Annotated in this window: 57 protein-coding genes and 1 pseudogene (1 of these 58 running past the window's edge); 49 read left to right on the top strand and 9 right to left on the bottom strand. The window is 42.0% G+C overall.

What is annotated here, in order from left to right:
• From JFU01_RS05695 to JFU01_RS05730, 8 genes are all read left to right on the top strand, one after another.
• Nucleotides 1-1,340, top strand: the 3' portion of a protein-coding gene (locus tag JFU01_RS05695) for a glycoside hydrolase family 95 protein (protein ID WP_195856187.1). Its footprint begins 928 nt before the window's first position; only the last 1,340 of its 2,268 coding nucleotides appear in the window; its start codon lies off the left edge, out of view; it ends in the stop codon at nucleotides 1,338-1,340.
• Nucleotides 1,341-2,597, top strand: a complete 1,257-nt coding sequence (locus JFU01_RS05700) for a PTS sugar transporter subunit IIC (protein ID WP_195856188.1) — start codon at nucleotides 1,341-1,343, stop codon at nucleotides 2,595-2,597.
• Nucleotides 2,598-2,600: 3 nt separating this feature from the next.
• Nucleotides 2,601-2,918, top strand: coding sequence for a PTS sugar transporter subunit IIB (locus JFU01_RS05705; protein WP_195856189.1), 318 nt, complete (start codon nucleotides 2,601-2,603; stop codon nucleotides 2,916-2,918).
• 14 nt (nucleotides 2,919-2,932) lie between these two features.
• The gene (locus tag JFU01_RS05710; RefSeq protein ID WP_195856190.1) at nucleotides 2,933-3,241 is read left to right on the top strand and encodes a PTS lactose/cellobiose transporter subunit IIA; all 309 of its coding nucleotides are present in this window, start codon (nucleotides 2,933-2,935) and stop codon (nucleotides 3,239-3,241) included.
• 201 nt (nucleotides 3,242-3,442) lie between these two features.
• Complete coding sequence (locus tag JFU01_RS05715) at nucleotides 3,443-5,491, top strand: BglG family transcription antiterminator (protein ID WP_195856191.1); 2,049 nt, start codon at nucleotides 3,443-3,445, stop codon at nucleotides 5,489-5,491.
• Between the two features lie 20 nt (nucleotides 5,492-5,511).
• Complete coding sequence (locus JFU01_RS05720) at nucleotides 5,512-5,787, top strand: PTS sugar transporter subunit IIB (RefSeq protein WP_195856192.1); 276 nt, start codon at nucleotides 5,512-5,514, stop codon at nucleotides 5,785-5,787.
• Between the two features lie 5 nt (nucleotides 5,788-5,792).
• Nucleotides 5,793-7,130, top strand: coding sequence for a PTS ascorbate transporter subunit IIC (locus tag JFU01_RS05725; protein ID WP_111822205.1), 1,338 nt, complete (start codon nucleotides 5,793-5,795; stop codon nucleotides 7,128-7,130).
• Nucleotides 7,131-7,165: 35 nt separating this feature from the next.
• Nucleotides 7,166-7,741 (top strand): SIS domain-containing protein, encoded by a 576-nt coding sequence (locus tag JFU01_RS05730; RefSeq protein WP_195856193.1) that lies wholly within the window; start codon nucleotides 7,166-7,168, stop codon nucleotides 7,739-7,741.
• A gap of 74 nt (nucleotides 7,742-7,815) precedes the next feature.
• Here the strand turns inward: JFU01_RS05730 and JFU01_RS05735 are convergent, their stop codons facing one another.
• Nucleotides 7,816-8,754 carry a sugar-binding transcriptional regulator gene (locus tag JFU01_RS05735; protein ID WP_230086945.1) on the bottom strand — a complete coding sequence of 313 codons (939 nt, stop codon included), beginning with the start codon at nucleotides 8,752-8,754 and terminating at the stop codon, nucleotides 7,816-7,818.
• A gap of 148 nt (nucleotides 8,755-8,902) precedes the next feature.
• Here JFU01_RS05735 and JFU01_RS05740 point away from each other — a divergent pair, with 148 nt between their 5' ends.
• From JFU01_RS05740 to JFU01_RS05755, 4 genes are read left to right on the top strand one after another with little or no spacing between them, the layout of a single operon-like run.
• Nucleotides 8,903-9,748, top strand: a complete 846-nt coding sequence (locus tag JFU01_RS05740; RefSeq protein ID WP_195856194.1) for a class II fructose-bisphosphate aldolase — start codon at nucleotides 8,903-8,905, stop codon at nucleotides 9,746-9,748.
• Between the two features lie 3 nt (nucleotides 9,749-9,751).
• Nucleotides 9,752-10,438 carry a triose-phosphate isomerase gene (locus JFU01_RS05745; RefSeq protein ID WP_195856195.1) on the top strand — a complete coding sequence of 229 codons (687 nt, stop codon included), beginning with the start codon at nucleotides 9,752-9,754 and terminating at the stop codon, nucleotides 10,436-10,438.
• Between the two features lie 14 nt (nucleotides 10,439-10,452).
• On the top strand, nucleotides 10,453-10,974 hold the full coding sequence (locus JFU01_RS05750; protein WP_195856196.1) for a YjbQ family protein: 522 nt from the start codon (nucleotides 10,453-10,455) through the stop codon (nucleotides 10,972-10,974).
• 4 nt (nucleotides 10,975-10,978) lie between these two features.
• Nucleotides 10,979-11,713 carry an SDR family NAD(P)-dependent oxidoreductase gene (locus JFU01_RS05755; protein WP_195856197.1) on the top strand — a complete coding sequence of 245 codons (735 nt, stop codon included), beginning with the start codon at nucleotides 10,979-10,981 and terminating at the stop codon, nucleotides 11,711-11,713.
• A gap of 49 nt (nucleotides 11,714-11,762) precedes the next feature.
• Here JFU01_RS05755 and JFU01_RS05760 read toward each other — a convergent pair whose 3' ends face one another.
• The gene (locus tag JFU01_RS05760; protein ID WP_111822212.1) at nucleotides 11,763-12,695 is read right to left on the bottom strand and encodes a sugar-binding transcriptional regulator; all 933 of its coding nucleotides are present in this window, start codon (nucleotides 12,693-12,695) and stop codon (nucleotides 11,763-11,765) included.
• A 151-nt stretch (nucleotides 12,696-12,846) separates the two neighbouring features.
• Here JFU01_RS05760 and JFU01_RS05765 point away from each other — a divergent pair, with 151 nt between their 5' ends.
• From JFU01_RS05765 to JFU01_RS05840, 16 genes are all read left to right on the top strand, one after another.
• Nucleotides 12,847-13,740: an aldo/keto reductase gene (locus tag JFU01_RS05765; protein WP_195856198.1), complete on the top strand. Its 894-nt coding sequence runs from the start codon at nucleotides 12,847-12,849 to the stop codon at nucleotides 13,738-13,740.
• 19 nt (nucleotides 13,741-13,759) lie between these two features.
• Nucleotides 13,760-14,425 (top strand): deoxyribose-phosphate aldolase, encoded by a 666-nt coding sequence (gene deoC, locus JFU01_RS05770; RefSeq protein ID WP_195856199.1) that lies wholly within the window; start codon nucleotides 13,760-13,762, stop codon nucleotides 14,423-14,425.
• Between the two features lie 347 nt (nucleotides 14,426-14,772).
• A complete protein-coding gene (locus JFU01_RS05775; protein ID WP_060778838.1) occupies nucleotides 14,773-15,225 on the top strand; it encodes a PTS sugar transporter subunit IIA in 453 nt (150 codons plus the stop codon).
• Between the two features lie 11 nt (nucleotides 15,226-15,236).
• Nucleotides 15,237-15,521 (top strand): PTS sugar transporter subunit IIB, encoded by a 285-nt coding sequence (locus JFU01_RS05780; RefSeq protein WP_111822215.1) that lies wholly within the window; start codon nucleotides 15,237-15,239, stop codon nucleotides 15,519-15,521.
• Between the two features lie 31 nt (nucleotides 15,522-15,552).
• Nucleotides 15,553-16,821, top strand: a complete 1,269-nt coding sequence (locus JFU01_RS05785; protein WP_195856200.1) for a PTS galactitol transporter subunit IIC — start codon at nucleotides 15,553-15,555, stop codon at nucleotides 16,819-16,821.
• Between the two features lie 132 nt (nucleotides 16,822-16,953).
• Entirely contained in the window at nucleotides 16,954-18,006 is a 1,053-nt protein-coding gene (locus tag JFU01_RS05790; RefSeq protein WP_111846136.1) for a galactitol-1-phosphate 5-dehydrogenase, read from the top strand.
• Nucleotides 18,007-19,086 (top strand): zinc-binding dehydrogenase, encoded by a 1,080-nt coding sequence (locus JFU01_RS05795; protein WP_230086946.1) that lies wholly within the window; start codon nucleotides 18,007-18,009, stop codon nucleotides 19,084-19,086. It begins immediately after the preceding gene.
• A gap of 59 nt (nucleotides 19,087-19,145) precedes the next feature.
• The gene (locus JFU01_RS05800; RefSeq protein ID WP_230086947.1) at nucleotides 19,146-19,829 is read left to right on the top strand and encodes a ribulose-phosphate 3-epimerase; all 684 of its coding nucleotides are present in this window, start codon (nucleotides 19,146-19,148) and stop codon (nucleotides 19,827-19,829) included.
• Between the two features lie 257 nt (nucleotides 19,830-20,086).
• Nucleotides 20,087-20,758, top strand: coding sequence for a fructose-6-phosphate aldolase (locus JFU01_RS05805; RefSeq protein WP_195856201.1), 672 nt, complete (start codon nucleotides 20,087-20,089; stop codon nucleotides 20,756-20,758).
• Between the two features lie 11 nt (nucleotides 20,759-20,769).
• On the top strand, nucleotides 20,770-21,456 hold the full coding sequence (locus tag JFU01_RS05810) for an HAD family hydrolase (protein ID WP_195856202.1): 687 nt from the start codon (nucleotides 20,770-20,772) through the stop codon (nucleotides 21,454-21,456).
• Between the two features lie 335 nt (nucleotides 21,457-21,791).
• Nucleotides 21,792-22,592 (top strand): SDR family oxidoreductase, encoded by an 801-nt coding sequence (locus tag JFU01_RS05815; RefSeq protein WP_195856203.1) that lies wholly within the window; start codon nucleotides 21,792-21,794, stop codon nucleotides 22,590-22,592.
• A 15-nt stretch (nucleotides 22,593-22,607) separates the two neighbouring features.
• Entirely contained in the window at nucleotides 22,608-24,464 is a 1,857-nt protein-coding gene (locus tag JFU01_RS05820) for a BglG family transcription antiterminator (protein ID WP_195856204.1), read from the top strand.
• Nucleotides 24,461-24,943: a transcriptional regulator GutM gene (locus tag JFU01_RS05825; protein WP_195856205.1), complete on the top strand. Its 483-nt coding sequence runs from the start codon at nucleotides 24,461-24,463 to the stop codon at nucleotides 24,941-24,943. Before JFU01_RS05820 ends, JFU01_RS05825 begins: the two co-directional genes overlap by 4 nt.
• Before the next feature lie 3 nt (nucleotides 24,944-24,946).
• Nucleotides 24,947-25,501 carry a PTS glucitol/sorbitol transporter subunit IIC gene (gene srlA / locus JFU01_RS05830; protein ID WP_195856206.1) on the top strand — a complete coding sequence of 185 codons (555 nt, stop codon included), beginning with the start codon at nucleotides 24,947-24,949 and terminating at the stop codon, nucleotides 25,499-25,501.
• Nucleotides 25,502-25,512: 11 nt separating this feature from the next.
• Entirely contained in the window at nucleotides 25,513-26,532 is a 1,020-nt protein-coding gene (srlE, locus tag JFU01_RS05835) for a PTS glucitol/sorbitol transporter subunit IIB (RefSeq protein WP_195856207.1), read from the top strand.
• A gap of 50 nt (nucleotides 26,533-26,582) precedes the next feature.
• Nucleotides 26,583-26,939, top strand: a complete 357-nt coding sequence (locus tag JFU01_RS05840; RefSeq protein WP_195856208.1) for a PTS glucitol/sorbitol transporter subunit IIA — start codon at nucleotides 26,583-26,585, stop codon at nucleotides 26,937-26,939.
• A 138-nt stretch (nucleotides 26,940-27,077) separates the two neighbouring features.
• On the opposite strand, the gene JFU01_RS05845 is transcribed toward JFU01_RS05840, so the two are convergent.
• Nucleotides 27,078-27,590, bottom strand: coding sequence for a type 1 glutamine amidotransferase domain-containing protein (locus tag JFU01_RS05845; protein ID WP_195856209.1), 513 nt, complete (start codon nucleotides 27,588-27,590; stop codon nucleotides 27,078-27,080).
• A gap of 167 nt (nucleotides 27,591-27,757) precedes the next feature.
• A complete protein-coding gene (locus JFU01_RS05850) occupies nucleotides 27,758-28,132 on the bottom strand; it encodes a type II toxin-antitoxin system death-on-curing family toxin (protein ID WP_195856210.1) in 375 nt (124 codons plus the stop codon).
• Between the two features lie 560 nt (nucleotides 28,133-28,692).
• On the opposite strand from JFU01_RS05850, the gene JFU01_RS05855 reads away from it, so the two are divergent.
• The gene (locus JFU01_RS05855) at nucleotides 28,693-29,625 is read left to right on the top strand and encodes an NAD(P)H-dependent flavin oxidoreductase (RefSeq protein ID WP_195856211.1); all 933 of its coding nucleotides are present in this window, start codon (nucleotides 28,693-28,695) and stop codon (nucleotides 29,623-29,625) included.
• A 298-nt stretch (nucleotides 29,626-29,923) separates the two neighbouring features.
• Here JFU01_RS05855 and JFU01_RS05860 read toward each other — a convergent pair whose 3' ends face one another.
• Both JFU01_RS05860 and JFU01_RS05865 read right to left on the bottom strand, forming a co-directional pair.
• Nucleotides 29,924-30,151, bottom strand: a complete 228-nt coding sequence (locus JFU01_RS05860) for an AbrB/MazE/SpoVT family DNA-binding domain-containing protein (protein ID WP_195856212.1) — start codon at nucleotides 30,149-30,151, stop codon at nucleotides 29,924-29,926.
• A 38-nt stretch (nucleotides 30,152-30,189) separates the two neighbouring features.
• Nucleotides 30,190-32,159: pseudogene (locus JFU01_RS05865) on the bottom strand (fructose-1,6-bisphosphatase).
• A gap of 268 nt (nucleotides 32,160-32,427) precedes the next feature.
• Here JFU01_RS05865 and JFU01_RS05870 point away from each other — a divergent pair.
• From JFU01_RS05870 to JFU01_RS05900, 7 genes are all read left to right on the top strand, one after another.
• Nucleotides 32,428-33,660: a NupC/NupG family nucleoside CNT transporter gene (locus tag JFU01_RS05870; protein ID WP_041706403.1), complete on the top strand. Its 1,233-nt coding sequence runs from the start codon at nucleotides 32,428-32,430 to the stop codon at nucleotides 33,658-33,660.
• 181 nt (nucleotides 33,661-33,841) lie between these two features.
• On the top strand, nucleotides 33,842-34,759 hold the full coding sequence (gene rihC, locus JFU01_RS05875; protein WP_195856213.1) for a ribonucleoside hydrolase RihC: 918 nt from the start codon (nucleotides 33,842-33,844) through the stop codon (nucleotides 34,757-34,759).
• 457 nt (nucleotides 34,760-35,216) lie between these two features.
• Complete coding sequence (locus tag JFU01_RS05880; RefSeq protein WP_198434199.1) at nucleotides 35,217-35,414, top strand: hypothetical protein; 198 nt, start codon at nucleotides 35,217-35,219, stop codon at nucleotides 35,412-35,414.
• Nucleotides 35,415-35,427: 13 nt separating this feature from the next.
• On the top strand, nucleotides 35,428-35,604 hold the full coding sequence (locus tag JFU01_RS05885; protein ID WP_195856214.1) for a hypothetical protein: 177 nt from the start codon (nucleotides 35,428-35,430) through the stop codon (nucleotides 35,602-35,604).
• Nucleotides 35,605-35,651: 47 nt separating this feature from the next.
• Complete coding sequence (locus tag JFU01_RS05890) at nucleotides 35,652-35,864, top strand: hypothetical protein (protein WP_195856215.1); 213 nt, start codon at nucleotides 35,652-35,654, stop codon at nucleotides 35,862-35,864.
• 50 nt (nucleotides 35,865-35,914) lie between these two features.
• The gene (locus tag JFU01_RS05895; protein WP_195856216.1) at nucleotides 35,915-36,301 is read left to right on the top strand and encodes a hypothetical protein; all 387 of its coding nucleotides are present in this window, start codon (nucleotides 35,915-35,917) and stop codon (nucleotides 36,299-36,301) included.
• 113 nt (nucleotides 36,302-36,414) lie between these two features.
• The gene (locus JFU01_RS05900; RefSeq protein WP_013669234.1) at nucleotides 36,415-36,582 is read left to right on the top strand and encodes a 2-hydroxymuconate tautomerase; all 168 of its coding nucleotides are present in this window, start codon (nucleotides 36,415-36,417) and stop codon (nucleotides 36,580-36,582) included.
• Between the two features lie 70 nt (nucleotides 36,583-36,652).
• Here the strand turns inward: JFU01_RS05900 and JFU01_RS05905 are convergent, their stop codons facing one another.
• Genes JFU01_RS05905 through JFU01_RS05915 form a run of 3 tightly spaced genes read right to left on the bottom strand, consistent with a single transcriptional unit; the run spans nucleotide 36,653 to nucleotide 38,406 of the window.
• Nucleotides 36,653-37,480, bottom strand: coding sequence for a hypothetical protein (locus JFU01_RS05905; RefSeq protein ID WP_195856217.1), 828 nt, complete (start codon nucleotides 37,478-37,480; stop codon nucleotides 36,653-36,655).
• Nucleotides 37,480-38,091, bottom strand: coding sequence for a DUF1700 domain-containing protein (locus tag JFU01_RS05910; protein ID WP_195856218.1), 612 nt, complete (start codon nucleotides 38,089-38,091; stop codon nucleotides 37,480-37,482). Before JFU01_RS05910 ends, JFU01_RS05905 begins: the two co-directional genes overlap by 1 nt.
• A 3-nt stretch (nucleotides 38,092-38,094) precedes the next feature.
• Nucleotides 38,095-38,406, bottom strand: a complete 312-nt coding sequence (locus JFU01_RS05915; protein WP_013669698.1) for a PadR family transcriptional regulator — start codon at nucleotides 38,404-38,406, stop codon at nucleotides 38,095-38,097.
• Nucleotides 38,407-38,865: 459 nt separating this feature from the next.
• On the opposite strand from JFU01_RS05915, the gene JFU01_RS05920 reads away from it, so the two are divergent.
• The 13 genes from JFU01_RS05920 to trxB all read left to right on the top strand — a co-directional run bounded on the left by JFU01_RS05920 (nucleotide 38,866) and on the right by trxB (nucleotide 57,146).
• On the top strand, nucleotides 38,866-39,087 hold the full coding sequence (locus JFU01_RS05920; protein WP_195856219.1) for a hypothetical protein: 222 nt from the start codon (nucleotides 38,866-38,868) through the stop codon (nucleotides 39,085-39,087).
• A gap of 252 nt (nucleotides 39,088-39,339) precedes the next feature.
• Nucleotides 39,340-41,232, top strand: coding sequence for a purple acid phosphatase family protein (locus tag JFU01_RS05925; RefSeq protein ID WP_195856220.1), 1,893 nt, complete (start codon nucleotides 39,340-39,342; stop codon nucleotides 41,230-41,232).
• Between the two features lie 217 nt (nucleotides 41,233-41,449).
• On the top strand, nucleotides 41,450-42,073 hold the full coding sequence (locus JFU01_RS05930) for an alpha/beta fold hydrolase (protein ID WP_195856221.1): 624 nt from the start codon (nucleotides 41,450-41,452) through the stop codon (nucleotides 42,071-42,073).
• Between the two features lie 495 nt (nucleotides 42,074-42,568).
• Nucleotides 42,569-45,391 carry an excinuclease ABC subunit UvrA gene (uvrA, locus tag JFU01_RS05935; RefSeq protein ID WP_195856222.1) on the top strand — a complete coding sequence of 941 codons (2,823 nt, stop codon included), beginning with the start codon at nucleotides 42,569-42,571 and terminating at the stop codon, nucleotides 45,389-45,391.
• Nucleotides 45,392-46,085: 694 nt separating this feature from the next.
• Complete coding sequence (locus JFU01_RS05940; protein WP_195856223.1) at nucleotides 46,086-47,252, top strand: exonuclease SbcCD subunit D; 1,167 nt, start codon at nucleotides 46,086-46,088, stop codon at nucleotides 47,250-47,252.
• A 23-nt stretch (nucleotides 47,253-47,275) separates the two neighbouring features.
• Nucleotides 47,276-50,398: an AAA family ATPase gene (locus JFU01_RS05945; protein ID WP_195856224.1), complete on the top strand. Its 3,123-nt coding sequence runs from the start codon at nucleotides 47,276-47,278 to the stop codon at nucleotides 50,396-50,398.
• A gap of 649 nt (nucleotides 50,399-51,047) precedes the next feature.
• Nucleotides 51,048-51,407 carry a PspC domain-containing protein gene (locus JFU01_RS05950; RefSeq protein WP_195856225.1) on the top strand — a complete coding sequence of 120 codons (360 nt, stop codon included), beginning with the start codon at nucleotides 51,048-51,050 and terminating at the stop codon, nucleotides 51,405-51,407.
• Nucleotides 51,400-51,765, top strand: a complete 366-nt coding sequence (locus tag JFU01_RS05955; protein ID WP_195856226.1) for a phage holin family protein — start codon at nucleotides 51,400-51,402, stop codon at nucleotides 51,763-51,765. Before JFU01_RS05950 ends, JFU01_RS05955 begins: the two co-directional genes overlap by 8 nt.
• 320 nt (nucleotides 51,766-52,085) lie before the next feature.
• Nucleotides 52,086-53,066, top strand: coding sequence for an HPr(Ser) kinase/phosphatase (gene hprK / locus JFU01_RS05960; protein WP_195854223.1), 981 nt, complete (start codon nucleotides 52,086-52,088; stop codon nucleotides 53,064-53,066).
• On the top strand, nucleotides 53,063-53,959 hold the full coding sequence (gene lgt, locus JFU01_RS05965; protein ID WP_230086948.1) for a prolipoprotein diacylglyceryl transferase: 897 nt from the start codon (nucleotides 53,063-53,065) through the stop codon (nucleotides 53,957-53,959). The genes hprK and lgt overlap by 4 nt, the downstream gene beginning before the upstream one ends.
• A gap of 40 nt (nucleotides 53,960-53,999) precedes the next feature.
• On the top strand, nucleotides 54,000-55,082 hold the full coding sequence (locus tag JFU01_RS05970; RefSeq protein ID WP_195856227.1) for an NAD(P)H-dependent glycerol-3-phosphate dehydrogenase: 1,083 nt from the start codon (nucleotides 54,000-54,002) through the stop codon (nucleotides 55,080-55,082).
• Between the two features lie 169 nt (nucleotides 55,083-55,251).
• Nucleotides 55,252-56,127 carry a UTP--glucose-1-phosphate uridylyltransferase GalU gene (gene galU, locus JFU01_RS05975; protein ID WP_064293231.1) on the top strand — a complete coding sequence of 292 codons (876 nt, stop codon included), beginning with the start codon at nucleotides 55,252-55,254 and terminating at the stop codon, nucleotides 56,125-56,127.
• Between the two features lie 86 nt (nucleotides 56,128-56,213).
• Nucleotides 56,214-57,146 carry a thioredoxin-disulfide reductase gene (trxB, locus tag JFU01_RS05980; RefSeq protein ID WP_195856228.1) on the top strand — a complete coding sequence of 311 codons (933 nt, stop codon included), beginning with the start codon at nucleotides 56,214-56,216 and terminating at the stop codon, nucleotides 57,144-57,146.
• Nucleotides 57,147-57,671: the final 525 nt, after the last annotated feature.

Consider the following 57,671-nt stretch of genomic DNA (forward strand, 5'->3'; position numbering starts at 1 on the left):
GTAAAGAAGCAAATGAAATGACCAAATATCTCAATTACGGACGATATTTGTTAATTTCTTCATCGTATAAAGATTCGCTACCAGCTAACTTGCAAGGTATTTGGAATCCATATATATGGCCTGCGTGGGGTTCAGGGTATACCTTAAATGTAAATTTAGAAATGAATTATTCTTTCGCATTAAACATGGGCTTAATTGAGTGCTATATTCCATTATTGGAACATATACTTCGTATGTTGCCACATGGAATGAATGTAGCTAAGGATATGTATGATTTACCCGGTTTTGTGGCGCATCATAGTACTAACTTATGGGGAGATTGTATGGTTGGTGGCAATAATTTAATGGCAAGTCTTTGGCCTATGGGAGGCGCATGGCTAAGTTTAAGTGTTCTAAAAGTTTATGAATATACAAGGGATATTTCACTACTAAAAAGGTATTTTCCTATATTAGAAGAGAGTGCAAAATTTTTAAACTATTATTTATTTGATGATAATGGTAGATGGAGTACTGGACCTTCCTTATCTCCAGAAAATCAATTTATATATGAAGGAAGAGTACATTCTGCTTGTAATGGCCCATCAATGGATCTACAAATCACATATGAAGTATTTAAGTCCTATATTAAGGCATGTCAAATTTTAAATATAGAAAATGATTTATTGGAAAAAATTAAGGAAAAGATGAGTGATTTAAAACCTGTTGAAATTAGTGAAGATGGAAGAATCAAAGAATGGAATGAAGAATATATTGAACTTGATAAGGGTCATAGGCATCTTTCACATCTCTATTGTATGCACCCAGGGCGGTTAATATCTATAAATGATAAAAAAGAAGTTGAAGCGGTTCACAAATCATTATTAGAACGTTTAAAAAATGGGGGTGGGCATACCAGTTGGAGCGCAGCGTGGATTGCTAATTTATTCAATCGATTAGGCAAGCCAGAGAAAGCGACAGAATTTATATTTAAAATAATAAGCACTAGTTCTACAAACCATTTTTCTCAACATCCTCCCTTCCAGATAGATGGAAATTTTGGTGCTACCGAAGCGATACTTAATTTTATTATACAAGAAGAAAATAATAAATTGCTTATATTACCGTCAATCCCTAAATTTTTAGAATCAGGGGAAATGAAAGGGTACCATAGTAAATTTGGATGTGTAATAAATATAAAGTGGAGTCGAGGGAACTTAGATTTCTTAGAAATTAAACCTATAAACCAGATTAAGGATGTAATCGTAAATATAGAAATTTTTAAAAATAATAAGCCTTTCAAAGAGAAGAAATTAAGTATAAGTAAAAATGAAGTTTTAAAAATGAGGAAGGAAGAACTATAGATGATTGCTAAATTTGAACAGTTTGCTGGAAAAATGCAGCAAAATAAGTATCTTAGAGCTATATCTAGTGGGTTTGCAAGTCTAATGCCTATAATAATTATTGGAGCTTTATCTGTAATAATTGATCAACTAGCAATACCTCAATATCAAGATTTTTTGATTAATACAGGTTTAAAAGAATATTTACAAATTCCTAATTTAATGACTAATGGAATGCTTGCGCTATATGCCGCATTTTCAATCGCTTATCACTTAGCGCTAATATATGATCTTGATGGGTTTATGGCGGGGCTACAGGGTATTTTAGCTTTCTTGTTAGTACAACCTACAATTATAGTGAGTGAAGTTGAGGGACGAGCGTTTCTTACCTCACAATTTGGAGCTGAGGGAATTATAACTGCATTAATTCTATCTATTTTAACTGTTGAGATTATTAGATTATGTGAATCAAAGGGTTTTTATCTAAGAATGCCTGATAGTGTCCCAGAAATGGTGGAAAGATCATTTAGGTCGTTAACCACTGTTGCATTGGTGATCATATCTATAATTGTTATAAGAATTGTATTACAATCTACAGATTATGAAACATTTCCTAATTTGATTGCTGAAATAATAAGTGCGCCACTAAGAGCTCTAGGGTCTAGTTGGATTGCACTTGTTATTATAATGGCTATAGTTAATTTATTATGGTTTTTTGGAATTCACGGCCATTTAGTGGCGCTTAGTGTTTTGACTCCGATATATATCCAAATGGATTTACAAAATTTAGAAGCTTATCAAGCTGGTGAAACTCTACCCAATATTATAGGGAACTCTTTTATTTTTACTTACGCTTCTGGAGCATGTGTCTTGTTTGGATTAGTATTTGGATTAATGCGATTAAAATCTGAGAGATATAATACTGTAGGAAAATTAGCAACAGTACCAATGCTATTTGGAATAGGTGAGCCACTCGCTTATGGAGTGCCCTATGTTATGAATTTTAGGTTATTCATACCAGTTGTATTTTCTGCTAGCATCAATTCTGTGCTTGCTTATTTTGCTACTTTATTAGGTTTCTTACCTAAATTAAATGGTATACAAATACAGGGAGGAATGCCAGTTGTATTTACTGGATTTATTGCTGGAGGATGGAAGGTTGCAGCCTTCCAGGTATTCTTGTGTGCGTTAAACATTATAATATGGTGGCCATTTGTAAAGGGTATGGATAAAGATGAAGAACAAATGTTTGAAGAGTTAAATGAAATTGAGGAGTAAATTATGGATAAAAAAACAATTATGTTAGTTTGCGCTGCCGGATTAAGTACCAGTATTCTTGTAACTAATATGAAAAAATATGCCGCAAATAACGATTTTAATGTAGAGGTTTTTGCAACAGGAACTTCACAATTTGATACAAATATTAAGGAAAAGAGTGTTGATGTTGTTTTATTAGGTCCTCAAGTACGTTTTATGAAAGATGAATTTGAAAAAAGACTAACTGAAAAAAGAATACCTATAGCTGTTATAGATATGAAGGATTATGGTTCGATGGATGGAGAAAAGGTTCTAAATCAAGCATTTAAAATGATGGATTAAGGGTAGTGAAACTAATGAAACAAGATCAAATGGAAACAGTTATGGGAATTATAGTTAATGCAGGTAATGCTAAAAGTGAAACTATGGAGGCTTTAAAGTTAATTAAAGAAAAAGAATTTGTTCAGGCTAGAAAAAAACTAAATAAAGCTAATGAATCTTTAATTCTAGCCCACAATAAACAAACTGAATTATTAACATTAGAAGCTCAAGGAACAAGCGTTGATGTCGATTTAATAACAATCCATAGCCAAGACCACTTAATGAATGCTATTACTAATTATGATTTAGTTAAAGAATTAATTGAAATTTTTGAAGCCCTTTAAAAATATAATTGCAAGAATGAAGAAATATAAGAAGCCAGCAGGAAACAAACTGCTGGCTTTTTTCTTAAATCAAAATAGATTATTGAGGTATATATTATAAATATTTAAAAAGTGTTTCAGATTTGAAACACAAAATATACATAAATACCCTTTAATAAGAAACCGCTTACAAATATAATAGGAGTGTGGGAGTGAGCTAATATGCTATCTCAAAGATCATTAAACGTACTAAAAATATTATTAGGTAATAGTAATATATCAATTGAAGGAATACAATCGAAAACTGAACTGACACAAAGACAAGTGGATTATGACATAAATAATATTAATGATTGGCTAAAAAATCATGGATATAGACCTGTTTGCAAAAATAGTAACAATTTTTATTATATTGAAGATAATAAGAAAAGCATTATTAAAGATTTAGAAAATGTGAGTCTAAATTATATTTTCAATCAAAATGAAAGAAAAAAATTAATATTTCTATATATTTTTTTAGAATATGAACATGTTACATTAAATCATCTAATAAGTTTATTAGAAGTCAGTCGAGCTACAATTCATAATGATCTAAATAGCCTTTCAAGAGATCTAATTAACTATAATATCAGCTTAATAAATACTCGAGATAATGGATATCAATTAGACGGTAATGATAAATCGATTTCTTTCTACATGATGAATATTATCGTGAGTACTGTTTATTATGATGAGGAACATTTTTTCTTTAGAGATATTCTTAATTTCCAATATAAAAAGGGACTGGATAGATTTATAGAAAGGATAAAAAATGCCTTTCACATGCATCAAATAGCTGTTCCGAGTAACAATTTATATATTATTTCCTATATATTCTATTTTAGTTACATCAAATGGTCTCGAGATAAGAATTATAACAAATTAAAAAAGTATAAGCTGTTTTTAGAAAATTCCGAAGAGTATGGGTTGGCCTCTAAACTATTAAAGAATGAAGATAATTACCAGAGTTTATTATTATCAAGTTTAATTATTGCATATACAAATGGAAATATTGAAATGAAAACACCTGATAGAAAAAAAGTTCTATCTGTTATAGAAAGTATAATTGTCGAATTAAAAAGTAAGTATGCAATTTCGCTTAATGAGAAACAATTAAGGAGACAATTATATGCTCATATTAGACCCGCATTATATAGAATATTATTCTGCTACCCTATGGTTAATCCTTTAAAAGAGCAAATTAGAGATGATTATAGTGAATTATTTTCAATAATCAAAGATATAATTGATAAATTAAGAGTTTTTGACAATATAGAAATGATTGAAGATGAAATATCATATTTAGTTATCCATATTATTCCATTTCTATCCTTTAAAGAAATAACGACTGAAGTCAATCCACAAATATATGCAATAATAGTTTGTGCTAATGGGGTAGGGACTTCAAATTTGTTGTATAGAGAATTATCTGAACTTTTTCCAGAAATATATTTTGGTGAAGTGGTACCAATAGAATTCTTAGATACTGTTATAGATAAAGCTGATATTATATTTTCAACTCTTTTATTGGAAGTAAATAAACCTCAATTTCTCGTAAATCCAATTATGACAAATGTGGATCGAATGACCCTAATTAACAACGTTAATCAAGTTTTGGGAGAAAATAAAAATTCTATTTTGTATACAAGGATTGAAGAATTTTTAAAGGCAACTAAAGACTATATAGAGGTTAAAGATAAGGAAAAATTTATCAATAGTTTATTGTACTTATTATTACCTAAGCATCGAAACAATTTAAAACGGAGGCAGCCTATGTTAAAGGAAATAGTTACAGAATCGTTAATTCAAGTAAATATAAATGCTGAAAATTGGGAAGATGCGATTAACAAGAGCGCAAGTTTGCTGGAAAAAAAGGATATTATATCACATTCCTATACTGAGGCGATGATAAAAAACGTTAAGGAAAATGGACCATATATAGTTATAGGAAAAAATATTGCTTTACCACATGCGCGACCAGAGAACGGTGCAAAGAAATTAGGTATTAGCATCACGACTTTGAAAGAAGGGGTTAACTTTGGAAATAAAGAAAATGATCCAGTGAAATTTATATTCTGTTTAAGTGCGATTGATAATGCTTCACACTTAAACGCTTTAACAGAATTAATTGAGCTACTAAATGAACCATCTTTTTGCAATATGCTTGATAATGCTAACGAGTCTAAAGAAGTTATGGAGTATATTAATCAATTTAATTATGAAAATCAGTAGAGGCTTAGGAGGAAATTAATATGTTAATAAACACAGTATGTGGAAATGGGTTAGGATCAAGTTTAATTTTAAAAATTAATGTTGATAAAATTTTAAAGGAACTAGGAATTGATGCTCAGGTTGAAGCAAAAGATGTGGGGTCAGTACCGTCTAGTGATGCAGAATTATTTGTCACAACTACTCAATTTAAGCCCAATTTGGAAAATTTAGAAAAAAATATTGTTTACGTTAACAATGTTATGGATAAGGATGTATTAAAGGAACAATTAGAAGATTATTTTTCGAACAGGAGCTGATATAAATGCTAAATTTCATATATAGTTTTTTTAATCAACCGGCAATGATCATAGGACTTATTGCCTTAATAGGTCTTGTGGTTCAAAGATCCTCTTTTAATAAAATTCTTGTTGGAACTTCGAAGACTGTAATAGGTTTCTTAATTATGTCTTTAGGTGGGGGGATTATATCAGAAACTTTGGGAACATTATCTCCTGCTTTTGAAAACGCTTTTAACGTACAGGGAGTTATTCCAAATAATGAAGCAGTTATCGGTGTGGCACAAAATATGTTAGGTACAGAACTAGCATTGGTTATGGGATTTGGTTTTGTATTTAATATTTTAATTGCCCGATTTACCAAACTTAAATATATTTTTTTAACAGGACACCATGTTTTATTTATGGCAGCATTAATTACTGCTGTATTAGGAACGGCAGGGTTCCATGGAGTAGAACTAATAGCAATTGGTTCGTTTATATTAGGGAGCTGTATGGTCCTTTCCCCAGCTATTGTTCAACCATTCTATAGAGAAGTAACAGGTAGTGATGATATTGCAATGGGTCATTTTAATGCTTTATCTTACTCATTGACCTCGGTAATAGCAAAGGTTGTTGGAAATAAGGAAAAATCAACTGAAGATGTAGATGTTCCAGATAAATTTAGTTTTATGAGAGATAGTACTATTACTACAGCTATTGTTATGGTAATAATCTATTTGATAGTTTTTCTTTCAGCAGACTCAAATTTAGTTCTAGAACTTTCCAATGGTGACAATATTTTAATGTTTGCTATTGTAGAAGGATTGAAGTTTACAGCCGGATTCGTCATTGTCCTTCAAGGGGTTCGTATGATGTTAGCCGAGATTATACCAGCCTTCCAAGGTATCTCTGAAAAAATTGTTCCTGAAGCAGTACCTGCTTTGGACGTACCTGTTTTATTCCCTTATGGGCAAAATGCAGTAATTATTGGTTTTCTTTCAACATTAGTCGGCGCATTCATTGTCTTTCTATGCTTACCTTTTACTAATTTGCCGTTAATTATTCCAGGATTAATTCCGATTTTCTTTGTAGGAGCAGGAGCAGGTGTATTAAATAATGCACAAGGGGGTATAAGAGGAACCGTTATAGGAGGTTTGATTAATGGCGCACTGCTTATTTTATTACCCGCTTTTATGCTACCGCTATTAGGTGATTTAGGATTTACTAATACAACTTTTGGTGATGTTGACTTTGCATTTGTAGGAATTGTTCTGGGACATGCGTCTCAATTATTTAGTAAAACTGGAATTTATACTATTGTAGTAGCGCTAATAGCTTTCTTCGTAGTTTCTGCTGTATTACCAAGCAGGAGTAGTAAATAACCACAAATAATATTAATTATTAAAGGAGAAAACTTATGCTTAAGTATTTGAATAGCTTTTTTGACGAATATAAGGAAGCGTTAGATTCGGTAGAAAGAGAAAAAGTAAACAATTTGTACAAATTATTAAAATATGCACGTTCCAATAACAAAAATATTTTTATAATGGGCAATGGTGGGAGCGCCTCTAATGCAGGTCATTGGGTTTGCGATTTCAATAAAGGTTCAAGTTATAAAAATTCACTTCGATTTAGAATGATAGCATTATCTGATAATCTCGCCACTTGTTCTGCTATAGCTAATGATTTTGATTATCGATATGTTTTTTCTGAGCAATTAAAAAACTTATTCAATGAAGGGGATATAGTCATTGGGTTATCTGTTTCTGGTAATTCTGAAAATATAGTTGAAGGGCTAAAATATGCAAAAAGTCATTACGGAAAAACTTTTTCATTAATTGGTGGGTATAATGGAAAAATGAAGGATTATTCTGATGATTACTTAGTAATTTCTTCCAAGAATTATGGCATTGTTGAGGACATACATATGAATATCGGTCATTTATTATCACAATATTTCAAAATTGAAAATGAAAATGAAATTGATGAATAATATAGAGTTTAATTGTAGATAAATCAAAAAGGCGTCTGTTCAGAAAACTGACGTCTTTTTGATTATTAACTTCCTCACTCCACCAACAATTTTCCAATTTCACTGTCAATAATAATGTCGCTCACAATCCCCGGATGAGAAAGTAGGGCCTTAATACTAGCTGCTTTAACTTGTCCAGTGGCTAGTATGATAACTTGTGGAATATGCTTTAAATTATCGATGGTCAATCCTATCATACGGTTGGAGAATTCAGTGTCGACTTCTTTTCCTTCTTTATCAAAGAAAGAAGCTAACACATCCCCAACGGCTCCAGACTGTTTAATCATCTTGGCTTCTTCATCAGTCAAATAGCCCAGATTACGGTAACAAATAGGGTCTGTAGGGTTTCCGATACCTATGACTGCCACATCGACTGCTTTTGCCTTTCCTTTAACATTTTTGACTAACTCAGAGGAATTGAAGGCATGATAAACATCCTTATTTTCAGCAATTGCTGGTGCATAAAAGTAAGAAACCTCACTATGATATTTTTCCGCTAGTTGAAAGGCTAAGTGATTGGAATGGTATTTGATATCGTTAATACCAATTCCGCCAATTAAAGGGACGATTTCCTTAACTGGCGAATCCATATAGTTACTAGCTTGAACGTATTCATAAATGGTTGTTCCCCAACCGATTCCTATTGACCTGTAATTTTTGATATTACTTTGGATCAATTCACTACACTGAAAGCCCACTTCTTGCTTATCTTCATTATTATTGCCACTAGCTGGGACGATAATGACGTTGCTGAGTTTATACTTTTCTTTAATTGTTTTAGTAAGTTCGGCATAGGAATTACTATTGTGCTGAATTGAAATTCTAACAATTCCAGTTTCTTTGGCTTCTTTTAGGAACTTAGCTACGGTAGGTCGTGAGATGCCTAATTGGTTAGCAATCTCAGTTTGGGTTTTATCATCTTTATAATATAAAATAGCTGTTTGAACAATTAAATCATTGCGGTCGTACATCATGCTAGCCCTTTCTAATGATAATTTCTTCAATTATAATTTTATCATTTGTAAAGATGTTTATCAAAAGAAAAATATACCTTGACATGCATATTATAAAACGCTTACAATACAGATAAGAAGTGCATTTATAGAAAGGAAGTTAAACAATATGAAGGTTGATTCCAAAGAATTATTATTGGATGCTAAGCAAAAGGGCTATGCTATTCCGGCTCCTAACTTTATTGATCTGGATTCAGCACGTGCTTATGTTGAAGTCGCAGAGAAGCGTGGCTTACCGGTTATTTTATCTTATGCCCAAAAACACGTTGATATTATTTCCTTAGAAGAAGCAGCCTTAATTGGTAATTTCTTAGCAGACCGGGCTAGCGTTCCCGTGGTACTCCACTTGGACCATGGCTTTGATAAGGACTTTATCTTTAAAGCCATTGATTTAGGGTTTTCTGCAGCCATGATCGATGCTTCGGAAGCCAGTTTCGAAGACAATGTCAAAATTACTAAAGAAGTGGTCGATTATGCCCATAAATACAATGTGCCAGTCGAAGCTGAACTAGGCCATGTGGGGGCTAATGATTTATCTGAAGCTCGTGCCTTAACCGATTCGGTTTATACCGAGACTAAAGATGTGGTCCGCTTTGTGGAGGCAACCGGAGTGGATTCGTTAGCAGTTTCCATTGGTACTGCTCATGGTGTCTATTCAGGAACGCCAGAAATCAACTTTGACCGCTTAGAAGAAATCAATCAAGCCACCGACATTCCTTTAGTCTTACATGGAGGTTCTTCGTCAGGAGATGAGAACCTCAAAAAATGTGCCCAAAAAGGCGTTGCTAAGATCAATGTCTACACCGACTTCATCGTAGCGGCCTATGAAGCCATTCAAAAAGAACAACCAGCAGGCTATGTAGAAGTTAAAAAGACGGCTGATCAAGCCATGAAAGCAGTTCTTGACCATTATTATGATGTCTTTGAAACTAATCGTTATAAGGAAGGAAAATAAGCTATGTCTAAAGTAAAGGTTAAGTCCCCATTTTTTATTTTTAACCCCAAATCATTTTTATACGGAGAAGAATTATTAGCACTCGCTAAAGTCGCTGATCAAGAGGCTCAAAAACACTCAGACGTTTCAGTTTTCGTGACTTGCCCTTATGCTGACCTAGCGGCCGTTGCTCAAGCTACCGAACACATTATTGTCTCAGCTCAACATCTGGATGGCATTGAGCCGGGGAGAGGAATGGGCAAGGTCCTTCCTGAGTCACTGAAAGCGGCAGGTGCCAGAGCGACTTTCTTAAATCACGCTGAAAACCCCATGACTATGGCTGAAATCGTTCAAGCTATTCAACGGGCAAATGACTTAGACATTATTACCATTGTTTGTGTTGACTCCATGACAGAAGCGCAAGCCTTAGCGACCTTACATCCTGATATTATTCTTTGCGAACCCACTGAATTGATTGGAACTGGTCAGACTTCTGATGCCTCCTATATCGAATCAACTAATGAAGCCATTAAGGCCATTGATGAGAATATTTTAGTCATGCAAGCGGCAGGCATTTCGACCGCTGCTGACGTTCGTCGCACTATTGAAATGGGAGCTGACGGAACTGGCTGTACCAGCGGAGTGACTAAAGCTGACGATCCCAAAGAGATGTTAAAAGATATGATTCAAGCGGCAGCAAAAGCAAAATAGAAAGGAAGAGTAAAATGACTGTTTATAAAGAAACCATCACAGTCCAATCTACCGGAGAGCAACCAACCTATGTTAACATTAGTGCCCAAGTGCGCCAAGCCATTGAAAACAGTGGCGTTCAAAATGGAATATGCGCAGTGATCTCCCCACACACCACCTGTTCAGTCTTCTATGAAGAATATGCCCATGATATGACTGAGGATGGGGTTGAGTCTTTACAGGCTGACTTGAATAATGTCTTAGAGAAAATTATTCCCTACCACACTAGTGCAGATACCTATATTTATCCAGGGGAAGAACACTATAAGGCAGTGGCTTCTTGGCCTAATGTAAAGGACTATCTGCCTAATAATTCTCCTTCCGACTTATGGAATGGTGATGCCCATTTAAAAGCCACTTTGATTGGTTCCAGTCAAGTTTTTGATGTAGATGAAGGCCAATTAGGGGTAGGTTCTACCGGCCATATCTACTTTGCAGATTTTGATTGTGCTAGACCAAGAGAGCGTAAATGTGTTATTAAAGTGATGGGTGACTAAGCTTATGCCAGAGGAAGTAGTAGTCGTTACAGGAGGGTCTAAAGGTATTGGCCGAGCTATCCTTGAGAAATTCAATCAAGCAGGCTACCTTACGGTTAACCTGGATCTAGATGTCGAGGCTGGTAGGGAATTAGCAGAACAGTTATCTTCTCAAGCGCCGAGTCATTTTATCCAAACGGATGTTTCTAATTATGAACAGGTCTTAGCTGCACGTCATCAAATTATTGACCTATATCATCGACTTGATTTCTTAATTATAAATGCTGGGATTACCTATCGCCATAGCCTAAAAGAGATCAGTATTAGCGAATGGGATCGAGTTATTTCAGTTAATCTCAGTAGTAGCTTCTATCTTATTAAGGCGTGCTACGATGATTTAGTTGAAAACAAAGGAAAGGTTGTCGTGATTTCATCAGGGTCAGGAATTACTGGGACTGGTGGTGGCGGACACTATGCCGCTTCTAAAGCCGGGCAAATGGGATTTGTTCGTACCCTAGCTAAGGAATTAGGCCCTCAAGGGGTTAATGTGAATAGTGTTGCACCACGGGTTATTGAATCAGATATCTTAGACCAGCTCTATCCTGATGAAGCTAGTCGCCAGAAATTGTTAGAAAAAATACCCATTAGACGTTTTGGAAAAGGTGAAGATATTGCCAATTTAACCTTTTTCTTAACTCAAGAAGAAAGTTCTTATATTCATGGGCAAATCTTATTAGCTGATGGTGGTAGAACCTTTTAGGAGAAAATAAAAAAATGACTTTATGGCCGTGTCACCATAAAGTCATTTTTTATATATTATTCATTATAAAACGAGCAGTATCAATATCGATAATTAATTCATTAATATAATCACTTTTGATTGCAGAGAGGATGCTATTGTGTTTCTTTCTTCCGCCAGCGACACAAATTTTTCGTGGAATTTGAATAAAGTCTTGGGCAGAAATACTGATACGCCTTTCTTCTAATTCTGGTAAAACCTCCTGACCATTTTTATTAAGAAAGATAATCGAAGCAATATCACAGGCAGCTTCACTTGTTTGGATAAGAGAAAGTTCATCCTCAGACAGGTAGCCAGTTGAACGGATGGTTGTTTCTTCATCATTAGGATTACCGATACTAAATAAGGCGATATCTGCCTTACTGGTTTTATGAATTGTTGAGATAACATTCGGATCGTTGAGATACATATTTGCTGCATTTTTTGTTTGAGCAAAAGCTGGAGCAAGTATTGTTGTCGATTTTGCTAAGTAATTTTCTGCTAATTGGTTGGCGATTGAGTTGGAGTGCATGTTAAAGTTTTGGTCACCATGACCGCCAATTAAAGGGGTGAAGGTAGATCTTTTATTTAAATTACCATAGCTATATTTGGTTAATTCTTTCAAAGTTTTACCCCAACCGACGGCAATAATCTCTTTTTCTTCAAGGATAGTATTTAGATAATTACCAGCAATTTTAGCTAAACTTGCTCTAACATCGTGGTCATGAATATCAGTAATCATGACATTTTCTAAATGAAAATGTTCTTTGATGACCTTTTCAAGGTGTTCATAGGAGGGAGAATCATTGACTGTTACGGTAACAATTCCCGCATCCCGAGCTTGTTGAAGCATACGTGATACTTTAATTCTAGAGATATCAAATTTTTCGGCGATTTCATTTTGGGTCATATTATGGTAGTAATACATTTTAGAGACCGCAATCAAATCTTTCTTACTGTTCATTTGTTCAACTCCCTTTGCAATTTATAATTTTAATTGACAGAGTAAAAAAAGACAAGTATAATTTGATTAAAGTAACAAATGTTAATTTTATGAACAAGTGATCTTAAATGCTTAAGTGAAAAGTGAACAAATGATCAATGGAGGGAGAACCTTGGAGAAAGTCAGTTTAACACCGGATGTTTCCTTATCACGGATTGCTTTAGGTTTTTGGCGCTTAGCGGATGAGAAACTTTCGAAGTCCTACTTTTTAAGATTTATCGAAGAAGTTCTAGACTTAGGCATAACGACCATGGACCATGCTGATAGCTATGGACGTTATACGGAAGAAGCGATCTTTGGCGACTTTTTAAATGGTAGAAAAGACTTAAAAGAAAGAATGGAATTTGTTTCTAAGGTTAGTCTCGTTTATCCAGGGGAACATGCTCGAGTAAAATATTATGACAATAGTAAAGACTACATTATTAAGCAAGTCGAAGGCAGTTTAAAGAAATTGGATGTTGACCAGCTCGATGTCTTGCTATTGCATCGTCCCGATTGGCTGCAAGATCCAGAAGAAGTCGCCCTTGCATTTGACCAGTTATATAATGAAGGGAAAGTAAGAAGTTTTGGAGTCTCTAATTATTTACCGTCTCAATTTCGGGCCTTAGAGAGCTATTTAAATCAGTCTTTAGTGACTAATCAAGTCCAATGTTCCGCGATTAATTACGAAAACTTTGAGAATGGAACGATTGACCTATGTATGGAGAAGAGAATCCATCCCATGATCTGGTCGCCTTTATCAGGAGGAGACTTGTTCACTAGTCAAGAAACGAATATAAAAGAAGTTCGTTCCGTGATGGAAGAGATTGCGGAAGAAATTGGAGCCCAGTCAATCGCTGAAATTGCTTATGCCTGGTTGCTAAGACATCCAAGTAAAATGATTCCGATTGTTGGATCTTACCGGACCGACTATGTTGAACCCGCAGTTTCAGCTTTAAAATATCAACTCACAAACGAACAATGGTATATGATTTGGACTGCTTATAAGGGACATAAGGTTCCATAATATAGAAAGGAAAGAAGACATGAAACAGGAAGAATTTGTAAAATACATTGACCATTCCTTACTCAAGCCTGAGTTAACTCGTACAGATTATATTGAAGGCTTGAACTATGCTAAAGAGCTTGGGGTAGCCTCTGTATGCATTAACCCTCATCGCTTAGATTTAGCTCGCGAGATTTTAGCTGATAGTGATGTTGTTATCGGAACAGTCATTGGCTTCCCTTCAGGAGCTCACACTACCAGAAGCAAAGTCTTTGAAGCGATTGAAGCTTATGCTAATGGAGCTAGAGAACTTGACATGGTGATTGATGTTGGTGCCTTAAAGGACGGCGATTATGATCGAGTAAGAGAAGATATAAAAAGTGTGGTTGAAGCAACCCCGGCCTGTGTCAAAGTCATCCTTGAAAACGCCTATCTCACTGATGAAGAAATTGCCAAAGGGTCTGAGTTAGTTGAAGAGGCTGGGGCAGATTTTGTTAAAACGTCAACAGGTTTTGCTGCCTCAGGTTCAAAAGTAGAAGACCTTAAACTAATGAGACAAAGTGTTTCTGACAAGGTAAAAGTCAAAGCGGCAGGAGGTCTATCGACTTACGAGGACTGCCTAGCAGCTATTGAAGCAGGAGCCGATCGAGTGGGTATTAGTCGAACTAAAAAAATTCTTGAACAAATGAACAGTTCAAACAGCTGAAAGTAAAAATAAATTAGTATATTATGCAATCAAAAAGCACATCGCCAAAATGAGTGATGTGCTTTATTTTTGATACAATGATCGTGTCGTAGTATAGGTTTTCACAAAATCGAGCTGTGAAAAACTTCACCTTTTAGTTATTGAGGTGATTTTTTATCTATAGCTGATTCCTTTAATGACAGGGATAGGTGAGAATATTTTATTATTTCTTTAAATTTGTTTGACAACGCTTTCAAAATAATTTATCATACTCAGTGAAGTAAGTACATGAAAGTGTTTCACTGAACAAGGAACTTGTCTTTGAATCACCATGTAGTGCTAAAAAACGATGAAAGGAGTTTTATAAATTGGAAATTACCGAAACCATTCGAAAAGATATGGTCTTCTTAAACCAAGATATCGCTTCAAGTGATGAACTTTTCGAGTTTATAGGTGAAAAAGCGCAAGAGCATGGTCTTGTTAAAGATAGCTATGTTCAAGCCCTAAAAGATAGAGAGGCACAATTTCCAACTGGCTTACAGTTAGAAAAGGTGGGCGTAGCTATTCCACACGCAGATGCGGAACACTTGAATGAAGAATTTATTGCTTTAGTTACTTTAGATTCACCAGTTGAATTTCATTCAATGGAGGATCCAAGCAAAACGGTTGCTGCAGATATTGTTTTCGCTTTAGGACTAACCAAGTCTGAAGATCAATTAGAAACTCTACAGACGATTGTTCAAATTATCCAAGATGACAATAAAATTAGTAACTTGCTTGAAGCAAAAGACGTTGATGAAGCATTAAATGCATTGAAATAGGAGGATTTTAAATGGCTAAGAAAAAAGTTTTAGTAGCATGTGGCGCAGGTATTGCAACTTCTACAGTGGTAACTACACGTGTTGAAAATTTATTAAAAGAAAATAATATTGCTGCTGATGTAGAACAAATTAAAATTTCTGAAGCAAAAGGAAAACAAGAAGGAGCAGACTTATTAGTATCAACAACTGCTTTACCAACTAAATATGAAATTCCTTCAATTGTTGCTACTGGATACATTTCAGGTATCGGTAAAGACAAAATTGACCAACAAATTTTGGATGTCTTAAAAGACTAATAAAATATTATAGAAAGTAAGGGGGGGCATCATGGATTCGTTCTTAGATGTGGTTCAATATATCCTTGGTCTGGGACCAACAGTTATTATTCCTATTGCTATATTTTTAATTGCTTTACTATTTAAAGTTAAAGTGGGTAAAGCTTTTGTATCAGCGTTAACAATTGGTGTTGGATTTACGGGTGTTAACCTAGTTACTGGCTTACTGTCAGACTCATTAGGGCCTGCAACTCAAGCCATGGTTGAGCGTTTTGGTTTCTCATTAACAGTTATTGATATTGGTTGGCCAGCAACTGCTTCAGGTGCGTTTGCATCGTCTGTGGCACCAGCCATGATTATTTTAGCTTTAGCGGTTAACTTCGTTATGTTAGGTACGCGTTTAACCGACACCCTAAATATCGATATTTGGAACTTCCACCACTTTATTGTTGTGGCTGCTCTATCACAAATCATTACTGGTAACTTCATCTTCTCACTGGCTATGGGTGTTTTGATGGAAATTGCCTGCTTGAAATTTGCGGACTACTTCGCTCCAATGATTCAAGAGTACTATGGTTTAGAAGGTATCTCTTTAACCACTGGATCTTCCATTGGTTACGGTATGCTGGGTATTCCTATTGGTTGGCTAGTAAGCAAGATTCCTGGACTTAAAAACATTGAAATGGACGCTGACAAAATCCAAGAAAAATTCGGTATTTTTGGACAACCGATTATCATGGGCTTAGTGATCGGATTCATTATTGGTCTATTAGCTGGCTATGATATTGGTAAAGCTTTCCAATTAGGTGTTTCCATGGCAGCTGTTATGGTGCTTATGCCACGTATGGTTAAGATCTTAATGGAAGGGTTAACCCCAATTTCAGAAGCAGCCCAAGGTTTTGCTGACAAATACTTCTCTGGACGTCAAATTAATATCGGATTAGATGCTGCTTTAGCAATCGGTAATCCTGAAAATATGTCAGTTGGTTTATTATTAGTTCCTATTACATTATTAATTGCAGTCATTTTACCTGGTAATAAAGTGTTACCATTCGGTGACTTAGCAACTATTCCATTTTATGTATGTTATATTACCGCATCTAGAAAAGGTAACATCCTACACTCGTTAATTACTGGTACTATTGTAATTGGTTGTGGTTTGTACTTTGCTACATCAATGGCTGGACCTCATACAGAGCTCTTACAAGGTCTTGATGCAACTGCAAATATTACCCAACAAATGGCATCGTTAGATACTGGTGGTAACTTCCTCAAATGGATCTTTGTAGAAATTTCAAGATTATTTGCTGGTGCTTTCTAAGAGATAAAGTAGGCAATTACTAGTTACTGATGTTAATAATGCGTATTCATTAGTGACTGGATATTTCAATTATTCAGTCACTATTTTTTTAGAAATGATTACTAGTAGAATAAATATTAGGAAGAGGAAAAAATGAAGGCAACACAATTAAACGAAAACCAAGAATTCGAATATGTTGAAATCGATGAGCCTGAATGTCAACCGGGTTGGGTTAAAGTAAAAGTCCATGCTACCGGGGTTTGTGGCTCAGATACTCATAAAATTGAATTTGGCTGGAAATATGACCTTCCCGCAGTCATGGGACATGAAATTGCCGGGGAAGTCGTTGAAGTTGGAGAAGGAGTCACCCGTGTAAAGGTTGGTGAACGAGTAATTGTTCCTCCACTGATTCCAGATTTTTCCTGTCAATATTGTGAACAAGGTCTATATGGATTATGCGAAAATTATAAAATGATTGGAACACACTATATTGGTGGTTTTGCTGAAAAATTAGTCGCTCCTGAAACTAATATTTTACCTATTGGTGACATGGATTATGAAGATGCAGTGCTTATTGAGCCTTTCGCTGTTTCTATGCACAGTGTTATGAACATGGATGTTGAATTAGGTGATACTGCAGTTGTTCTAGGTATTGGTGCCATTGGTATCTTTACCATCGAAGCCTTACTTTTAGCCGGCTGTAAGAATGTCATTGCTGTAGATATTAATGATGATAAATTGGAAGTTGCTAAACAATACGGCGCGAGTTATGGAATTAATTCAATCAAGGAAGATCTCGAAGCTAAGGTTAAGGAATATACCAATGGCCTTGGTGCTGATATTGTCATGGAATGTGCTGGTACGCCAATTACTCAAGAGCAAGCCCTCGTTTTAGCTAAGAAACGCGGTAAAGTCGGCTATACTGGTATTGGTTATCGTGACGTACTATTACATGAACGCCATTTTGAAAGCATCTTCCGTCATGAATTAACACTAAAAGGATTTTGGAATTCATACTCCGCTCCTTTCCCTGGAAAGGAATGGACGAATTTAATTGCTTATATAAATCAAGGACGCGTTAATTTAGAAGGGATGATCACTCACCGCTATCCATTAAATAAAGTTGATGAAGCCTTTAAGATGATGTTGTCTCGTGAAGAAACCTTTAATAAAGTTATAATTTTACCACAGGAGGAGAAAAACTAAATGACTGAAATGATGAAAGCAGCTGTTAAAAAGACCCCAGAATACGGCGATATGGAATTATTGGATGTAGAAGTACCTACACCAAAAGAAGATGAAGTCAAGGTGGCAACCGCCTACACAGGAATTTGTGGATCTGACGTACATACCTTTAAAGGGGAATACAGTAACCCTGTCACTCCAGTAACTTTAGGCCATGAATTTTCAGGCGTGGTTAGTGAAGTCGGTCCTGATGTTACCGAATTTAAACCTGGTGACCGTATCGTTAGTGAAACCACTTTTAGAACTTGTGGTATCTGTGAATTCTGTAAAGAAGGCGACTTCAACCTTTGTTCCCAAAGAAAAGGGATTGGTACCCAAGTGAATGGATCAATGGCTAAGTATTTCTTAGCTCGCCAGCCACATATGCATAAAGTTCCTGATAATGTTTCCCTAAAAGCAGCAGCATTTATGGAGCCACTAGCTTGCTGTGTTCACGCAGTTATGGAAAAAACTACCGTTAAAGAAGGTGAAGTTGTCTTAGTTATTGGCCCTGGTCCAATGGGTCTATTGACTTCTCAAGTGGTAAAAGCTCAAGGCAAGAACATCACTGTTATTCTTTCTGGTATTGATAAAGATAAAGAACGTCTTAACTTTGCTAAAAATGAATTAGGCGTTGACTATGCTATCTCTTCCCAATCTGAAAGTTTAGAAGACTTAGTTCATGAGTTAACTGATAAAGATAATCAATTTGGTGTTGACCATGTCTTTGATTGTTCTGGTTCACATGTTGCTGTTAACCAAGCTCTTAAATTAACCAAGAAAAAAGGAAAATTCATTCAAGTTGGTCTCTTCCCTAAACATGAAGTACCAATCGACACCTTTACAATTTATAACCGTGAAATTGAATATATTGGTTCTCGTTCACAAAATTCACATTCTTGGCCTAAAGCCTTAAAACTTCTTGAAGAAGGTAAGGTAAATACAGAAATTTTAGTTACCAAGGTTGTTGAACTTGAAGACTGGAAAGACGCTTTTGATGCTACTATGGCTGGTAATGATATCAAAGTGATGATTAAATCAAACGACTTTGACGGTGAGTAATCAATTCTAGCAGGCATTGTGCCTGCTTTTTTTATTATGAAATAGTTTGGGGTGGCACTGTGAAAAAGAAAAAACAACTGGTATGTTCGATTATGACTGCAGATCAGTTACATTTAGCCAAAGAACTTGACGAGCTAAAGAAAGCGGGAATTAACTGGCTACATTGTGATGTCATGGATGGACAATTTGTCAATAACTTAGCCATGGGACCTTATGAAGTAGAGTATTTCGGCAAGATGCCGGACCTTACCGTAGATATCCATATGGCGGTAAAGAATCCCGAAAAATACGTAAAAATGTTTGCCCCTTGTCGGCCTGATTATATTACCTTCCACGTTGAAGCTGCTGAAGATCCAAATGCTGTCATTCAATTGATTCAGGATGAAGGGATCGGTGCGGGGATCGCTATTAGCCCGGATACTCCCTTATTAACGATCCTTCCTTATCTAAATCAAGTGGATTTAGTTCTAATGATGACAGTGAAGCCTGGTTTTGCTGGTCAAGCCTTTAGAGAGGATGTTCTAGAGAAACTCGACCAGTTGACCCAATACTTTGAGGAGAATTTCATCAATGAGAATCGTCCCTTGGTCGAAGTAGATGGTAATATTAATCCAGTAACTATGGCAAAAATGCAAGATTATGCTGTCGATCTCTACGTTTTAGGAACATCTGCCTTGTTTAATGATGATCCTAGATCTTATAAAGAAAAAGCGGATGAGATGTATTCGGTAATCGAAAAATAGATTGACAATTATTTATTTTTCAAAAGAAATAAAGCGCCAAATACTGTAATATTACCCACAGGTTTGGTGCTTTTTGTGTGTGAAGCTTTATGTTTAAAATTAAAGTAGTTACTAAAGAAAAAACACTCATTAGTTTTATAAAAGCGCTGACATTTTGAATATTTCTAGTAAACTAGAGGTAGAAGTGATCGAAAACTTCACTTAGTAAGAAGTCGAGGAGAAGTTTTCCTAAAGGATTAAAAGAAAGGAAGAGTTGAATGAAACTTGTTTTAGATACCGCGAATTTAGATAAAATCAAAGACTATGTGACTTATTTACCAGTTGAGGGGGTCACCACCAACCCTAGCATCCTGAAAAAAGCGGGGAACATTGACGTGGTCGAACGTTTGAATGCTATTCAAGAAGTGATTGGTGACGACAAGGACCTCCATGTCCAAGTGGTGGCTAAAGATTATGAAGGAATTGTTCGTGACGCCCATGCCATTTTAGACGCGGTCAATGACCGAGTATGTGTTAAAATTCCAGTGAATAAGGAAGGTTTGCGAGCGATTAAAACCTTAAAGGCAGAAGGCGTTCGTATTACCGCCACCGGCATCTATTCTAAAATTCAAGCCTTGTTGGCGGCTGAATTAGGCGTTGATTTCTTAGCCCCTTACGTGAACCGCATGCTTAACTTAGATACCGATCCCTATGAAGTGATTTCTTCGGTTTCCTATCAATTAGCGCGGACCAACAGCGACACCGAAATCATTGCCGCTTCCTTCAAGAATATTAACCAAGTTACCAGCGCCCTAGAAGCCGGCGCCCAATACATTACGGTTGGCGATGACGTTGTGGATAAGTTTGTGGAAAACGCTAATATTCAAAAAGCGGTCACTGACTTTTCTGCCGATTGGACCGCTGTTCATAACCGGGATAGTTTTGTTTAGGGATTAGCAATATGAAGAAAGACCTTAGCCAAATCAAATTAGTGATCTTTGACTTAGATGGCACTCTAGTGGATACGGAAAAGATTTACCAAGCAGGCTGGCGAACCGTATTAAAAGATTATAATGCTACTATTAGTCAAGAAATGCTTGAAAAAATGCGTGGAGGAACCCGAAAACATAATAATCGTTTAATTCAAGATATTTTAGGTGGAGACAAAAGCTTAGCCCAGGAAGCAAGAGAAAAGCGGAACGCTTATTTTAAAGAAGTTATTAGCGAAGGGAAAATTGATTTAAAAGCAGGAGCCTTTGAACTGCTAGATTACTTACAAGCTAATGGCTTATCACTAGCCGTAGCTACTTCTTCTCCTATCGATCGCGGAGAAGATATATTAGAAATTAGTGGGTTAATGCCTTATTTCGATTTTGTAATATATGGTAATCAAATTGAACATGGTAAACCACAGCCAGATATTTTTCTTAAAGTTCTGGAGCATTTCCAAGTAAGTAGCCAGGAAGCAGTGGTTATCGAGGATTCGTTGAACGGTTTATTAGCTAGCACGCGGGCGGAAATCCCTACTTTTTACGTGCCAGAAATTCCTTTAAGAAATGGTGAATTTGATCATGTGAATGAAGATTACTTAATCGGCGTTTACCCTTCCTTAAAAGCAATAAAAGATTTTTTTAAAACTAAGAGGTAGAAATACTTCTATAATATTTTGTATTGATGAAGACCTTAATCTCTCTATTGGCACACCTTTTAGTTCTTGGCCGAATGATTTTAAATATAAGCTTTTATTAGTCAATGTCATACTTCAAAAGAGTATGGCATTTTTTTATGCATTGTTTGTGGAGTCAGTAGTACGTGAAAAGTCTGCCAGTTTTTTACTAAAAATGTCAGCGCTTTTATTCACCCGATTAGTCAAAGACTTTTTTTATCCGGGGAAAAAACCTTGTATTAATTTTGACAGCGCTTACCGATACAATACTAAGTGTAAAGAAAAGAACAAAAAGAATTTAGAGAGGTGAATCGATTATGGAAAATTGGTTAGGTATTGAAGGCAAGGTAGTTATTGTCACAGGCGCTTCCTCAGGGATTGGGGCTGCCGTGGTGGAAGAACTATTAAATGATGGCTGCAAGGTAGCCAACTTTGATATTTCCGATAACCATGTGGAACATGAGAACTTACTCTTCGTTCAAACCGACGTGTCTTCCCGAGAAAATGTGGAAGCCAGTGTCCAAAAAGTGGTGGACCACTTCGGTACTGTGGACGCTGTGGTGAATAATGCTGGGATCAATGTTCCTCGCTTATTAGTGGATCCTAAAGATCCTAACGGAAAATATGAACTGGATGACGCGACTTTTGATAAAATGGTAGCAATCAATCAAAAAGGTGTCTTCTTGGTTGCCCAAGCAGTAGGTCGGATCTTAGTAGACAAGGGCCAAGGCGTGATCATCAACATGGGTTCTGAATCAGGACTGGAAGGATCAGAAGGTCAAAGCCCTTACGCAGCAACAAAAGCAGCGGTTTACTCATTTACCCGCTCTTGGTCCAAGGAATTAGGCAAACACAATGTGCGTGTGGTTGGTGTGGCTCCTGGGATCTTAGAAGAAACAGGATTAAGAACCCTAGCTTATGAAGAATCCTTATCTTATACCCGTGGCATCACGGTAGATGATTTACGTGCCGGGTATTCCAAGACCACTACAATTCCTTTAGGACGCAGCGGTAAATTAAGTGAAGTGGCAGATCTTGTGGCCTACTTAGTATCTAACCATTCTTCCTATATTACAGGAGTTACCATCAACGTTGCTGGGGGCAAGACAAGAGGCTAGTTAAGGAGTGGTGTTATGGCACTTGTTGATCGTTGGTATGAAATTTTAAATAATTTATATATGCACCCCAAGATTTCCCAAGAGGAATTCGAAGCGGGGCTGAAGACAAGTCGCCAAACCCTCAAAAAGAATATCCAGCTACTGAACCAGGAGCTGGGAAGTATTGCTAGCATTACTTTAGAAGATAAGGTCTATCACTTGACCATTAAAGATTTTGCTGCTTTCAAGAAAATTCTGGCAGGGAAATTTCGCCAAGAGACCGACTTTAATTCTTCGAATAAGCGACAAGCCTATATTCTTAAACAGCTGATTGAAGACCAAGAGGCTGTGATTATCGATGATCTTGCTGAAGTGACCATGGTCAGTCGTGGGACAGTGAATAATGATATCAGCCACCTCCGCCAAGACTTAGTGGATTACAATCTTACCATTGTGGGGACGCCCAATAAGGGCTTAACCCTGGAAGGCGATGAGCTTGATATCCGCACGGCCTACGTCAATATTGTACTTGCTTACTTCAAGGAAGATCAATTCACTATAAAAGATAAGACCCATTTGTTGAATTTGGCCCCTAATTTTAATATGACCAATTTCACCAAAGATTTACTCTTAAAAGTTGTTTATGTCACTCTACTCCGTGTCCGCCAAGGGCACGGTTTGCTGAGTGAGATGCCTCATTACCAGAATTTCTTACAAGGGCAAGAGGACTATGAAGTCTTTATTGCTGAAATTGAAGATTATTTCAACCTTACCTTAAGTCATTATGAATACCAGTACTTGGCCTATCCGTTTAATATTTACAATAAGGAAGACATTGTACCGGAGAGCTTTAACTCAGCCTTTGTTGACCAGGTTTACCAAGAAGTCCTTCAAGCTATTCAGCGTGACTTAGCCATTGAATTTGACCAGGAAAAGTTATACCAAGCTATGCGCAATCATTTAATATTTCTTATTCATCGCTTGTTATTCCGGGTCAATAGTGATGATCTCTTCTTCCATGAAGTCCAGCAACAATACCCGCTGTCCTTCACCCTGGCAGAGATTACTGGCCGGGTCTTGGAAGAAGTCTTAGACCGTGAGGTACCAGGGATTGAGTTGTCTTACCTGAGTCTTTACTTCGAATTGGTCATCAGCCGGCAAGTAAGTTTGAAAAGTCAAAAAATTGCCATTGTGTGTCACACCGGTAAGGGTACAGCTCGTTTGATCAAGATGCAGATTCAACGCATCTTAGGGACCAGTTTAGAGCTATCCACTTTCTCAGAAGGGGAGTTTAACCAGGAAGATCCTAGTCAATACTTTGCCATCTTCACGACGATTCCCTTGGATAAGGCCAAGATCAAACGGCCCATCATCCAGTTAGATAACTTATTCGATGAGTCCTATATCCGCTCACAGTGGTATAGTGTCCAACGCCGGAATCCACTTTTTTCTCAGTTGGTTTATTTGGACCGTATCACTTTGGACCAAGGTGAAACTTATGAAGACTTGCTCCGAGTGATGACTGACCAGGTGATTGAAGAGACTGGGATTTCCTCGGATTTTCAACAAGCTATCTTTGACCGGGAAGCCGTTAGTGATACGGTCTTTGACCAGGGCATCGCCATGCCGCATACAGTGGTTGATGATTTTGGTCAGATTATCCTATTGATCGGCCAAGTGGAAGCTGATATCCAAGAAAAGGGTCGGCCCATTGACCTGGTCTTTCTCTTAGGGATTCCCAGTCAGACCAACCAAGTCATGGATGAGTTACTGATTAATATATATGAAGCCGTTTTTGCGGTGGCCAATAACCCGGCCTTAAAAGACCTGTTAAAGACCACGCATTCGCTGGAAGACATTCAAGATATTTTACAAGGAGATGACGGATTGTGAGCTTTATGATCGTATTTGGCGGGATGGCCTTACTTGCCTACTTGGGCCAAGCCTTTCTTGGTTACCTGCAAATCAAACACTTTAACCAGGTTTACCAAGACCTGCGTAAACAAGGCAAAGTCGCCATCGGGAGACGGTCTGGCAAGATTCGCCAGGGCACGATCGTCATGTTTGCAGTCAATGATCAAGCTAAAATCCTCGATGCCTATAAGATGCAAGGGGTGACGGTATTAGCAAAATTCAAGCGTCTCCCCCAATATATTGGTCAAGATCTCTATCTGATCGATCGCAAGCATCCCTTGGTACAGAAAGAAAATAAATTAACTCAAATTGCCATGGAAGACGCCCGTGAAGTCTACATTCGGGTGGAAATCGGTGACTACAAGGAAGAAAAACCGCAATCCACCTTCAAACAATTAGGCAATTTTGCCACACAGATGAAATACACACTGTCAAATAAAGTTAAAGGACGTGGATAAAAAATGGAATATATTGTTAAATTTGCGGAAGGGTTCATGAACCTCTTCCAAACCGGTGCTGATAACTTCATCGCCTGGATGGGGTCCATTGTTCCCCTAGTATTAATGCTAATGGTTGCCATGAACGCTATTATTAATCTTTTAGGGGAAGAACGTGTGACTAGCTTAGCCCGGGTGGCCTCTAAGAATGTCTTTACCCGTTACATGATCCTACCCTTTGTGTCTGCCTTTATGTTAGGGAACCCTATGTCAATGACTATGGGACGTTTCCTTCCTGAATTCTATAAACCGGGTTACATTGCTGCACAAATGCAATTCTGCCATACCTCCAACGGGGTCTTCCCTCATATTAACCCTGGTGAATTATTCGTTTGGCTAGGGATTGCCCAAGGGATTGAAGCTTTAGGCCTGAACCAAATGGAACTAGCGATTCGTTACCTCTTAGTAGGGTTAGTTATGAACTTTGTTGGTGGTTGGGTCACCGACTTTATCACCGCGCGTGTATGTAAACAACAAGGGATTACCCTTTCAAAAACCGTTGACGGGGACATTAATTAAGGAGAATTATCATGAGTGAATACAAAAGCATAAAAATTGTTAAAGGGTCAGGTGGCTTCGGTGGCCCCCTAGTCATCACCCCAACTGAAGAAAAACACAAATTCATTTATGTGGTTGGTGGCGGCGAACGTCCAGCCATTGTGGACCGTATTGAAGAACTTTCTGGGATGGAAGCGGTTAATGGATTTAAAACCTCGATTCCTGATGAAGAAATTGCCCTAGCTATTATTGACTGTGGAGGAACTCTCCGCTGCGGAATTTATCCCAAGAAGGGGATTCCTACCGTTAATATTATCGCTACTGGGAAGTCCGGTCCTCTCGCTCAATACATTACTGAAGAGATCTATGTGTCCAATGTTGGCGTCAACCAAATTGGCCTAGCCGATGGGAGCCAAGAACCAGTTAGTGAAGTAGCGGCTAGCCAAGCAGCTGACCAAGCGGAAGACAGTGGAGAAAAGAGCGGCTACGACACCTCCAAGAAGATTACCGAACAAACTGAAAATCCTAGCTTTATCGCTAAAATCGGGATGGGCGCTGGTAAAATTGTTGCCGTCTTCAACCAATCCGCCCGGGAAGCCATTGAAACCATGTTACATACCGTGATTCCTTTCATGGCCTTTGTTTCCTTACTGATTGGACTTATCCAAGGGTCAGGGGTTGGTGACTGGATCGCCCGTGCCTTAACCCCACTGGCTGGGAATGGTATTGGCCTAGTGGTCATTGGTTTTGTCTGCTCCCTCCCATTCTTATCACCATTACTGGGACCTGGCGCGGTAATCAGTCAAATCGTTGGGACCTTAATTGGGGTGGAAATTGGTAAGGGCAATATTCCGCCACAATTGGCCCTACCTGCTCTCTTTGCCATCAATACCCAAAATGGTTGTGACTTTATCCCGGTTGGTTTAGGTTTAGCTGAAGCTTCTTCTGAAACCGTTGAAGTCGGCGTGCCTGCTATCCTCTACTCCCGTTTCCTAAACGGTGTACCTCGTGTCCTAGTGGCATGGTTAGCAAGTATTGGTCTCTATAGCTAATCGAAGAAGAATTGCGCTCATCAAACAAAAGTACAGAAAGGAAATCTACGATGACTATTTATCAAACAGAAGTAAAAAATATTGGTGCCGATGCTGAATTATTTAAAAGTGAAAACATGATCATCCTCTTTGGAGAAGACGCCCCCGCTGATTTAGCTGACTATTGCTACAATATCGACGTTAATCCTACTCAAGGGACCATTGAAGCTGGGCAAACCATCTCATTTGATGACCAAGACTATAAAATCACTGCTGTTGGTAGCGTCGTAGAGAAAAACCTGACTAACTTAGGCCACATTTCCGTGCGCTTCGATAATTCAACCGACGCTGACTTAGCCGGAACCATCTATGTGGAACACAAAGAGCTTCCAGAAATTACGATTGGCACCAAGGTAACGATTCACTAAAAGAAAACGAAAAGTCCACTCGCTATGTAGGGGTGGACTTTTATTTATTGGCAAATCTGAATTAGCTATCAAACCAACCAAAAAACCAGCGCCCACCAAGCTCATTTTAGCTTTGGCAGGCGCTGGTTGTTTTTTATTCTATTTTAAAGCGTCAACAATGGCTTTGTTGAAGGCAGGAAGGTCATCTGGGGTCCGGCTGGAGATTAAACCAGAGGAGTCGATAACCACTTCTTCATCAAAGTAGTTGGCACCGGCATTCTTCACGTCAACAGCAACTTGGGCAACGGAGGTAATGTCTTTACCGTGGAGCACATCCGCGTTGACTAAAAGTTGTGGGGCGTGGCAGATAGAGAAGATGGGTTTATGTTTGTAAGCGAAGTGACGGACAAAGTTTAAAACGTCTTCATACTTACGGATCTTATCAGGAGAATAACCGCCAGGAATCAGTAGAGCATCAAACTCTTCGCCTTTAGCGGTGTCAATCCCAACTTCAATTTCGACTTCGGTCCCATCACTTTTACCAGTTACGGTAGCGCCTTTTTCTAAACCGACAGGAACCACTTGATGACCCGCTGCTTCGAGCGCTTCCTTTGGTGAGGTGTATTCAGAATCTTCGAAGAGGTCGGTCATAATACTTGCAATTTTTGCCATAAGTTTGTTTCCTCCTTATTGGTCTTTGTGCGTCAGTGACAAAATGTGTGCCACTGACAGACAGCTTGTCTTTTTACGACTACATTTTTATCCTAGCATGACTGGATTAGAATTGCGAACCTCGTGCTCATTGGGGTTACTCTGTAGTAAATTGAGGATGGAATTATTTATATATCAAGAATTCTTTTAATGATTATTTTTAAATCGTCCTTACTTACAACATTTTCTGCAACTTTTACCACTATATCCTCCATTTCGACAATAAAGTCGTCGACTGCATAAGTGTAGTGGTTAAGGTTCATAAAGTATGCCCCTAGAGAAATAGCTGTTCGTTTGTTTCCGTCGTTAAACATATGAAACTTAACTAAAGAAAAGACGAGGTGAGTTAATTTATCCAAGAAACTTGGATAGTAGTCGTCATTTTGGATATGGATAAGTATACTTTCTAATTGACCAGGATCTTTGATTCCTTTCAATCCACCAATTTCCTCAATGACGTAATCGTGAGCATTAATCGCAAAATCGATATCAATATAGTTCATCTCTATTTATCCTTTAAACGTATAAAGACATCTTTATGCTGTTTAATTTGCTTTTTGAGTAATTTCAATTGCCGTTCTTGTATTGCCCGTTTATCTTCTTTAACTTTTGACATATTATTTCATCCTTTCACGATTTAAGTCTCTTTAGATTTCATGCGTTTCATTAAATTTTACCAACATCAGTATAATTATTAATTTTTACAAAAGTTAATGGGACTGTACTATATTTACAAGACTTGCTTTCCTCTATTATATGAACCATTGGAGAAAACAACAACAGCTAGGTTTGACATTTTCCTGTTTTAGATAACTCGTAAGAATGTTGAAAATTTTAATATTTTTCACATCCGATAGTGCTTTCGGTAAGTCTACGAAGTAGTCGCTTTATGAGTTTTTACTTGTGAACAATTCTATCTTTTCTACCATAACAATATAGTTATCCCAGACCCTTAAACTTACTATTTTACATGTTGTGAATATAAGCACATAATAGATTTGTGAGAACTATTTCTTTTACAGTATAAAATTGTTGACTAATTAGCTTAAAAAGGAGAGATTGCATGAACCGAGTTTGTGAATTATTAAATATTGAGTATCCGATTTTTCAAGGGTCCATGGCAGGTGTTGCTGAAGCTCCCCTAGCTGGCGCGGTTTCTGAAGCTGGTGGTTTAGGGGTTATTGCTACTGCTGGCCGTAAAGGGGACTGGTTACGTGAACAAATTAAAGCTGTCCGCGAAATCACTGACAAGACCTTTGCTGTTAACTTAATGTTAATGTCTCACAACACCGAAGAAATCATGGAAGTGATTATTGACGAAGGCATTAAAGTGGTAACAACTGGTGCCGGAAATGCTGCGCCATTAATCGCGCCTCTACACGAAGCTGGGATTAAAGTGGTTCCTGTGGTAGCTAACGCCCGTCAAGCCAAGAAAATGGAAGAGGCTGGTGCTGATGCTGTTGTCTGTGAAGGGACCGAAGCTGGCGGCCACGTAGGTGAAGTGACCACCATGCCTTTAGCCCGTGCGGTGATTGCTGCGGTAGATATTCCTGTCATCATTGCTGGTGGGATTTCTGATGGCCATGGTTTAGCAGCAGCCTTTGCTCTTGGTGGTGAAGGAGTTCAATTAGGGACTGTCTTCTGTGCTAGTGAAGAAGCGCCAATTGCCCAAGGTTACAAGGAAGCCATCGTTAACTGTGGTTTAACTGATACTGTGGTTGTGGGTCGTTCCATCGGCGCCCCTGTGCGTTTAATCCAAAATGATATGGTCGCTAAACTCCAAGAAGAAATCGACAACGGCTCAACCCGTGACGAATTCGAAAAATCCAACCTGCAAATGTTACTAACCGCGATTACCAAAGGCGACACCGAAAAAGGGATCGTTACCATCGGTCAAGTAGCCGGTAACATCACCGAAATTCGCCCAGTCAAAGAAATCATCGACAGCATCGTCGAAGAAGCTCGCGAAGCGTTGAAAAATATGCCTACACTATAGTAGAGTGTGACAAGCGCGTCAAAGAGCAAGACCGCTACGCATACTATATCTGTAACTCGCTGACGCTTCGAACAGCTATAGCAACTGGAAGAAAACGACATAAGAATTCTTACAGAGAATTCGTTGTCGTTTTCTGAAGTGGACGCTTGCTCTGCGCTTGGAACACGTTTTAGTAAGGTATGATTGAAACACATTCTGCTTAAGCTGTACACATTGCAATAGAGTGCGACAAAAAGGACTAGGAATTTTTCCCTAGTCCTTTTGTCGTCATGGATAATAATTTTAATGGATCAGTTTATTAGCATGATGAATTCATGTCTTCTTCCAGCAAAAGATCATTTTGTTTACAATCGTCAGTATATTGTAAGATAGCTGGGTTTTCAAAGAGATTTTCTTTGACTGGCGTGTAGACAATGGATCCGTTAGTGTAACGTTCGACCGAAAATTTCATCCCCTTACTAATCTTATTGCTATTAGGTAGGGGAAGAACCAGTGAGTTTCCCACTCGTCTAACTTGAACTTCCAAATGAATGACCTCCTAGTTGTGAAAGTAATGACACTAGCCTAATGCACTTCCTCCCCAATCAGCCCCGCTTGATAAGCTTCAATCAGGGCTTTGAGAGCTTGGACCTGGCAGGTAAGTTGCTTACCGATGTCAGTTTCTCTAACTGAAATCCGTTCTAACTCCTTGTCCACTACGCGACGGGTGGATTCGATATCGGTTTCGTACTTGATGGCGTCTTCCTTACCGTGGAAGGGGTGGTGGCCACCAGCTGCATACCATAGGAATTATAGAGCAGGGTAAAGCCGCCTAGTCCGGTGGTCTTTTGGTAGGCACGGGCAAAGCCACCGTCGATAACAATCATCTTGCCTTCCGCCTTAATAGCGTCCTCCCCGTCTTTAGCCTTGATGGGGGTGTGGCCGTTAATGATATGGCCCTTGTCGGGATCGATGCCAAATTCTTCTAAGACCCGGCGGACAAAGTTAATATCTTCCCGCCAGGAGTAGTAGACATTGCGGTGTTCCTGGTGGGTCTCCTTATCGGCGATAAAGTAGCGTTCAAAGGTAGCCATTTGTTTCTTCCCGAAGAGGGCTGATCCTTCGCCTTGCCAGAGGTACCAAGCAAAGTCAAGGTCGGGATTCTTACTTTCATCACTTTGCCGCTTAGCATACATGCGCCGGACCACCTGGTCAAACTTATCCAGGAGGTCTTGGCCAGCCAAGGTTTCCCCGTCAATAGTAGCTGCCATGAAAGTACCGTCCTCGTTCATAGGAATACAGCCATGGAACATGAGGTTATTGTTATAAATCTTATACATGGACCCCTTATTAATCAAGAAGGCCACGTGCTTTTGTAGGCGTTCACTGTCTAAAAAGGCGGCTTGCAGGGCTTCCATGACCGCTTCCTCATCCTCAGTCAGGGCATAGGGATCTTTGGGATCCACAGTGGGGAAAGAGGTATTGACTAAAGGATAGGTCTTGCCCTGCCAGTCAATGGTCCCGGCCTGGTAGTCGATCTTATCCAAAAGCAGGCGGTTGTCACAACCAAATTCGGGGTGACGGCGGATGACCTGGGCCTCGAGCTTGAACTGGATAATGGCCATCGCTAACTGCATGCGGGCCAATTGCTCGACTTCGTCATGGTGGTAGTCGTGGTCCTCAGCTAATTTAGGCATAAAGCCGGTCAAGTCGGCATCCCGGTAGACCGTGTCAGCCAGGTTGACGAGAGGGCGGAGCGGGATTCCGTAGGCGTGTTCAATCACAGAGAGATTGTCATAGCGGGCCTGGATCCGGACCACATTGGCAATTAATGCCTTGGACCCCGAAGCGGCACCCATCCAGATCATGTCGTGGTTGCCCCATTCAATGTCTAGCGAATTCTTCTCCATTAAGAGGTCTAAGATCCGGTCGGGAGCGGGACCGCGGTCATAGATGTCGCCTAAGATGTGGAGGTGGTCGACCACCAGTTCCCGGATCAATTCCGCCAGGCAGGTGATCAGCCGGGGCGCTTCATCCAGGTCAATGACGGATTGGATGATGCGTTTGTAATAGTGTTCCTTGTTGGAGAGGATGGAGTCCTTGAAGATCAACTCATCCATGATATAGGCCATATCCGGATTCATGGCCTTGTGAACCTTGGACCGAGTGTACTTGGAGACCACAAATTGGGTCAATTCCACCAGCCGGCTAGTGGTCAGGGTGTAGAATTCATCGATTTCTTCCTGGCTTTCCATTTCCTTAGTCAGGGCGCGGAGTTTTTCTTCCGGGTAGTAGATAATGGTGGCCAGTTCGGCCCGGCGCTTAGTGGACAGGCGGTCACCGAAGATTTCATTGATCTTTTCCTTGATGTTACCCGACCCGTTACGGAGCACGTGGTTGACGGCGTCGAATTCACCGTGCAGGTCGGTCATAAAGTGCTCGGTGCCTTTGGGAAGCGACATAATCGCTTCTAAGTTAATCATTTCCGTGGATGCGGCGGCCTTGTTGGGGAATTTTTCGGCCAGTAATTGTAAGAATGCAGGACTAAATGCCATGGGACTTTCCTTCCTCTCTAGGCGCCCAGGGAGCTTTTAAACTCGCTGGCGCTGTTAATCTCTTTCTATTCTACCTGAAAGCGTTATCGATTTGCCTTTACAGGGAATGATTTAAAAATTATTTAGAGATTATAGCATTATTTCGAAAATTTGGGTAAAATATGTATGAAAGCGTTTTTAAACGAACAATGAAGCCAAAAGGGGGCGGTCGACTTTCTTTTCTAGGTAAATGGATAAGCTGTTAAGCTTTGGAAAGGTAAGTGATTCAATGAGTATTGTACAAGGCCTGCTGGGTCTCCTGGTCATTTTTGGCTTGTGTTATTTTCTGTCCTTTGACCGGAAAAATATTAAGTATAAGAATGTGGCCATTATGTTAGTTGCTGAAGTGGTCTTGGCCTTAGTCCTGTTTCGGACCAGCCTGGGCTTGACCATCTTAAATGGGATTGCTAGCGGGATGGACTGGCTGATGGCCCAAGGGATTGAAGGGGTTAACTTCGTCTTTGGCGGGATTCAACTGACCGCTGACGGCTTTGTCTTCTTCCTCCACGTCCTCGCTCCCCTGGTCTTTATTACCGCCTTGATCGGGGTTTTAAACTGGCTGGGCGTCCTGCCTTTTGTGGTCAAGTGGGTTGGCTTTGGCATCAACAAACTGACCGGGGCTGGGGAATTGGAGTCCTACTTCCCGATTGCATCCACCGTCTTTGGGACCCCGACTAACTATTTATCAGTTGTCGACCAAGTCAGACGGGCTAGCGAGAAGCAATTATTTACCCTGGCAGTCATCCCCATGTCCGTGGTCACGGTCTCCATGCTGGCGGCCTATATGAAATTAGTCAAGCCCCAATACGTGGTAGTGGGTGTCCTCATGCAACTCCTGTCAGCCTTAGCGGTTTCTGTGATCGTGAACCCCTATAATGACAAGGAAGAGATTGCCAAAGGTACCCAGGCCTACCAAGAACGGGAAGGCATTGAAGGCGACCAAGCTGAAGAAGCTCAAGGAGAAAAGGAAAAAGAACCCTTCTTCTCCATGCTGAGTGACTACATGGTAACCGGATGGAATACGGCCGTGATCGTGGCGGTTATGTTGATTGGTTTCGTGGCTTTGATTTCCATGTTGAACAGTCTCTTTGAAGGGCTGATCAATATTTCCTTTACTGAGTTGGTCGGCTATGTCTTCTCGCCATTCGCTTTCTTGATGGGCGTTCCTAAAGAAGACATGGTCCAAGCCGGTTCAGTCATGGCCCAAAAAGTTTTGGCCAATGAAGTGGTAGCCATGACTTCTCTCTCGGCTCTAGAAGGTTTAAGTGAAAAAACCGCCGCCATTATGGGCACCTACTGCATGAGCTTCGCCAACTTCGGAACCCTGGGCATGGTCATCGGCGGCGTCAAAGCCATCGACGCCCACCAAGGAAACGTGGTCGCCAAATATTCGCTAAAAATCGTCCTCGTGTCTACCTTGGCTTCCATGGTTACTGCCACGATAGTAGGGTTCTTGTTCTAAAGATAGAGTGCGACAAGCGCGTCAAAGAGCAAGACCATTGGAAGAAAAAGGCGTAAAAATTCTCAAGGAGAATTTGTCGTCATTTTCTGAAATGGACGCTTGCTCTGCGCTTGGAACAGGTTTAAACATTTTAATAAGTGATCTTTTGAAATTATAAGTATTTACAAGGAGGAATTTTTTCATGGTAAGAAAAGTCATTTTTGATACAGACCCCGGAATTGATGACGCGATTGCGACTGCTATTCTCTTGAATTCGGACAAGGTTCAAGTGGAATTGATCACTGCTGTGGGGGGGAACGTGGCCTTAGAAAAGACCTCCACCAACGCCTTAAAATTAGTTAACTTCTTTGAAAAAGATATCCCCGTGGCTGCCGGAAACCGCGGCCCGCTCTTGACCGAATTTACCGATGCTTCTGAAGTTCACGGCGAATCTGGGATGGATGGCTACGACTTCCCGGAACCGGACAAGAGCCAACTGTTAGAAGAACATGCCGTTCTCGCTATGCGCGAGGTCTTAATGGAAAGCGATGAAAAAGTCACCATCGTTGCGGTAGGTCCGCAAACCAACGTGGCCTTACTCTTGACCATGTATCCTGAAGTTAAGGACAAGATTGAAGAAATTATCATCATGGGTGGGTCCTTCACCCGGGGCAACAAGCATGTCATGGATGAATTCAACATCGGAACTGACCCCGAAGCTGCCCAAATGGTGCTCCAATCCTCAGTCAAGACCGTGATGGTGGGGTTAGATATTGGTTACATTGCCACTATTGGTCTGGAAGAATCTGCGGAACTGGCGGAGAAAACTGAAACCGGGAAGATGATTCACTCCATGCTCCAACACTACCGGTCAGCCCAAACCAACCAAGAATGGGAAATGTATGACCCAACCGCCATTGCTTATCTCTTAGAGCCGGAAATGTTTGAAGAAGTGGAATGTAACGTCGAAGTCGAACTCGGCAGTCCCTTAACCTACGGCCAAACCGTCGTCGACCTCGACCACAAAACCGACCGCCCCGTAAACTGCGTTGTCCCCACCACCATCGACCGCAACCGCTTCAAAGAATGGTTTAAAGAAAGCATATTGAAATGTAAATAGAGAGTGCGAGCTGACGACAAAAAAGTGAAACACTGGAGGAAATATGCGGAAATCCTCGCAGAGGATTGACAAATATTACCGAAGTGGAGTTCACTTTTGTCAGCGAGCAGGTTTGGATAGAGAGTGCGATAAGCGTGTTAGAAGGCAAGACCGCTACGCATACTATATCTGTAACTCACTGGCGTTTCGAACAGCTATAGCAACTGGAGTTAAAGATCAAAAGAATTTTCAAAGAAAATCTGTCTCCTTTTATAATGTGGACACTTGCCCCGTACCCGGAGTAGATTTTAGCTAGACTTTTAGTTAAAATTAAATGAATAGTACTTTTATGAAAGCGATCTGCCAAAAAGGTAAAACCTTAGGTAGATCGCTTTTAGAATAGAGGTTCTCAATAATATTTGATATAATTAAAAGTAGATTTGAGCACTTAATGTCGTGAGTTAAAGGGGGAATCCAGGTGAAATTAGATTTGAAAACTTTACCAACATATATCGAAAAGGATATTCTTGCCCTTCTTCATGAACAGGAAGTGGGAGGCCCTTTTGTAGCTGATATTGGCTGTGAGCTTTATGGGTCCATTAATTCGGCCATGTGGGATAAAGAAATTTCTAAAGAAGTAGCCGATTATTTGTTCTCTAAATATTTAGGATTATAGAAGGAGAATGCCTGTGTCTGTGCTTGATTTTACAAATTGTGAGGTTGACCCAACACGGATCTATGGAGGAAGAAATGGGAATAAAATTGGAATCATTTATCAAGGTGAAACTTGGATGCTTAAATTCCCTGTTATTTCTAAATTAAATCCATATATGCATTATTCAAATAGCAATATTAGTGAATATTAGGTTGCCATATCTTTAATATATTAGGTCTTGAGGCCCAGGAAACCTTATTGGCTTATTATAGGAATCAAGAAGTAGTTGCTTGTAAAGATTTTGAACAAAATGATAAAGTTTTTAAAGAGTTTGCCTTCTTGAAAAATTCCGTAGTTGATTCGAGTCAATCAGGCTATGGAACTGAATTATCTGATATTCTAACTTCTATTGATGAGCAAGAATTAATAAATCCTGAAAAGTTAAAGAGTTTTTTTGGCAATTATTTATAATCGATACTTATATTGGTAATTTTGACCGTCATAATGCTAATTGGGGATTTTTGATTAATCAAAGAACTAGACAAGCAGAGATTGCTCCAGTATTTGATTGCGGGTCATCGTTATATCCTCAAACTGACGAAAAAAGTATGGCTGAAGCCCTAAAAGATTCTTCATTAAGAGATAAAAGAATTTATAAATATCCTAATTCAGCTATTAAGATAGATGATGTCAAAATAAACTATCTTACTTTTCTTAGTAACACAAAAAATCAGGACTGTATTCGTGCATTAGAGATAATTTATGAGCGGATTAAGCAGAAAGAAGCGCTCATTAACCATTTAATAGACGAAACACCCTTAATGACGGAAACTCATAAATCTTTTATCCAAGTAATGCTAAAAGAAAGAAAAGAAAAAATTTTAGCTAAAGCCCTATCCTATTATTAGTAATATTTATCTTAATTAGCTAAAAATATAGTCAATAATTAATTTCTTGAATTGATCGCTTTTCTTCTTTTAAGGTATAATTTAAATTAAATTCTTATGAGGAGGTTTTAGCTATGCCAGTTGTAAACATTCAACTTATCGAAGGACGATCCCAGGAAGTCAAGGCAGCGATCGCTAAGGAAATCACCGAAAGTATCTCTAAGCACGCCAAGACTCCTAAAGACCATGTCCACGTGATCTTCAACGACATGAAAAAAGGCGACTACTACAACAATAATTAAGCTTAAACTTAGAAAACAAGCCCGGGAGCTTTTGATTAACTCCTGGGCTTGTTTGTTTTTCTAGGGGGATTTAGTTTTCTGGGTAGCGGACGCTAACGATGTTATCTTCGCCATTGAAGTGGATGGCGTCGCGTCCCTCACCGATTTGGTGGACAAAGGCTTGGGCAGGCTGACTGGTGCTTTCTTCAGTAGCCAAGTCGTCAAGGTCTTGACTCGCTGGGATTTCCAAGCTTCGCCCATTAATGGTTGCTTGGGAATAACCGTGGTTGAAGGACAAGGTCGCATTGACCTCGTCGACCGTCATATCCACAGCCACCTCGTCGCCACTAAAGGTCATCGGAAAGGTGGATGGGCTCTTGATCCTGACTTGGCCGTCGTAAACTTCCCAATAAAGGTCCTTGAGCGCTTGGTTGAGACTGAGATCAGCGTAGTTTCCGCTGGCGTTAAGACGACTTTGGGAGAAATCTGGGCCGGCAATTTGGATGCGGATGGGGTGGCGACGGAATTGGCCAGTGCCGAGAATTTTTTCATTGATTTTTAAGAAGGCTCCGTCGGCTTGGACCTCGAAGAACTTGGTATTACTAGGAATTTCCTCATTATCCAAATCCTCTCCCTTGACGTCCCAGATCTTGATCGAATAGCTATCGGCAGGAATGACTTCGATTTCACTGTGGTCTCTAATATCGATTTCCATCAGATCAAAGCCCGTGTCAAAGTTTTCCTCATAGACCAGTTGGCGGTGGTCAGCGTTTTGCTCGACCTGGTAGGCTTGAATTTCACTAACGATATGGTCATAGTCAAAGTAAAAGAAGGACATTAATCCTAAAACCAGGGCTAGGAAAGCGACCCCACAGAGGGTCCAGATACTACGAACGACAGTATTGCCTTGTTTCTTCATTAGTAATCACCTCGTTTGCGCCGCCATTGAATGGCATACCAAGTTTTCTTGATCAGATTCCAGCAGCCCTTAATCAGCCTAAAGACTAGGTAGATGATAATGATCGCTATACAGAAGCAGAAGATTACCGCAAAAACCTTAGTTAAGGGATGGAGCGTATTCAATAAGCCCAGTTGGATGGGGCCACTGATAAAGGCTTGGGGGTTAACTAGGCTGGCTAGCAGGGTGATAGCGACCACAAAAATGGTAAAAACCAGGGCCAGAAAGCCGGTGAGTAGTCCCAGGAACCCTCCGCCTAAACCTAAGAGTACACCCAAAATCAAGGGCAGGCAGACGATCACCAAGAGGGCGATTAAGAGATTGCGCCGGGTTTTGTGGCTAGTGGGCTCTTTTGGTGGACGTTCATCGATAAAGACCCGCTCATTGTCTAAGTATTCCTTGGCGATTTGCTTGGGACTGCCCAGTTCCTGGCAGATTTCTTCTTCCGACTTGCCTTGATTCATAGCGATTTGGAAATGTTCCTGGTAGTCACTCAGGATATCATTAATGACTGAATTGGGCAGTTTATGTAAGTAGAAACGTAGTAAGTCAATAAATTCTTCTTTTTTCATGAGCTAACCTCCTTCAAGGATGGCATTGACTCTTTGGACGAAAGTTTGCCATTCCGCGATCTGTTCTTGGAGCGTGGCCAAACCCTGGCTGGAAATTTTGTAGTACTTCCGAGGCGGACCTGATTCGGATTCCTTCAGATAAGTTGTTACCAGGGCTTCTTTGTTGAGGCGGCGTAGGAGTGGGTAGATGGTGCCTTCAGAAATCGCGATGTGTTCTGATATTTCTTGGACCAATTCATAGCCATAGCAATCCCGCTCTCGTAACTGCTGGAGCACCAGCATTTCCAAAACGCCTTTTTTCAATTGACTGTTCACATGGACAACTCCCCTCACTATTTTAATTCAATTAGTATCTTGCAATGCCTAGTACCTTTTCAAGTAAAGTATAGCACACTAGCTTGCATTGCACAATAGTTAGGAAGTCAATTCTTGCTCATCTCATATTATCGATTAATCGGTGCACTATGTTATAATGAGGAGGAAAGTTTTACTATGCTAATGAGCATTCGTTCTGCTTTTGAACTTGGTCGTTGAAAAGCCATGGCACCGGTTCGAGCCAGGGTCTCTCACCTAGCGAGCATCAAAGGGATCATACGGCTAAGGCCTACGATCCCTAATTCACATCGCTTGCTTGTACATGGCTAACGACTAAGTTCAAAGCCCACTACTGCTCAGACTTCTTAAGCATAAAATATTTAATCATGAGACAGCCGTCATCAATTAAATTAACGAATTATATCTAGTATAAATTATTGATGCTCAAGGAGTGATTCCATGACTACTCTAGATAAGGTTAAAAATGAATTAAATCATTTAGATGAAGGGCAGTTGCAGAATCTTCTTACTTTGATTGACTATCTAAAAACCGCTGATCAAGACCTCTATGACGAAAAAGGCCAGGTCATTGTCGATCATTTTTATCGTGATTTAATTAATGAGGTGGATGAAGATATTGAAATTTTGAATATCGGAAGTCGCGGAGATATTTATAAATAAAAATTTTAGCTGAAGTATCTATTTTAAAGAGTCTATGACGAAAGGTTATAGGCTTTTTTATTATCTCAATGATTAGTAAATAATGAACTTTATTTTAAAAATCGTTAGTAGTATTCGTTTTTCTCACCAAAATTTCACTTTTACTTAAAACTTACGATAAATTTACAGCTTTTTTACAATGCTTTGCTATAGTGAGGGCAAGTTGGATTTACTTAAAGTAAAAATGATATTTTGAAAGGAGATACAGACCGTATGCATTGGGATGATCGTATCAAGAAAGTGGGGCTTTTGCTGACCTCAATTTTTGTCTTGGGGGCCTGCGCTGAAACGAATGAGAACAGCGATAATACTTCGGCCGATAGTGCTGTCGAAGAGAGCGTGGCTTCAGGGGATAATGGCGTGTCAGAAAGTTCTGCGGAATCTACGGATTCTAAAGAGGGTGAAGAGGCTGAGGAAGTTGACCCGGTCTATGGCGAAGAGAATGGCTTAGATTTAATCGAACTCCAAGATGACAAGCCTGAAGTGGCGCCGGTGCCAGTCAATAATGAACCCAACCGGATTGCTACCAACCTGTTAGAAGAAACCACGGATGCCATGGGCTTCAACTGGTATACCACTGACAAAATGCCAGATGCCAAGGTGAAAGTGTCAAAATCTGAAGATATGTCCGATCCAGTTGAATTCGCAGCGGAAGCGACCGAAGTGACTTCTGAATATGCGGAACGCGACAAGGACGGCTACTATATCTATGCAGCAGCGAAAAAAGATGAAGACGGTAATTTCATTGTCGACGAGAACGGGAAGCCGGAAGAAGTTGACGGTTACTTCACCGACGAACAAATTACGACCGACAACACCCAATGGACTTCTGAAGGGAGCTCCTTAGGCTACTTGGAACTCCAAGATGTGACCGAATACTCCTACAAGGCCGAAGCAGATGACCTGGAGGCCGACACCCAATACTACTACCAAGTGGGTTCTGACGAGGGCGGCTTTTCCAAGGTGGGATCCTTTAGAACTTCCGGTGAAAAAGGCGAGCCTTTCCAATTTATCCACTATACCGATACCCAAAATGCTTACTGGAATGCTAATGTTAATAACGAGGCAGCTTACGGGGCAGACACCCTTTCCCATGCCCTAGAAGTCGCACCTGACGCTGACTTTGCCCTCCATACTGGGGACTTCGTTGAAGTGGCCGAAGTGGAAGACGAATGGGTAGACAACTTGGACATGTCCCAAGACCAAAACCTTCATTTGCCTCATGCCTACACCCCAGGTAACCACGATGAATATACCGTTTTAGGGGACGAAAAGGACTTAACTGCCTTCAACGAACATACCAATGTGCCGATTACTAATGACGCCATGACCGGGGACTCCTACTATTCCTACGACTACAACGGCGCTCACTTTGTGGTCTTAAACACCAACGACAACAAGGAATCCGAAGATAATCCCGAACAAGGCGCCATTGGTAAGGAACAGATGGAATGGGCTAAACAAGATATCCAAGAAGCTCGTGATAATGGGGCCAACTGGATCATCCTGGCCTACCATAAACCCATCTACTCAGCTTCCTACCACGCCTTACAAGATGAGGACGTCCAAGTGACCCGGGAAGAATTCGCTAAATTAGCGGATGAACTCGATGTCGATGTGGTTCTCCAAGGTCACGACCACAACTTAACCCGGACTAAGTCCCTAGTTTACACTTCCGATAACTTCTCTTACGGGGAAGTTGAAGACACCGAAAAAGTCGAAAAAGATGGGGTAGAATACCACGTCAATCCAGAAGGGGTTACCTACATCATCCCGAATACCTCAGGGACTAAGGCCTATGACGCCATCTATATGAAGGGTGCTGACCATGTCCACAAGGTTCGTCCTAAATTAGATTGGATGACTGAAGACGATGTTGAGCTCTGGAACGGCCTCTTCGATGTGGCTAAGCAACCCGATGACTCACCAAAATTCGACCACAAACACGAAAACTACCGTCAATCCCAAAATCAAAACTTCGCGGTTTATACCGTCACCGAAGATGAATTCTTAATTGAATTCTATGAAATGAGTGGTAACCTCCACGAAGGTGAAGAACGGACCGTTGAATTAGTTGATTCTTACGGGATTAAAAAGGATAAGTAGAGTGTGACTGGAACACGTTTTAAATAGACTGTGACAGCAGTCAAATTCACTAGAGTCGCTGGCGAAAGTCAGCGGCTTTTTTATTGATAGGGCACAGCTGAGATTATTGAAATGGCTTAAAAGTAGTAGAAAAGATAAATTATGATAGAGGTTGGAATTTAGGATTCTGACTTCTTTTTTATATAATATCTATAGACGAATCTAGGAAGGTCGATATATGAAGAATATTTTAATCCACGGCTTAGGCCAAGATCGTAGCAGTTGGGACCAAGTTAAAAAATATTTAGACGAAGAAAGCGTGACGGTTCAGTGTCCCAATCTCTATGAATTATTTGAGAATGATCCTTATACTTACCAAACCCTTTATCAAAACTTTGAAAGGCAAGTCAATAATTATCCTGGCAAGGTCAACTTATGTGGCCTTTCTTTAGGGGGACTACTGGCTTTAGATTATGCCAAAAATTACCCGGAGAAGGTCAATTCCTTAATTTTAATCGGCCTTCCCTACAAGATCCCTAAATTATTGATGACTATACAAGCGATGGTATTTAAGTTGATGCCAGAATCAAATTTTACACAATTAGGCCTAGGCAAAGATGAATTTATCAGCCTGATAGCTTCAACCAAAGACCTTAGCATTGCGACTCATTTAGAAGAAATAACTTGCAAGACCTTATTAATTTGCGGAGAAAAGGATCGATTTAATCTCACAAGTAGCCAACGCTTTCATACGGCGATTAAAAATAGTGAGTTCAGCCTGGTAAATAATTCAGGCCATGAAGTCAATGTCGACAATCCCCAAGTGTTAGCTCAGCTGATCGCAGGCTTTTGGAAGAATTAAAATAGAACAGATAAACCATTTAGGAGACTGGAATACAAGGACCAGTCTTTTTTCAATATATGAATTATTTAATCAAAATATACTCCAGTCACAGAATGAATGACCTTTGGCGTGACCGTCACACTCTGTTTCAAACCTGCTCGCTGACAAAAGTGAACTCCACTTCAAAAATATTTGTCAATCCTTTTCAAGGATTTCCGCATATTTTTTCCAGTTGCTATAGCTGTAGGAAGCGAAGCGACGTACAGATATAGTATGCGTAGCGTTTCACTTTTTGTCGTCAGCTCGCACTCTCCTGAAAGTTGATTGCTTTTATTCCCGAGCTTGGCTGGTTATAATGAAGGGTGCATCCCGGTCTGGGACGGTTAAGCCGACAATACTAGGTTTGGGGCTTGATTTATGATAAACCATTAAAGAGAACACCTGTTTGTATCAAAATAGCCAATGAAAAGAAAAGCAAATACCTTTTCACGCAATTAAGGAAGTGTGACCGATTTGAAAGAAGAAATTGTCGTGCGTGGTGCACGCTCTCATAATTTAAAAGATATTAATGTGACTATTCCTCGTAACCAGATGGTGGTCATTACCGGCTTGTCCGGTTCTGGGAAGTCCTCCTTGGCCTTTGACACCCTCTACGCCGAGGGACAACGCCGCTATGTGGAGTCCCTGTCAGCTTTTGCCCGCCAATTCTTGGGTAATATTAAGAAGGCGGATGTCGATTCCATTGATGGTTTGAGTCCTGCCATTTCCATTGACCAAAAGACTACCAACCGCAACCCTCGTTCAACCGTGGGGACGATTACCGAAGTCAATGACTATTTGCGGCTGCTTTTTGCCCGGGTGGGGCATCCGATTTGCCCTAATGACGGCACTAAGATCCAAAGTCAGTCCATCGACCAGATGATTGACCGGGTCAAGAATTTAGAAGAACGGACCCGGATCCAAATCTTGGCTCCCATTGTTTACGGGAAGAAGGGCCAACACAAGAAGCTCCTGGAAAAGGTCCAACAACAAGGTTATGTCCGCGTTCGTATCGATGGTGAGATGTATGACGTGGAGGACCTGCCCGAACTGAATAAGAATAAGAAACATGACATTGATGTGGTCATTGACCGCTTGGTGATTAAAGAAGGCATCCGGGCCCGTTTGGCCGACTCCCTAGAAACCGCCCTGCGTTTGACTGAGGGGTATGCCTTGGTCGATATCATTGGCGATGAAGAGATCCTCTTCTCCGAGCACTATGCCTGCCCCTTGTGTGGCTTTACCGTGGGGGAATTGGAACCCCGGCTCTTCTCCTTTAATGCGCCGTTTGGTCGTTGCCCGGAATGTGACGGGATCGGTTCCAAGATGAAGGTGGATGAAGACATCGTGGTGCCTGACCGGACCAAGTCCCTGGATGAGGGGGCCTTGGTGCCTTGGTACAATAAGGCCTCCGGCTACTATCCAGCCCTCTTAGACCAGGCTTGCCGGGCCTTTGATATTCCTCAAAACAAGCCTTTTGAAGACCTGAGTGAAGACCAACAAAACCTGCTTCTCTACGGGTCAGGAGACCAAACTTTCCACTTTAACTATCAAAATGAGTTTGGGAATGTCACTGACAAGGATATGGCCTTTGAAGGGGTGGCTAATAACGTGGAACGCCGCTACCACAATTCCTCTTCCAATATGATCCGGGAAAGCATGAGCCAATTTATGGCGGAACTCCCTTGTCCTAAATGCCACGGCAAACGCCTTAATGAGCGGGCCTTGGCGGTCAAGGTGGAAGGCTTGGATATTGCCGAAGTGACGGAAAAAGCCATTGGCCAAGTGATTGAATTCTTCAAGGACTTGAACTTAGAAGACCAAGATGAAAAGATAGCCCGTCCGATTATGGAAGAACTCCATGCCCGTTTAGGCTTCTTGGATGAAGTGGGGCTGGATTATTTAACCCTGGACCGTAATGCCGGCTCGCTTTCCGGTGGGGAGGCTCAACGAATTCGTTTGGCCACCCAAATTGGGTCTAACCTGTCCGGAATTATGTATGTTCTCGATGAGCCTTCCATCGGTCTCCACCAACGCGATAATGACCGTTTAATCCGGTCCTTGAAACGGATGCGCGACCTGGGCAATACCCTGATTGTGGTGGAACACGATGAAGACACCATGCGCCAAGCTGACTACCTGATTGATATGGGACCAGGAGCCGGTGCCCATGGTGGGGAAGTGGTTTCAGCCGGAACCCCTGATCAAGTCGCCAATGACCCGGATTCCTTGACCGGCCAATACTTGTCCGGGAAACAAGCTATTGAAGTACCTAAAGAACGCCGCCAAACCGATAACGGCTGGCTAGAAGTGAAAGGGGCAGCGGCCAATAACTTGAAAGACGTCGACGTCAAGTTTCCATTGGGATGCTTTAACCTGATTACTGGGGTATCCGGTTCAGGAAAGTCCAGTCTAGTCAATGAAGTGGTTAAGAAGTACTTACTCCGTCACCTCAACCGGGCCCAAGTGGTCCCTGGTAAGGTGAAAGCCATTGAAGGCTATGAGTCTTTAGACAAGGTGATCGATATCGACCAAAGTCCGATTGGGCGGACGCCACGTTCTAACCCGGCGACCTATACCTCAGTCTTTGACGATATCCGCGACCTCTTTGCCCAAACTAATGAGGCCAAATTGCGGGGCTATAAGAAGGGCCGGTTCTCCTTTAATGTTAAGGGTGGCCGTTGTGAAGCCTGCAAGGGTGACGGGATTGTTAAGGTGGAGATGAACTTCTTGCCGGACATTTATGTGCCTTGTGAAGTCTGCAAGGGAACCCGCTACAATGCCGAGACCTTGGAAGTCCACTACAAGGGCAAAAATATTGCTGAAGTTTTAGACATGCGGGTCGACGAAGCCCTGGAATTCTTCCAATCGATTCCCAAAATCCACCGCAAGCTTCAAGCCATTGCTGATGTAGGACTGGGTTATGTGGCCTTGGGTCAACCAGCGCCCTCCCTGTCTGGTGGGGAAGCCCAACGGATGAAGCTGGCCAGTGAACTGCAAAGGGTGGCTAGTGGGAATACCATTTATATCTTGGACGAACCCACCACGGGTCTCCACAGCCACGACATCAAGCGCTTGATCGGCGTCCTCCAACGTTTGGTTGATGAAGGCAATACAGTCCTTGTCATCGAGCACAATTTGGATGTCATTAAGACCGCTGACTATATTGTCGACTTGGGACCAGAAGGCGGAAACGGCGGCGGAACCATTGTCGCCACCGGGACTCCGGAAGATGTCGCCAAAAATAAAGATTCTTACACCGGCCAATATCTCAAACCATTACTGAAGAAGAAATAAGCACATTTTAACAAATAGACGAGCTCTCCAAGTGGGGAGCTTGGTTTTTCTTAAGCAAAATTTGCTTCTTTACTAAATAAAACTAATGAGCATTCGTTTTGCTTTTGAAATTTAGTCGTTATACAGCCATGGCATCGGTTCGAGCCTGAGGTCTCTCACCTAGCGAGCTTCAAAGTCAGAGTGCGACAAAAGTACTAAAGCACTGGAGAGCTACGCATACTATATCTGTAACTCGCTAACGCTTCGAACAGCTATAGCAACTGGAATAAACGAGGGGAAAGCCTTGGCAAAGGCTTGTACATCGTTTATGAAGTGGATGCCAGGGCTACTTTTGGAGCAGATTTCGGCTAGTACGGCTAGCGCCTACTATCCGAGCTACGCATACTGAATCCGTAACTCGCTATGCATCGAACGGCTTCAGCATAATTCACATCCAGTCGGGTTCGTCCTGGCCGCTTTCGTGTCACTTCACAAGTCCCCGCTGCAGTCTTGCAGACTGCTCTGGTGACTTGCTCCAGTGAACGAAAGCTAGTTGCCAGCCCTCACACCCTGATGCTTACTTATTCATGGCTAACGACTAATTTCAAAGCGCCACTACTGCTCAAGTATATTTACCAAAATAAAGTTTATTTAATAAATTTTCTTATCATAAAAAAACAAAATTTTAGTAAGTATGAAAAGAGGAGCTGACCCTATGAAAATTATCCATACTTCCGACTGGCATATTGGGAAGATTGTTAATGACCGGTCCATGTTGGCTGACCAGGAAGTGGTCCTCCACCAGCTGATTGACGAGTTTAAGGCGCTTGAGCCGGACTTGGTAATTATTGCGGGCGACTTTTACGATCGGTCGCTTCCCAGCCGCGATAGTGTCCGCTTGGCCAATGACCTGATCGATCGATTAATGGTGGAATTGCCTTGCCCTGTGGCGATTATTGCTGGTAACCACGATGCGGGCGAGCGGATTGCCTACGGGTCTCGGGCCTATGAGCGCCAAAATATCCACCTGGCAGGTCTACCACAAAAAGTCCCTCAAACCGTTGAATTAGACGGCGCCCGGGTCTACCTCCTTCCCTACGTTGACTACCAGGTCATCCGCGAGCTCTACCAAGACCCGACCATTGACAGCTTGGAAAAGGCCGCAGCCAAACAGGTCCAAGCCATCAAGGACCAGGAAGCCTTTGATCCTGAACGTCTGAATTTGATTGTCTACCATGGCTATGTGACCTCGTCTAGCCTGGAGGAAGCCGGGGCTGACTTAGAAGAATCGGAGTCGGAGCGCCCCTTATCGATTGGCACCACCGAATATGTGCCTAGCCGAGTCTTTCAAGACTTTAACTATGTGGCTTTGGGTCATTTACACGGGGCACAACGGGTCAAGGGCGAACATGTCCGCTACAGTGGCAGTCCGCTCAAGTACTCTAAGTCGGAAGCTCACCACCATAAGCAGTATTTGGAGGTGGATTTGACCAAGGAATCAATCCAGGTCACCAAGCATATGATCCAGCCCCTCCACGATGTCCGCGTGATTAAAACCAGCTTTGACCAGGCCTTAACGGGGCAGTCGGATGACTATATTTACTTTGAACTGACTGACCAGACCCCGGTCCATGACGGAATGAACCGGCTGCGGGATAATTATCCCAATATTATGAACCTGGAATACGTGAATATCGGCCAGGTCAGCGCCCAGCTTGAGGGAAAAATCAGTAAAGACAAGCTTAGTCATCAAGTGGCTGACCCCTTAGAGCTCTTCGCCGACTTCTACCAAGAAACCCTGGGCCAGACTCTGACTGAAACGCAAAATCAGGCGGTGGAAGCGGCCTGGTTAGCGGCCCGAAAAGATTCGGAAACGGACTAGCTGACTGAGAAAGGAAGTGGACCATGATTCCCTTACGTTTAGAAATGAATGCCTTTGGTTCTTACCGGGACCTGACCGTGATTGACTTTGACCGGGTTAGGCCCTATGGCTTGTTTATGATTTCAGGAGATACTGGGGCGGGTAAGACCACTCTCTTTGACGCCATTACCTATGCCCTCTACGGAGGCGCTTCGGGGTCGAGTCGGGAAGCCAGCGAGCTCAAGTCCCGTTTTGCCACCGACTTGGATCTGGCCTATGTGCGTTTTACCTTTGACAGTGATGGCCACCACTACCAGGTCTACCGCCAACCCAAACAGACAGGGCCGGGAGCGGTGGAAGGGCGGTCCAAGGCCTATCCTTCTGAAGTTCTGGAAGTCAATGTTGACGGCAAGTTGGTGTCAGGTAAGAAAAATGAGCTAGAAACTTATCTCAAAGAGGCTATCGGTTTAGATAAGTCCCAATTTACCCAAATTGTCATGCTGCCCCAGGGCGAGTTCAAGCGCCTACTGGAGGCTTCAAGCCGGGACAAGGAGGAAATTTTCACTCACATCTTCCATACCGAGCCCATTAACCGCTTCCAGACCTACTTGCAAGACCAATACAGCCAGGTCAAGAGCGACTTGGACCGCCTTAAGAAAAACCATGATGCGGCCCAAGAACGCTTAAAGACTTTGCTTCGTTCAGAAGACCAAGCGCTTTTAGAAGCTCGTTTAAAAGACCAGGGAGAGGCCAAGCTAGGCCAGCTTTTAGCTGAGTTCTTAGCGACCAAAGAATCAGACTTCAAGCAAGCCAGCCAAGCGCTGGAAAAACTGGAAGCTAAGCGGACCCTGCTCAGCCAAGTCCTAGACTACTTTGACGCTCAAGCCGACCTGGCCCAAGAAAAAGACCGCCTTCAAGCCAAGCAAAGCCAGATGGCTGATTTAAAAACGGCCTATCAAAACTATCAGGTATCTTTAGCCTTCTACCAGGCCTTAAAAGACCAAGCCCAGGCCCAAGCAGAGGCTAAGGACCTAGACCAAAGTCAGACCCGACTTGACCAGGAAGAGAAAGACTACCAAGCCGCCCGAGCTGACTATGACACGGACTGGGAGGCGCAAAAAGAAAACCTGGAGCGCTTGCCGCAAATTAAAGAAGCCATCGACCAAGTCCAAGCCGGTCTCAAGGACTGGGCTACTTTTGAAAGCACCCAAAAAGAAGTCCAAGCTGGTCAGGCTGAATTAAAAGATCTAGAGACTAGCTACCAAAAGGGCCAAGACCAAGTGGCTAGTCTAGAAGAAGCTATCAGACAGGGGCAAGCCCAAGTGGACCAATTAAGCCAGGCCATTCTTGACCCCGACAGCCTGAACCAAGAAAAAGAAGCGGTCAAAGAGTCCGGCCGCCAATTGACTGACTTAAAAGCCGGGCTCGACCAGGTCCAATCCTTCGACCAAGCCATTCAAAAGGGAGAAGCGGACTTCCTCCAGGCGGAAAAGACCTGGCAAAAAGCCAACCAGTCCTACTTAAAAGCCAAGCAGGCCTACCAACGCAACCTGGCTGGGATCATGGCCCAGGACCTAAGTCCGGACAGTCCCTGTCCGGTTTGCGGGAGCTTAGACCATCCTGATCCGGCCCAAGTCAGTGGCGACGCTTCTGCCGGAGACTTGGACCAAGGCCAAGTGGACCAATTAGAAGCCCAGGCCCAAGCGGCTAGCCAAGCCTACCAAGAAGCTAGCCAAGCCCTCAATTATCATAAGCAGAGTCGGGCCAACTTGTGCAGACAATATGGTTTTGACCCTAAGACCACTATCACTGACTGGCAAGACCGGCTGGACCAAGCCCAAAATTCTTATAACCAAGCCAGTGCGGCTTACCAAGAGAAATCCGACAAAGACCAGGAAAATCAAAAAGCCCTGGCGGAAGAAAAGGAAAGGGTCAAAGGCCAAGAAACTCAGCTGCAAACCCTTAAGCAGGAACTCTCTAAGAGTGAAGGCCAGGTCAGCCGGCAAAAAGCTTATTTGGATCAAGTGACAGACCGGCTTAAACAGTCTCAAGCTCTCTTGATTGGAGACTCTCAAGCTGCCTTAGAAGAAAAAGCCCAAGCCCTTAAGACAGAGGCCAAAGACTTGGAAGCTTTAGCGAAAAAAATAGCCCAAAGAGAGCAAGCTTTGAAAGAAAAGGCTGCCGTTTTAACCACCAAGCGGGACTACCAGGAAGCGGCGGTCAAGAAAAACCAAGCACAGTCTCAGGCCATTGCTGAGCGTTTAGCCCAAGCCCGAAGAGAATCAGATCTCAGTGATGACCAGGTCAAGGCCCTCCACCAAAGTGACCGTGACTGGCAGGCCATCAGCCAAACTTTATCTGCTTATTCTAACCAGGTCTATGCCTATAAAAAGTCGCTGGAGGCCTTAAAGGCAAAAGAAAAAGACCTGGCCATTGACCAGGACCAAGCCACTTACCAAAAGGAAAAAAGCGAGCTCGACCAAAGCTATGACCAAGCCGCTAGCCAGTTAAGTCAGGAGCGGGAAGATTTAATCCGGCTCAAGGACCAAGTCGCTCTCCTGACTGACTTATGGCAGGACTACCAAGACCGCTACCAGAGCTTTGGTGACTTGAAGAAGCTGTCGGATGTCGCTAATGGGAAGCTCAACAAGAGTCAGCGGATTTCCTTCCAACGCTATATTTTAGGAATTTACTTGGATTGGATCGTCGAGCGGGCTAACCAGCGTTTCTATCAAATGACCAATGGCAAGTATTACTTTAAACGGGCGGAGGACGAGATCGGTGGCAACCAGGCCAAGGGGCTTAACCTCAATGTTTTCGATTCCTATACCGCTAGCGAACGCAGCGTCCATTCCCTGTCAGGAGGCGAAAGTTTCCAAGCCTCCCTGGCCCTCGCTCTGGGACTCAGTGATGTAATCCAGGAAGAAGCTGGGACGGTTGACGTGGGTATGCTCTTTATTGATGAAGGATTCGGAACCTTGGACTCGGAAACCCTGCAACAGGCCCTCGATACCTTGGTGGACCTCCACCAACGTTCAGGCCGCTTGATTGCTGTCATCTCTCACCGGGAAGAATTGAAACAGGAATTACCCATCCAGCTAGCGGTCGAAATGACCCCTAGCGGCAGCCAATGTCACTGGCAAGGTCTGCCGGGAGTGGAGGGGTAGGGAATCTCCCTCACTGATCCTTCCTCACATCCTTATAGTTGAGTTCGGTGACAAAAGTGAACTCCACTTCAGAAATATTTGTCAATCCTCTTTGAGGATTTCCGTATATTTCTTCCAGTGTTTCACTTTTTTCTCGTCACCTCACATCCTTTTCAAAACGTGCTCCAAGCGCGAGGTGAACTCCATTTCAGAGGTTTTTACGCTTGTCGCTCTCTGTCAAAACCTGCTCGGTGACAAAAGTGAACTTCGCTTCAGAAATATTTGGCAATCTTCTTCGAAGATTACCGCATATTTCTTCCAGCGTTTCACTTTTTTTCGTCACCTCACATCCTTTTCAAAACGTGTTCCAAGTGCAGAGCAAGCATCCACTTCAGAAAATGACGCCGAATTCTCTCTGAGAATTCTTACGTCCTTTTCTTCCAGTGGTCTTGCTCTTTTACGCACTTGTCACACTCTGAATTCTTTAGAATCCTTTAAATTCGCTGTTTGTCAGGCAGGGAGAGTCGAGTCTTGAGCGTGCTTATGGTAAAATATTCTTATATCCCGCTATCTAATACCTAATTTTGTTTATATCTTAGCAGCGATTTCTCAATCGTTTGAACAGGCGGGATCGATAGTACTTGTTTTAATCAAGATAAGGAGAGATTTTATGAAAGCATTGAAACGTTCCTTAACCAACCGTGTGTTTGCTGGGGTTTGTGGTGGTTTTGCTGACTACTTTGGCATTTCCGCAGTGTGGCTCCGGATTGCCTTTGCGGTGGCTCTTTTTACCCCGCTACGCTACCTGGCTATTTTTATCTACCTGGCCCTGATGGTCTTAATCCCTAATGAAAGTATCATCAACTTTAAGCGGACTTTCTTTGGCGGAGGTCAAGGGACTAGACAGCAGCGGACGAATCCGCGTCAAGAGGCCTACACACAGCGTGAAGATGATGTGGAACCGGTCTATCGGGACTTAAACAAACGTCAAATTAAGGAAGTGGAGAAGGTTAAGGTCGACCATGATTAGAAATATTATTCGTCTCTTGATCCAAGCCATCCTCCTCCAAGGACTGGGCCGGATTTTCTGGCCGGAGGTTTATATCCAGGACTTTGGCTCAGCGGTGATTGTGGTTTTAGTCATCGCTATTCTCTACAAGTTGGTTTACCCGATTTTGAGAATTTTAGCCTTGCCGATAAACTTTCTGACCCTGGGTTTATTTAACCTGGTCTTGAATGGTTTTATCTTCTGGCTGGCTTCCTCCCTGATGGGGACAGCTTATTTCTGGATATCTTCCTTCTTTTACTGCATGGTGCTGGCCCTGATTTATGGCCTGGCTCAAGAACTCTTGAAGAAGATATTTGATCCTTACCGAAGCGACTATTAGAGAGTGCGACGGGAGAAGGTTTTTACTTAAATGTTATTAATCGTTAAAAGACTGCGACGCCTGTTGCAGTCTTTTTTCTTAGTTAGTCTTGGTTCAGGATTCTTTTTGGCCTTTGGTGCACCCGTCGCACTCTCAAAACGTGCTCCAGTCACAGGACGAACGTCCACTTCAAAAACTGGTAACACTCAGCTTTGCTGAGCTTATCCCAGTTTTCTCCAGCGATTTCGTCCTTTGTTGTGACTGTCGCACTCTCAAGGCTTACTAATGGCTTGGGCCTATGGTAAAATGAAGTGAGATTTAAAAAGAGAAAGGAAACAATTATGGAAGCAGTAACCGTTAAAGAGCTCAGGGACCAGCTTGGGCTGAAGGTGCTCCAGGGAGAGGAGTATTTAGACCGTTTGATTCAAACCAGCGACATTTCCCGTCCGGGTTTGGAATTATCGGGTTATTTTAACTACTATCCCTCGGAACGGGTCCAATTGTTTGGCCGGAATGAGCACTCCTATTTGAAGAAAATGACTAGTGATGAGCGGCTCTTGATTATGCGGCGGATGAGTCGGGAAGATACGCCGGTCTTTATTTTCTCCCGCGACTTGATGCCGGAATACGAGGTCTTTCAAGCGGCCGAAGAAAATAAAATCCCAATTTTACAGGGGAGTGCGGTGACAACCCGACTCTATTCCAATATTACTACCTATCTCCAAGAGCGTTTGGCGCCCCGGGTCTCTAAGCATGGGGTCTTTGTGGATGTTTATGGTTTGGGGATTATGATTATTGGGGACAGCGGGATCGGTAAGTCCGAAACCGCCCTGGAATTAATTAAAAATGGCCACCGTCTTGTGGCCGATGACCGGGTGGAACTCCATAAACGCGATGATTATTCCATCGTGGGAGAGGCGCCGGCCATCTTACAAAATATGATCGAAATCCGCGGCCTGGGCATTATTAATGTCCTCACCCTCTTTGGGGCCGGGGCGGTTAAACAGGCCCAACAACTCCACTTGATCGTCCGCTTAGTCATGTGGGATGATGATGAAGACTATGAACGTTTAGGTTCAGAGCCGGAAATGGTTTCCCTCCTCGGAGTAGATGTCCCTCAAATTACTGTGCCTGTCCGCACTGGGCGGAATTCTTCCAATATTGTGGAAGTGGCGGCTATGAATCTTCGGGCCAACAATATGGGCTACAATGCCGGTAAGGAATTTGAAGAAAGACTGACCCACTTAATCCAAGCCAACCAGGAAGCGGATGCCAAGACTCACGCCGAAAACGACCAGGCGGAAGCGGGCGATGAGTCATGATGACGACTTTACTTGGAAAACTTTTACCCTGCCTTAACCTGTTAGTCATTGATCCAGTGGCCTTTTCCTTCTTAGGGATTGAGATCCGTTGGTACGGGATTATTATTGCCCTGGGCATGTTTTTAGCGGTGGAGCTGATCCTGAAAGAGATTGAGCGCAAGGGTTTTGATAGTGACCAGGTCATGGACATGATCATGTGGGCGGTTCCCATCGGTTTTATTGGCGCCCGGCTGTATTATGTGATTTTTGAATGGGACTACTACCGGGAAAACCTGGGCGAAATTATTGCCATCTGGCAGGGTGGTATTGCTATTTATGGGGGCGTTATCGCGGGCGCTTTGACCGCGATTATCTATGCCAAGCGCCATAATATGAAGGTGAGTTTCTTGGCAGATGTGATCATGCCTTACTTACTCCTAGCCCAAGGAATTGGTCGCTGGGGGAACTTCGTCAACCAAGAGGCCCACGGAGGTCCGGTGAGCGAAAGCTTCTTGCGGGAGACTCTCCACTTACCTAACTTTATTGTTGAACAAATGTTTATTAACGGCCAATACTACCATCCCACCTTTCTCTATGAATCCCTGTGGAACTTACTGGGGGTAGGGGTCTTACTCTTCCTCCGCCACCGCCATAAGACCTTAAAACTCGGCGAGACCGGGCTCTTATACCTGATTTGGTACGGGACCGGCCGCTTCTTCATTGAAGGTTTACGGACCGATTCCCTCTACCTGGGACCAATCCGGGTCTCCCAAGCCCTATCCTTAGTCCTGGTGGTTGTGGGGATTGCCCTCTTTATCTACCGGCGCACCAAACAAGGAGACCTGCCTTATTACAGCGACTATAATTATCTAAGTAAGCGGCGGGATCAAGTGAAGCAGGAGAAATCAGTCTAGGGGAAGTCAACTGGATAAAAGTGAATTAAAGGAGAAGATAATGGTAAAACAAGCAATTAGCTTACTAGGTGCTGGTTCCTGGGGGACGGCCTTGGCCATGGTCTTAGCGGAAAATGGCCACCAGGTGACTCTCTGGACCCACCGGCAAAATCAGGCGGATGAAATTAACCAAGCACACACTAACGCCGCCTATTTAAAAGAGGTCACTTTGCCCGAAGACATTGTCGCAACCTCTGATCTGGAAGCAGCGGTTAAAGGCGCCCAAGTGATCGGCTTTGTGGTGCCGACCAACGCGATCCGCGGGGTAGCCGATCAAGTGGCCGCTATTTTACAAGCCGAGGATGCACAGGCAGACCGGCCGTTGATTTTTCATGCGGCTAAGGGTCTGGAATTAGAGACCCATGAGCGGGTCTCGGTGATCCTGGAAGACAGTTTTAAGGACTTGGCCATCCAAGGGCCGGTAGTCTTATCGGGGCCCAGCCATGCGGAAGAAGTGGCCCGTCGTGATATCACCGGCATTACCGCTGCCTGTGAGGACCTGCAAGCGGCTGAAGCCCTGCAAGCCCTCTTTATGAATGCTTATTTTCGGGTCTACACCAATGACGATGTGGTCGGGGTGGAACTGGGCGGCGCCTTAAAAAATATTATTGCCCTCTGTTCCGGAGCCATCGCAGGGCTAGGTTTTGGCGATAATGCCAAGGCCATTTTGATGACACGGGGCCTGGCCGAAATTACCCGGCTAGGCGTGGCATTGGGGGCGGATCCCTTTACCTTTGCCGGTTTGAGCGGGATTGGTGACTTAATTGTGACCTGTACCTCGCCCTTTTCTAGGAACTGGCAGGCGGGCTACCAAATAGGCCAGGGTAAGTCGGTCAGCGAAGTCCTCGACCATATGGGGATGATCGTTGAAGGTGTCCATACCACCAAGTCGGCCTATGAATTGGCCCAATCGGTAGGGATCGAAATGCCCATCACCCAAACCACCTACCAGGTCCTCTATGACCACAAGGATTTAAGGAAACTCGTCGAAGACCTGATGAAACGCCAAGGCAAGCAAGAAGTCGGCCTAGACCGCCTGGCCTTAGAACAATCCTTGGCTAAACAAGCCCGCTTGAACGATTAAGCAAGTTTTTTTAGAACACCTTGGGGATGATCAATCGATAAAAAAGTGATAAGAATCCCCCTAAGGCTTGCTAAATTGCTAAACAACTTTTACATTAAGAGAAGAGACTAGTGACCCAAACTGTCACAATAATTACCGTGAAGTCTGATTCACAAATAAAGGAGTAGCTATGACGAAAGTAAGAAAAGCCATTATCCCTGCCGCTGGTTTAGGAACCCGTTTCTTACCAGCCACCAAGGCCATGGCCAAAGAAATGTTACCAATTGTTGATAAACCCACCATCCAATTCATCGTGGAAGAGGCTCTTGCCAGTGGGATTGAGGATATTCTAATCATTACTGGGAAGAACAAACGTCCTATCGAGGACCACTTTGACTCCAATATTGAACTGGAAGAAAACCTCCACGCCAAGGGTAAGGACGACTTACTGGAAATTGTCCAAGAAACCATTGGCCTTAACCTCTTCTTCAAGCGCCAATCCTATCCTAAGGGACTAGGAGATGCGGTTCTCCAAGCCAAGGCCTTTGTCGGCGACGAACCTTTTGTGGTGATGCTGGGCGATGACTTGATGGAAGATGCAGTTCCTTTGACAAAACAATTGATCGACGCTTATCATGAAACCCATGCCTCAAATATTGCCGTCATGCGTGTCCCCCATGAAGATACCAGCAAGTACGGGATTATCGATCCGGAAGCCCAATATAAGGACGGGATCTATAATGTTCGCCAATTCGTGGAAAAACCGGACCCAAGTGAAGCGCCAAGTGACTTGGCCATTATCGGTCGTTATCTCCTCACTCCAGAAATCTTTGACCTCTTGGAAACCCAAGAACCTGGTGCGGGTAACGAAATCCAATTGACCGATGCCATTGACCGTCTGAACAAAACACAACGGGTCTTCGCCCTAGAATTCACTGGTCAACGCTATGATGTCGGCAATAAGTTAGAATATATGAAAACCTGTATTTCCTATGGTCTCCGCCATCCAGAAATCAAAGACGACTTACGCGCCTACCTACTTGACTTAGAGAAGGAATTGAAATAATCTCTCAGTCTCCAAGTCCCAGCGCGCCGGTTTGGTGGAGGCTGGGGATAAAGTGTGACTAAAGTGAAAAAAGTGGAGGAATCAACGTGAGTGAAGCAAGTAAAACTTATGATGTGATTGTTATCGGTGCCGGTCCGGCCGGCTTAACTGCAGCCCTGTATGCGTCACGGGCTAATTTACAGGTTGCTGTTTTGGAACGGGGAGTCCCTGGTGGGGAACTAATTAATACCGCCACGGTGGAAAACTACCCCGGCTACAAGAGCATTGCTGGACCTGACCTAGCCAATAAGATGTACGAAAGTGCCATGCAATTTGGGGCGGAGTATGTCTTTGGCAATGTGAAGAAAGTGACCCCGGGTAAGCCTTACCACTTAATTGAAACTGATAATGGCGACTTTAAAGCCAAGGCCATCGTGATCGCCACCGGGTCAGTGCACCGGACCTTGGATGTGCCGGGGGAAGAAGAATACAATGGCCACGGCGTTTCCTACTGTGCCGTTTGTGACGGGGCCTTCTATAAGGGCCGCGACATCAAGGTGGTTGGTGGAGGCGACTCGGCCGTTGAAGAGGGCAGTTATTTGACCCAATTCGCCAACACGGTTGACATTATTCACCGCCGTGACCAATTACGGGCCCAAAAAATTCTCCAAGACCGTGCCTTTGCTAACGATAAGATTTCCTTTACCTGGGATAGCGTGGTTAAAGAAATTAAAGGCGATGGCAAGCAAGTCACCAGTATTGTGGTGGAAAATGTGAAGACCCATGAAGTGACGGAAGTTCCCGCCGGTGGGGTCTTCATCTATGTAGGGCTCTTGCCTAATAGTGAGCCCTTCCGTGACTTAGGCATTACCGATGAAGAAGGCTGGATCCTAACCGATGAAAACATGGCTACCGCTGTGCCAGGCATCTTTGCCTGCGGGGATGTCCGTAAGAAGAAATTACGTCAAGTCTCCACTGCAGTTGGTGACGCCGGCAGCGCTGGTCAAGAAGCCTACCAATATGTGGAAGCTTTAGGATAGAGTGCGACAGTCACACCAAAGGACGAAATCGCTGGAGAAAACTGGGATAAGCTCAGTTATAAGGATGTGAGTACGCCGTCAAAGACTTGAATTGCTGGAGGAAAATACCATAAGCACAGAAATCTGTGCGTTGGAATTTTCTGAAGCAACTTCAAGTCTGGCGTACGAATTCAACTAAGCTGAGCGTTACCAGTTTTTGAAGCGGACGTTCGTCCTGTGACTGAAGCAGGTTTGGATAGAGTGCGAGCTGACGACAAAAAAGTGAAACGCTGGAAGAAATATGGGGTAATCCTTAAAAAGGATTGCCCCATATTTCTGAAGCGGAGTTCACTTTTGTCAGCGAACAGGTTTTGAAAAAGTTGGCCTTCCTGTCTAAGCGAATAAAAAATTAATATTTTATGCAAACTAGGTGAATCCTCTCACCTAGTTTTTTTGTGCGCTCAGATAAACAAAATTTCCGTTGAGGATCTGACTCGATTGCGTGGTGAAAGTCTTGCTCGATTATATTTAATCGTTGACAAATAT

Source organism: Aerococcus sp. Group 2 (genome assembly GCF_905125285.1).
Classification (GTDB): Bacteria; Bacillota; Bacilli; order Lactobacillales; family Aerococcaceae; genus Aerococcus; species Aerococcus urinae_E.

Excerpts from the sequence above, each read along its gene's own strand:
- JFU01_RS05700 (WP_195856188.1), top strand. The coding sequence starts at position 1,341 with ATGATTGCTAAATTTGAACAGTTTGCTGGAAAAATGCAGCAAAATAAG.
- JFU01_RS05705 (WP_195856189.1), top strand. The coding sequence starts at position 2,601 with ATGGATAAAAAAACAATTATGTTAGTTTGCGCTGCCGGATTAAGTACC.
- JFU01_RS05710 (WP_195856190.1), top strand. The coding sequence starts at position 2,933 with ATGAAACAAGATCAAATGGAAACAGTTATGGGAATTATAGTTAATGCA.
- JFU01_RS05715 (WP_195856191.1), top strand. The coding sequence starts at position 3,443 with ATGCTATCTCAAAGATCATTAAACGTACTAAAAATATTATTAGGTAAT.
- JFU01_RS05720 (WP_195856192.1), top strand. The coding sequence starts at position 5,512 with ATGTTAATAAACACAGTATGTGGAAATGGGTTAGGATCAAGTTTAATT.
- JFU01_RS05725 (WP_111822205.1), top strand. The coding sequence starts at position 5,793 with ATGCTAAATTTCATATATAGTTTTTTTAATCAACCGGCAATGATCATA.
- JFU01_RS05730 (WP_195856193.1), top strand. The coding sequence starts at position 7,166 with ATGCTTAAGTATTTGAATAGCTTTTTTGACGAATATAAGGAAGCGTTA.
- JFU01_RS05735 (WP_230086945.1), bottom strand. The coding sequence starts at position 8,754 with ATGATGTACGACCGCAATGATTTAATTGTTCAAACAGCTATTTTATAT.
- JFU01_RS05740 (WP_195856194.1), top strand. The coding sequence starts at position 8,903 with ATGAAGGTTGATTCCAAAGAATTATTATTGGATGCTAAGCAAAAGGGC.
- JFU01_RS05745 (WP_195856195.1), top strand. The coding sequence starts at position 9,752 with ATGTCTAAAGTAAAGGTTAAGTCCCCATTTTTTATTTTTAACCCCAAA.
- JFU01_RS05750 (WP_195856196.1), top strand. The coding sequence starts at position 10,453 with ATGACTGTTTATAAAGAAACCATCACAGTCCAATCTACCGGAGAGCAA.
- JFU01_RS05755 (WP_195856197.1), top strand. The coding sequence starts at position 10,979 with ATGCCAGAGGAAGTAGTAGTCGTTACAGGAGGGTCTAAAGGTATTGGC.
- JFU01_RS05760 (WP_111822212.1), bottom strand. The coding sequence starts at position 12,695 with ATGAACAGTAAGAAAGATTTGATTGCGGTCTCTAAAATGTATTACTAC.
- deoC (WP_195856199.1), top strand. The coding sequence starts at position 13,760 with ATGAAACAGGAAGAATTTGTAAAATACATTGACCATTCCTTACTCAAG.
- JFU01_RS05780 (WP_111822215.1), top strand. The coding sequence starts at position 15,237 with ATGGCTAAGAAAAAAGTTTTAGTAGCATGTGGCGCAGGTATTGCAACT.
- JFU01_RS05785 (WP_195856200.1), top strand. The coding sequence starts at position 15,553 with ATGGATTCGTTCTTAGATGTGGTTCAATATATCCTTGGTCTGGGACCA.
- JFU01_RS05790 (WP_111846136.1), top strand. The coding sequence starts at position 16,954 with ATGAAGGCAACACAATTAAACGAAAACCAAGAATTCGAATATGTTGAA.
- JFU01_RS05795 (WP_230086946.1), top strand. The coding sequence starts at position 18,007 with ATGACTGAAATGATGAAAGCAGCTGTTAAAAAGACCCCAGAATACGGC.
- JFU01_RS05805 (WP_195856201.1), top strand. The coding sequence starts at position 20,087 with ATGAAACTTGTTTTAGATACCGCGAATTTAGATAAAATCAAAGACTAT.
- JFU01_RS05810 (WP_195856202.1), top strand. The coding sequence starts at position 20,770 with ATGAAGAAAGACCTTAGCCAAATCAAATTAGTGATCTTTGACTTAGAT.
- JFU01_RS05815 (WP_195856203.1), top strand. The coding sequence starts at position 21,792 with ATGGAAAATTGGTTAGGTATTGAAGGCAAGGTAGTTATTGTCACAGGC.
- JFU01_RS05820 (WP_195856204.1), top strand. The coding sequence starts at position 22,608 with ATGGCACTTGTTGATCGTTGGTATGAAATTTTAAATAATTTATATATG.
- srlA (WP_195856206.1), top strand. The coding sequence starts at position 24,947 with ATGGAATATATTGTTAAATTTGCGGAAGGGTTCATGAACCTCTTCCAA.
- srlE (WP_195856207.1), top strand. The coding sequence starts at position 25,513 with ATGAGTGAATACAAAAGCATAAAAATTGTTAAAGGGTCAGGTGGCTTC.
- JFU01_RS05840 (WP_195856208.1), top strand. The coding sequence starts at position 26,583 with ATGACTATTTATCAAACAGAAGTAAAAAATATTGGTGCCGATGCTGAA.
- JFU01_RS05845 (WP_195856209.1), bottom strand. The coding sequence starts at position 27,590 with ATGGCAAAAATTGCAAGTATTATGACCGACCTCTTCGAAGATTCTGAA.
- JFU01_RS05850 (WP_195856210.1), bottom strand. The coding sequence starts at position 28,132 with ATGAACTATATTGATATCGATTTTGCGATTAATGCTCACGATTACGTC.
- JFU01_RS05855 (WP_195856211.1), top strand. The coding sequence starts at position 28,693 with ATGAACCGAGTTTGTGAATTATTAAATATTGAGTATCCGATTTTTCAA.
- JFU01_RS05870 (WP_041706403.1), top strand. The coding sequence starts at position 32,428 with ATGAGTATTGTACAAGGCCTGCTGGGTCTCCTGGTCATTTTTGGCTTG.
- rihC (WP_195856213.1), top strand. The coding sequence starts at position 33,842 with ATGGTAAGAAAAGTCATTTTTGATACAGACCCCGGAATTGATGACGCG.
- JFU01_RS05900 (WP_013669234.1), top strand. The coding sequence starts at position 36,415 with ATGCCAGTTGTAAACATTCAACTTATCGAAGGACGATCCCAGGAAGTC.
- JFU01_RS05905 (WP_195856217.1), bottom strand. The coding sequence starts at position 37,480 with ATGAAGAAACAAGGCAATACTGTCGTTCGTAGTATCTGGACCCTCTGT.
- JFU01_RS05910 (WP_195856218.1), bottom strand. The coding sequence starts at position 38,091 with ATGAAAAAAGAAGAATTTATTGACTTACTACGTTTCTACTTACATAAA.
- JFU01_RS05920 (WP_195856219.1), top strand. The coding sequence starts at position 38,866 with ATGACTACTCTAGATAAGGTTAAAAATGAATTAAATCATTTAGATGAA.
- JFU01_RS05925 (WP_195856220.1), top strand. The coding sequence starts at position 39,340 with ATGCATTGGGATGATCGTATCAAGAAAGTGGGGCTTTTGCTGACCTCA.
- JFU01_RS05930 (WP_195856221.1), top strand. The coding sequence starts at position 41,450 with ATGAAGAATATTTTAATCCACGGCTTAGGCCAAGATCGTAGCAGTTGG.
- JFU01_RS05940 (WP_195856223.1), top strand. The coding sequence starts at position 46,086 with ATGAAAATTATCCATACTTCCGACTGGCATATTGGGAAGATTGTTAAT.
- JFU01_RS05945 (WP_195856224.1), top strand. The coding sequence starts at position 47,276 with ATGATTCCCTTACGTTTAGAAATGAATGCCTTTGGTTCTTACCGGGAC.
- JFU01_RS05950 (WP_195856225.1), top strand. The coding sequence starts at position 51,048 with ATGAAAGCATTGAAACGTTCCTTAACCAACCGTGTGTTTGCTGGGGTT.
- JFU01_RS05955 (WP_195856226.1), top strand. The coding sequence starts at position 51,400 with ATGATTAGAAATATTATTCGTCTCTTGATCCAAGCCATCCTCCTCCAA.
- hprK (WP_195854223.1), top strand. The coding sequence starts at position 52,086 with ATGGAAGCAGTAACCGTTAAAGAGCTCAGGGACCAGCTTGGGCTGAAG.
- lgt (WP_230086948.1), top strand. The coding sequence starts at position 53,063 with ATGATGACGACTTTACTTGGAAAACTTTTACCCTGCCTTAACCTGTTA.
- JFU01_RS05970 (WP_195856227.1), top strand. The coding sequence starts at position 54,000 with ATGGTAAAACAAGCAATTAGCTTACTAGGTGCTGGTTCCTGGGGGACG.
- galU (WP_064293231.1), top strand. The coding sequence starts at position 55,252 with ATGACGAAAGTAAGAAAAGCCATTATCCCTGCCGCTGGTTTAGGAACC.